General features: G+C 72.3%; 47 protein-coding genes and 1 pseudogene (2 of these 48 cut by a window edge). 15 read left to right on the forward strand and 33 right to left on the reverse strand.

Annotated elements, in window-relative coordinates; all coding sequences use genetic code 11:
• The 4 genes in view from ACLIBK_RS13245 to ACLIBK_RS13260 are tightly spaced (at most 12 nt apart) and all read right to left on the reverse strand, a layout consistent with a single transcriptional unit that may run on beyond the window.
• Positions 1-536, reverse strand: partial view of a CocE/NonD family hydrolase gene (locus ACLIBK_RS13245; RefSeq protein WP_415387735.1) — the 5' end (the start) only. It extends 1,150 nt beyond the left edge of the window; 536 of the gene's 1,686 nt are visible here — the first part of the coding sequence; the start codon lies at positions 534-536; its stop codon lies off the left edge, out of view.
• Between the two features lie 7 nt (positions 537-543).
• A complete protein-coding gene (locus ACLIBK_RS13250) occupies positions 544-795 on the reverse strand; it encodes a hypothetical protein (RefSeq protein WP_415387736.1) in 252 nt (83 codons plus the stop codon).
• A gap of 12 nt (positions 796-807) precedes the next feature.
• On the reverse strand, positions 808-1,980 hold the full coding sequence (locus ACLIBK_RS13255; RefSeq protein WP_415387737.1) for an LVIVD repeat-containing protein: 1,173 nt from the start codon (positions 1,978-1,980) through the stop codon (positions 808-810).
• Entirely contained in the window at positions 1,980-2,693 is a 714-nt protein-coding gene (locus ACLIBK_RS13260; RefSeq protein ID WP_415387738.1) for a GntR family transcriptional regulator, read from the reverse strand. Before ACLIBK_RS13260 ends, ACLIBK_RS13255 begins: the two co-directional genes overlap by 1 nt.
• 222 nt (positions 2,694-2,915) lie before the next feature.
• On the opposite strand from ACLIBK_RS13260, the gene ACLIBK_RS13265 reads away from it, so the two are divergent.
• From ACLIBK_RS13265 to ACLIBK_RS13275, 3 genes and pseudogenes are all read left to right on the forward strand, one after another.
• On the forward strand, positions 2,916-3,896 hold the full coding sequence (locus tag ACLIBK_RS13265) for a Bug family tripartite tricarboxylate transporter substrate binding protein (RefSeq protein WP_415387739.1): 981 nt from the start codon (positions 2,916-2,918) through the stop codon (positions 3,894-3,896).
• Positions 3,893-4,822: an amidohydrolase family protein gene (locus ACLIBK_RS13270; protein WP_415387740.1), complete on the forward strand. Its 930-nt coding sequence runs from the start codon at positions 3,893-3,895 to the stop codon at positions 4,820-4,822. Before ACLIBK_RS13265 ends, ACLIBK_RS13270 begins: the two co-directional genes overlap by 4 nt.
• A 72-nt stretch (positions 4,823-4,894) precedes the next feature.
• Positions 4,895-5,110: pseudogene (locus ACLIBK_RS13275) on the forward strand (hypothetical protein); the annotation flags it as partial.
• A gap of 70 nt (positions 5,111-5,180) precedes the next feature.
• Here the strand turns inward: ACLIBK_RS13275 and ACLIBK_RS13280 are convergent.
• The 16 genes from ACLIBK_RS13280 to ACLIBK_RS13355 all read right to left on the reverse strand — a co-directional run bounded on the left by ACLIBK_RS13280 (position 5,181) and on the right by ACLIBK_RS13355 (position 23,418).
• A complete protein-coding gene (locus tag ACLIBK_RS13280) occupies positions 5,181-6,290 on the reverse strand; it encodes a hypothetical protein (RefSeq protein WP_415387741.1) in 1,110 nt (369 codons plus the stop codon).
• Positions 6,291-6,303: 13 nt separating this feature from the next.
• Positions 6,304-8,562 (reverse strand): hypothetical protein, encoded by a 2,259-nt coding sequence (locus ACLIBK_RS13285; protein WP_415387742.1) that lies wholly within the window; start codon positions 8,560-8,562, stop codon positions 6,304-6,306.
• Complete coding sequence (locus tag ACLIBK_RS13290) at positions 8,562-9,995, reverse strand: hypothetical protein (protein WP_415387743.1); 1,434 nt, start codon at positions 9,993-9,995, stop codon at positions 8,562-8,564. Before ACLIBK_RS13290 ends, ACLIBK_RS13285 begins: the two co-directional genes overlap by 1 nt.
• On the reverse strand, positions 9,985-10,437 hold the full coding sequence (locus ACLIBK_RS13295) for a hypothetical protein (RefSeq protein ID WP_415387744.1): 453 nt from the start codon (positions 10,435-10,437) through the stop codon (positions 9,985-9,987). The genes ACLIBK_RS13290 and ACLIBK_RS13295 overlap by 11 nt, the downstream gene beginning before the upstream one ends.
• Entirely contained in the window at positions 10,434-10,802 is a 369-nt protein-coding gene (locus tag ACLIBK_RS13300) for a hypothetical protein (RefSeq protein WP_415387745.1), read from the reverse strand. Before ACLIBK_RS13300 ends, ACLIBK_RS13295 begins: the two co-directional genes overlap by 4 nt.
• Positions 10,802-12,736: a hypothetical protein gene (locus ACLIBK_RS13305; protein ID WP_415387746.1), complete on the reverse strand. Its 1,935-nt coding sequence runs from the start codon at positions 12,734-12,736 to the stop codon at positions 10,802-10,804. The genes ACLIBK_RS13300 and ACLIBK_RS13305 overlap by 1 nt, the downstream gene beginning before the upstream one ends.
• Positions 12,733-13,341, reverse strand: a complete 609-nt coding sequence (locus ACLIBK_RS13310; protein ID WP_415387747.1) for a hypothetical protein — start codon at positions 13,339-13,341, stop codon at positions 12,733-12,735. Before ACLIBK_RS13310 ends, ACLIBK_RS13305 begins: the two co-directional genes overlap by 4 nt.
• The gene (locus tag ACLIBK_RS13315) at positions 13,338-13,868 is read right to left on the reverse strand and encodes a hypothetical protein (RefSeq protein WP_415387748.1); all 531 of its coding nucleotides are present in this window, start codon (positions 13,866-13,868) and stop codon (positions 13,338-13,340) included. Before ACLIBK_RS13315 ends, ACLIBK_RS13310 begins: the two co-directional genes overlap by 4 nt.
• Complete coding sequence (locus tag ACLIBK_RS13320) at positions 13,865-15,445, reverse strand: hypothetical protein (RefSeq protein WP_415387749.1); 1,581 nt, start codon at positions 15,443-15,445, stop codon at positions 13,865-13,867. Before ACLIBK_RS13320 ends, ACLIBK_RS13315 begins: the two co-directional genes overlap by 4 nt.
• The gene (locus ACLIBK_RS13325) at positions 15,445-18,513 is read right to left on the reverse strand and encodes a hypothetical protein (protein WP_415387750.1); all 3,069 of its coding nucleotides are present in this window, start codon (positions 18,511-18,513) and stop codon (positions 15,445-15,447) included. The genes ACLIBK_RS13320 and ACLIBK_RS13325 overlap by 1 nt, the downstream gene beginning before the upstream one ends.
• 5 nt (positions 18,514-18,518) lie before the next feature.
• A complete protein-coding gene (locus tag ACLIBK_RS13330; protein ID WP_415387751.1) occupies positions 18,519-18,776 on the reverse strand; it encodes a hypothetical protein in 258 nt (85 codons plus the stop codon).
• On the reverse strand, positions 18,773-19,201 hold the full coding sequence (locus ACLIBK_RS13335) for a hypothetical protein (RefSeq protein WP_415387752.1): 429 nt from the start codon (positions 19,199-19,201) through the stop codon (positions 18,773-18,775). Before ACLIBK_RS13335 ends, ACLIBK_RS13330 begins: the two co-directional genes overlap by 4 nt.
• Before the next feature lie 30 nt (positions 19,202-19,231).
• Complete coding sequence (locus ACLIBK_RS13340; protein ID WP_415387753.1) at positions 19,232-20,404, reverse strand: hypothetical protein; 1,173 nt, start codon at positions 20,402-20,404, stop codon at positions 19,232-19,234.
• Between the two features lie 33 nt (positions 20,405-20,437).
• Positions 20,438-21,358 (reverse strand): hypothetical protein, encoded by a 921-nt coding sequence (locus tag ACLIBK_RS13345; protein ID WP_415387754.1) that lies wholly within the window; start codon positions 21,356-21,358, stop codon positions 20,438-20,440.
• Positions 21,359-21,713: 355 nt separating this feature from the next.
• The gene (locus ACLIBK_RS13350) at positions 21,714-22,397 is read right to left on the reverse strand and encodes a pyridoxamine 5'-phosphate oxidase family protein (protein ID WP_415387755.1); all 684 of its coding nucleotides are present in this window, start codon (positions 22,395-22,397) and stop codon (positions 21,714-21,716) included.
• Between the two features lie 55 nt (positions 22,398-22,452).
• Entirely contained in the window at positions 22,453-23,418 is a 966-nt protein-coding gene (locus ACLIBK_RS13355) for an MBL fold metallo-hydrolase (protein ID WP_415387756.1), read from the reverse strand.
• Between the two features lie 145 nt (positions 23,419-23,563).
• Here ACLIBK_RS13355 and ACLIBK_RS13360 point away from each other — a divergent pair, with 145 nt between their 5' ends.
• Both ACLIBK_RS13360 and ACLIBK_RS13365 read left to right on the forward strand, forming a co-directional pair.
• A complete protein-coding gene (locus ACLIBK_RS13360; RefSeq protein WP_415387757.1) occupies positions 23,564-24,502 on the forward strand; it encodes a LysR family transcriptional regulator in 939 nt (312 codons plus the stop codon).
• A gap of 174 nt (positions 24,503-24,676) precedes the next feature.
• Positions 24,677-26,467 (forward strand): thiamine pyrophosphate-requiring protein, encoded by a 1,791-nt coding sequence (locus tag ACLIBK_RS13365; RefSeq protein WP_415387758.1) that lies wholly within the window; start codon positions 24,677-24,679, stop codon positions 26,465-26,467.
• A gap of 70 nt (positions 26,468-26,537) precedes the next feature.
• On the opposite strand, the gene ACLIBK_RS13370 is transcribed toward ACLIBK_RS13365, so the two are convergent.
• Entirely contained in the window at positions 26,538-27,671 is a 1,134-nt protein-coding gene (locus ACLIBK_RS13370) for an LLM class flavin-dependent oxidoreductase (protein ID WP_415387759.1), read from the reverse strand.
• Between the two features lie 190 nt (positions 27,672-27,861).
• Here ACLIBK_RS13370 and ACLIBK_RS13375 point away from each other — a divergent pair, with 190 nt between their 5' ends.
• The 5 genes from ACLIBK_RS13375 to ACLIBK_RS13395 are packed head-to-tail and all read left to right on the forward strand — an operon-like array spanning position 27,862 to position 32,072.
• Positions 27,862-28,605: a maleate cis-trans isomerase gene (locus ACLIBK_RS13375; RefSeq protein WP_415387760.1), complete on the forward strand. Its 744-nt coding sequence runs from the start codon at positions 27,862-27,864 to the stop codon at positions 28,603-28,605.
• Positions 28,606-28,642: 37 nt separating this feature from the next.
• Positions 28,643-29,488 carry an ABC transporter ATP-binding protein gene (locus ACLIBK_RS13380; protein WP_415387761.1) on the forward strand — a complete coding sequence of 282 codons (846 nt, stop codon included), beginning with the start codon at positions 28,643-28,645 and terminating at the stop codon, positions 29,486-29,488.
• A complete protein-coding gene (locus ACLIBK_RS13385; protein WP_415387762.1) occupies positions 29,475-30,245 on the forward strand; it encodes an ABC transporter permease in 771 nt (256 codons plus the stop codon). Before ACLIBK_RS13380 ends, ACLIBK_RS13385 begins: the two co-directional genes overlap by 14 nt.
• 32 nt (positions 30,246-30,277) lie before the next feature.
• On the forward strand, positions 30,278-31,270 hold the full coding sequence (locus tag ACLIBK_RS13390; RefSeq protein WP_415387763.1) for an ABC transporter substrate-binding protein: 993 nt from the start codon (positions 30,278-30,280) through the stop codon (positions 31,268-31,270).
• Between the two features lie 7 nt (positions 31,271-31,277).
• On the forward strand, positions 31,278-32,072 hold the full coding sequence (locus ACLIBK_RS13395; protein ID WP_415387764.1) for an ABC transporter permease: 795 nt from the start codon (positions 31,278-31,280) through the stop codon (positions 32,070-32,072).
• Positions 32,073-32,384: 312 nt separating this feature from the next.
• Here ACLIBK_RS13395 and ACLIBK_RS13400 read toward each other — a convergent pair whose 3' ends face one another.
• The 6 genes from ACLIBK_RS13400 to ACLIBK_RS13425 all read right to left on the reverse strand — a co-directional run bounded on the left by ACLIBK_RS13400 (position 32,385) and on the right by ACLIBK_RS13425 (position 41,056).
• A complete protein-coding gene (locus ACLIBK_RS13400; RefSeq protein ID WP_415387765.1) occupies positions 32,385-33,653 on the reverse strand; it encodes a vanadium-dependent haloperoxidase in 1,269 nt (422 codons plus the stop codon).
• Between the two features lie 419 nt (positions 33,654-34,072).
• Positions 34,073-34,996, reverse strand: coding sequence for an ABC transporter permease (locus ACLIBK_RS13405; RefSeq protein ID WP_415387766.1), 924 nt, complete (start codon positions 34,994-34,996; stop codon positions 34,073-34,075).
• Positions 34,993-36,003: an ABC transporter permease gene (locus ACLIBK_RS13410; RefSeq protein WP_415387767.1), complete on the reverse strand. Its 1,011-nt coding sequence runs from the start codon at positions 36,001-36,003 to the stop codon at positions 34,993-34,995. Before ACLIBK_RS13410 ends, ACLIBK_RS13405 begins: the two co-directional genes overlap by 4 nt.
• A gap of 193 nt (positions 36,004-36,196) precedes the next feature.
• Entirely contained in the window at positions 36,197-37,792 is a 1,596-nt protein-coding gene (locus ACLIBK_RS13415) for an ABC transporter substrate-binding protein (RefSeq protein ID WP_415387768.1), read from the reverse strand.
• Positions 37,793-37,839: 47 nt separating this feature from the next.
• Entirely contained in the window at positions 37,840-39,441 is a 1,602-nt protein-coding gene (locus ACLIBK_RS13420; RefSeq protein ID WP_415387769.1) for an ABC transporter substrate-binding protein, read from the reverse strand.
• A 19-nt stretch (positions 39,442-39,460) separates the two neighbouring features.
• Positions 39,461-41,056 carry an ABC transporter substrate-binding protein gene (locus tag ACLIBK_RS13425; protein WP_415387770.1) on the reverse strand — a complete coding sequence of 532 codons (1,596 nt, stop codon included), beginning with the start codon at positions 41,054-41,056 and terminating at the stop codon, positions 39,461-39,463.
• A 115-nt stretch (positions 41,057-41,171) separates the two neighbouring features.
• On the opposite strand from ACLIBK_RS13425, the gene ACLIBK_RS13430 reads away from it, so the two are divergent.
• Together ACLIBK_RS13430 and ACLIBK_RS13435 are read left to right on the forward strand one after the other, a co-directional pair.
• The gene (locus ACLIBK_RS13430; RefSeq protein ID WP_415387771.1) at positions 41,172-41,864 is read left to right on the forward strand and encodes a phosphoribosyltransferase; all 693 of its coding nucleotides are present in this window, start codon (positions 41,172-41,174) and stop codon (positions 41,862-41,864) included.
• A gap of 92 nt (positions 41,865-41,956) precedes the next feature.
• Positions 41,957-42,688, forward strand: coding sequence for a DUF1194 domain-containing protein (locus tag ACLIBK_RS13435; RefSeq protein ID WP_415387772.1), 732 nt, complete (start codon positions 41,957-41,959; stop codon positions 42,686-42,688).
• Between the two features lie 111 nt (positions 42,689-42,799).
• Here the strand turns inward: ACLIBK_RS13435 and ACLIBK_RS13440 are convergent, their stop codons facing one another.
• Positions 42,800-43,108 carry a hypothetical protein gene (locus ACLIBK_RS13440; protein ID WP_415387773.1) on the reverse strand — a complete coding sequence of 103 codons (309 nt, stop codon included), beginning with the start codon at positions 43,106-43,108 and terminating at the stop codon, positions 42,800-42,802.
• Positions 43,109-43,268: 160 nt separating this feature from the next.
• Between ACLIBK_RS13440 and ACLIBK_RS13445 the strand changes: the two genes are divergently transcribed.
• Entirely contained in the window at positions 43,269-43,682 is a 414-nt protein-coding gene (locus ACLIBK_RS13445) for a DUF3775 domain-containing protein (protein WP_415387774.1), read from the forward strand.
• Positions 43,683-44,100: 418 nt separating this feature from the next.
• Here ACLIBK_RS13445 and ACLIBK_RS13450 read toward each other — a convergent pair whose 3' ends face one another.
• From ACLIBK_RS13450 to ACLIBK_RS13465, 4 genes are all read right to left on the reverse strand, one after another.
• On the reverse strand, positions 44,101-45,216 hold the full coding sequence (locus ACLIBK_RS13450; RefSeq protein ID WP_415387775.1) for an ABC transporter substrate-binding protein: 1,116 nt from the start codon (positions 45,214-45,216) through the stop codon (positions 44,101-44,103).
• Positions 45,217-45,223: 7 nt separating this feature from the next.
• Positions 45,224-47,416 (reverse strand): TonB-dependent siderophore receptor, encoded by a 2,193-nt coding sequence (locus ACLIBK_RS13455; protein ID WP_415387776.1) that lies wholly within the window; start codon positions 47,414-47,416, stop codon positions 45,224-45,226.
• Between the two features lie 100 nt (positions 47,417-47,516).
• Positions 47,517-48,356 carry an alpha/beta hydrolase gene (locus ACLIBK_RS13460; protein WP_415387777.1) on the reverse strand — a complete coding sequence of 280 codons (840 nt, stop codon included), beginning with the start codon at positions 48,354-48,356 and terminating at the stop codon, positions 47,517-47,519.
• 216 nt (positions 48,357-48,572) lie between these two features.
• The gene (locus ACLIBK_RS13465; RefSeq protein WP_415387778.1) at positions 48,573-51,026 is read right to left on the reverse strand and encodes an EAL domain-containing protein; all 2,454 of its coding nucleotides are present in this window, start codon (positions 51,024-51,026) and stop codon (positions 48,573-48,575) included.
• 388 nt (positions 51,027-51,414) lie between these two features.
• Here ACLIBK_RS13465 and putA point away from each other — a divergent pair, with 388 nt between their 5' ends.
• Together putA and ACLIBK_RS13475 are read left to right on the forward strand one after the other, a co-directional pair.
• Positions 51,415-55,107, forward strand: coding sequence for a trifunctional transcriptional regulator/proline dehydrogenase/L-glutamate gamma-semialdehyde dehydrogenase (gene putA, locus ACLIBK_RS13470; protein WP_415387779.1), 3,693 nt, complete (start codon positions 51,415-51,417; stop codon positions 55,105-55,107).
• 142 nt (positions 55,108-55,249) lie between these two features.
• On the forward strand, positions 55,250-56,104 hold the full coding sequence (locus ACLIBK_RS13475; RefSeq protein ID WP_415387780.1) for an NAD-dependent protein deacetylase: 855 nt from the start codon (positions 55,250-55,252) through the stop codon (positions 56,102-56,104).
• Positions 56,105-56,269: 165 nt separating this feature from the next.
• Here ACLIBK_RS13475 and ACLIBK_RS13480 read toward each other — a convergent pair whose 3' ends face one another.
• A protein-coding gene (locus ACLIBK_RS13480; RefSeq protein ID WP_415387781.1) for a S49 family peptidase crosses the window boundary here: on the reverse strand, positions 56,270-56,366 show its 3' portion. The gene runs 713 nt beyond the window's last position; the window shows 97 of its 810 coding nt (coding positions 714-810); the start codon falls outside the window, past its right edge — the gene reads right to left on this strand; its stop codon occupies positions 56,270-56,272.

The raw sequence follows: 56,366 nt of genomic DNA on the forward strand, positions 1-56,366 counted from the left end.
CGGTCGCGATAGGGATCGACGAAGCCTTCCCAGGGGATGATCGCCGCCAGGTGCCTGGGCCGCAGCGCCGCCACCCGCCATTGCGTGTGCGCGAGATAGGAGATGCCCAGCAGCCCCACCCGCCCGTTGGACCAGGGCTGCGTGCCCGCCCATTCCACGGCATCGTGGTAGTCCTGGATCTCGCGCGGCGACATCGGGTCCAGGAAGCCCGGCGACTTGCCGCTGCCCCGGGAGTCCACGGCGATCACCACGAAGCCGTCCGGCACCCAGCGCTCGGGGTCCACCAGCTCCCAGCGGAGATAGCGGCCGGAGGAGCCGGCGAAGACATCGGGGTGGAGCTTGTGCAGCTTCTCCCATTGCGCCGCGTAGCCGTCGGCGAAATGCACGTCCTTGCCGTAGACGCCCTGGGTCATGATCACCGGGAAGCGGCCGGGCCCCGGCGGGCGATAAATGTTGGCACGCAGGACATGGCCGTCATTGACGGGGATGCCGGCATCCTTCTCGACGATCATTGCTGCGGGCTGGGTGTCGGGCATCCGCTTCTCAGTTCCGCTCCATGATGGCGTCGCAGCGCAGCCCGCCCGGCCGTGGCGTGTTGGTGGCGGCTTCCTCCAGGCAGCGCAGCATGCGCAGGTGATCGGACCAGGCGATGGCGCCACCCCGGCCGGTCAGGATGTGCCACGCTTCCTCCGGCACCCGCTCCCCCGGCAGGGCGGCTTCGATGCCGCGCGCGCGCCGCAGCAGGGCCGGGCCGATGGCTTCCCCGGCCTCGCCGCGCTCGCAGGCCTCGCACACGGGGCCGCGCCCTCAGCCCGTGTATTCGACGATGTGCATGCCCTGGCCCCAGCGGTCGATCAGGTAGAGCCGGCCATGCTCGTCGGCGCCGATGTCGTTGGACTGGATCATGCGCGCCCCGTCCGCCACGGCGGGGACGAAGCAGCCCACCTCCTTGGGCCGCAGCACGTCGCTGACGTCCACGGCGCGCAGCCCGGCGTTGAAGTAGGTGATGAACACCGTGTTGGCCCAGGGACCCTCGCCGGGGATGTTTTCCAGGATGTTGTGGGCGCCGAAGCGGCCGCCGCGGTGGAAGTATTTTTCCCGCTCGGGGAACCAGGTGGACACGGGCGTGGGCTTGGCCTCGTCGCGGATGTCCACGATCCACATGAACTGGCTGTCCCAGTAGTTCTGCTTGGCCCGCGCCTCGTCCGTCACGACTAGGTAAGGCCGGTCGCCGATCGGCCAAGCCGTGTGGGTGGAGCCCACGAAGGGCGGCGACCAGCAGACATGCCCGGCCAGTTTCATGTCGCGCAGGTCGGTGCAGTCGATCACCGCCACGCCGCCGCCCCAGAAGGCCGCATACATGCGGTTGCCGCGAATCATCGGTGGGCCGTGCAGGGTGCAGGCGGTCTCGGCCGGGGTGGGGTCGTTGCCCTCGCCCTCGCCCTCGGTCTTCTGCCAGGGCAGGCCCCAGATGCTGATGGGCTCGGGCCGCAGCGGGTCGCGCAGGTCCAGGGTCCAGATGACGCGCTTGTTCCAGCCCGGCGCGTCGCAGGGCATGAAGGCGAGGTGGCGTTCGTTGTCCACGCCGAAGCGGTGCGGGCCGCTGCCGGGCATGTCCATGAAGCCGACCTCGCGCGGTTCGGCCGGGCGGCTGATGTCGAAGATGAAGAAGCCGGCACGGGCGTTCAGCCCGGCCTCGCCCGCCAGCCGCTCCGAATTCACGTAGAGCAGGTCCTCGTGCACGTAGCGCAGCTTGTGCATGTGGACCCCCGGCGGGGCGCGAAATTCCCAGACCTTGCGCGGCCGGCGTGGGTCGGAAACGTCGTGCACCGTGAAGCCTTCCCGCCCCTCGGCGCCGGCGCCGCCGACCGAGCCGACATAGGCGTGGCCGCGGCGTACCTCCACCAGGCTGCCGGCGCCGAAGGCGGCCGAAGGATCGTGGCCGAGAAGGCGGAAGTTGCGGGCTTCCTCGGGCTGCATCAACCGCGTTCTCCTCGTGGCCGGGCGGGTGGGACTTCCGGCGGCAGGTGGCCGAGTGCCAGTTCGGCGCTCAGGGCGAAATGCGCCCGCAGCAGCTGCGCGGCCTCCTCGGCCCGGCGCGCCAGCGCGGCGCGGGTCAGCGCCTCGTGCTCCCCGACGTGGTCGGGCCGCGTACGCGGGGTGAAGGCGGACAGGTTGCGGTAGCGCTCGAAGGCATCGAAGAGCTGGTCGCAGAAGCCCAGCAGCCAGCCGGAGCGGCATCCGGCGATCAGGCAGCGGTGGAAGTGCCGGTGCGCAGCGTCCCAGGCGGGGTTGCGTGGGCCGATGCCCTCGCCGAAGCGCGGGATGCGCGACAGGCGGTGGAAGGCCAGCAGCAGCGCTTCCTCCCAATCCTGGCCGCCATGGGCGATGGATTCGCGCAGCCCGGTCTCGTTCAGCCAAGTTCGGGTGCGCGTCAGTTCCGCGAGGTCCGCGGCGCTGAGCGGTGCCACGGTGAAGCCGCGCTGGTCGGATTGCACCACCAGCCCCTCGCTCGACAGGCGGCTCAGCGCTTCGCGGATCGGGCTGAGCCCCATCTCGTAGCGGGCGCAGAGCTGGCGGGTGCGCAGGCGCGTGCCCGGCGCGATCTCGGTGGAGATGATCTCGTCGCGCAGCCGGGAATAGGCCGCGGAGGCGAGGGTGCCGGGCGCGTGTTCCGCGGCTCTGCTGTGCATGCCTCACCCGGGTGGATTGCCGCTGGCCGCCAGGTTCGGCGGCGTGGTGGGGCGGATCGTAAGGTGGAAGCCGCACGGGCCGCAATACCGATCCTTTCTGTTCTCACGAAAGATGATCGATATTTCTCTTGTACACTGATCGCGCTGGTGGTGTGCTGCGCCGCGCCGGGTTCGGCCAAGGCGCGGGAACCACCCGCGTGGCGCAGCGGGAAGGAAACGGAGATGATCGCTCGGAGGCCGCTGCTCGGCCTGGGTCTCGCCGCGGCGGGCCTCGCCTCGGCCGCGCGGCCGGCACGCGCGCAGGAATGGCCGAACCGGCCGCTGCGGCTGGTGGTGGCCTTCACCCCAGGCGGCCCCAGCGACGTGCTGGCGCGCATCATCGGCCAGCGCGTGACGCAGGAACTCGGCCAAACCGTGGTGATCGAGAACCGTCCCGGCGCGGGCGGCAACGTCGCCGCCGAGGTGGTCGCGAAGTCGCCGCCCGACGGCTACACGCTGCTGATGGCCAACAACAGCATCCTGGCCGCCAACGCCTTCCTGTACCGCAGCATCCCCTACGACCCCATCCGCGACTTCGTGCCCGTCACGCTGGTGGGGGCGCAGCCCAACATCCTGGTGGTGAACCCCGCCGTGCCGGCGCGCTCGGTGCCCGAGCTGATCGCCCTGGCCAAGGCGCAGCCGGGGACGCTGAACTACGCCTCCTCCGGCAGCGGCACCGCGGCGCATCTGGCGGGGGAGCTGTTCCGGCTGCGCGCGGGGGTGGAGATCGTGCACGTCGCCTATCGCGGCGCGGCGCCGGCGCTCAACGACCTGATCGACGGGCGCGTGCAGATGATGTTCGCCACCTCCGCCTCGGTGATGAACTTCATCCGCGAGCGCAGCCTGTGCGCGCTCGCCGTCACCGCGACGACCCGCTCCCCCGCCGTCCCGGACCTGCCCACCGTGGCCGAGGCGGCCCTGCCCGGCTTCGACGCCGCCACCTGGCACGGCATCGTCATGCCGGCCGGGGTGCCGGAGCCGCTGGTCAACCGGTTGGACCAAGCCTTGGCCACCACGCTGGCCGACCGCGGCGTGCGCGAGAAGCTCGACCTGCTGGGCGTCGAGGAGATGCGCAGCACGCCCGCGCGCTTCGCGACCTATATCCGCGAGGAAGCCGACCGCTGGGGCGGCGTGATCCGCAGCGCGGGACTGCACGCGGAGTGAGTTCCGCCTCGCCCTCCGCGGCGCTGCCGCCGGACGCGCCACTCTGCGCCGCGCCTCATCCCGCGCCGCGCCAGCCGGGTCTCGCGCTGCCGCCCGGCGCCTGCGACTGCCACGCGCATATCTGCGGCCCGCTGGCTGGGTTTCCCTACGCGGCGGAGCGCATCTACACCCCGCCGGACGCGCTGCTGCCCACCTATCGCGCGCTGCTGGCCCGGCTGGGCGTGTCGCGGGGCGTGCTGGTGCAGCCCAGCGTTTACGGCACCGACAATCGCGTGCTGCTGCGCGCGCTGGCCGAAGCCGGCGATGCGTTCCGCGGCGTGGCCGTGGTGGAGCCCGATATCCCCGCCGCCGAGCTGGAAGCGATGCATCGTGCGGGGGTGCGCGGCGTCCGCGTCAACCTGGTGGACCGCCGGGAAGGCCGCAACGCCGTGCCACCCGAGCTGCTGCGCGCCCTGGCCGCGCGCATCGCACCGCTGGGCTGGCACCTGGAGCTGCTGCTGCAGGTGGACGCGGTGCCGGAACTCGACACGCTGCTGGGGGACCTGCCGGTGCCGCTGGTGTTCGGCCATCTCGGCTACGTGCCGGCCGCCAGGGGAGGCGCCGCGACGGCGGGCTTCGCGGCGCTGCTGCGCCTCCTGGCGCGGAGCCGCTGCTGGGTGAAGCTGACCGGCCCCTACCGTATCTCCGCCGAGATCCTGCCGTATCGCGACATCCTGCCCATGGCGCGCGCCCTGGCCGATGCGGCGCCGGAGCGGCTGCTCTGGGGCAGCGACTGGCCCCACGTCATGGTCAAAGGCGCCATGCCCGACGACGGCGACCTGGTGGATCTGCTGGCGGATTGGCTGCCGAGCGCCGAGGTGCGCGAGCGCGTCCTCGTCACCAATCCCGCGGCCCTGTACGGGTTTCCTGACGGTGCAGGAGCTTAGCACGACTCCGACAGGCTGCTGAAACCTGTCTTCTGGCCGGGCACGCTGATCAGGGGATGATCGGAGGCGGTCATGGTGTCGGGCGCGGGATGGCGGACGGAGCTGGGGCGCTGTTTGGCACCGTTCCTGGAGGCGCTGGGGCATCGGGCACGGTGGACGATGTGCCCGCTCTACGTGGCGGCGCTGGCGGCCGAGGTGGACCGGCTGGTGGGCGGGCCGGACGCATTTCTCGTGATCGACGACACGGCGCTGCCCAAGAAGGGCCGCGCCTCGTCGATTCAGGCCCCAGCGGAGTAAGTCCGGGAAGATGGCGCTTTCCCCGGGGCCATGCGCGCCAGGCCCGGACCCATCGCCCCGCTCACAGCCGGATAACGGTCCGCGCCCGGGCAAGGATGGCACCGGCCGAGCCCGTGTTGAGGGTGATACCCTTGCTCGCAGCGATGCCAGAAAGCTTGCCGGCATCCAGCTGGGAAAGGTCCTTGAGGGTTTTCACGCCCTGGGCGTCCAGCGCGTCGGCGAGGCCGGAGGGGAGGCCCTCGAAGCGCCCGACCTGGACCGTGCCGAGATCGCCTGTGGTTTGGCCGAGCTGCTGCCGCACCCCGGCCGCCGTGCCGAGCCCCTTGGCCAGGGAGGCATCCATCTCCGTCAGCCGCGTCACGACGGCGTCGAGATCCGTGAAGCTCTCGTCCGGGGCCAGGGAGCCGAGCAGGTCGGAAAGGGGACGGCCGTCGCTCGTCAGCCGGTTGCCGTACTTGTCCAGCAGGTCGCGCACCTTCACCGCGCCCCCGAAGTCACGGCGGATATCATCGTTGCCGGCCAGCACCTCGGCCACGCCGGGGGCGCGGGTGGCGGGGTTCACCACCGCATCCGCCACGGACTTCACCGCCTGGGGCACGGTGAGCACTTCACCGCTGGCGAGTTCCCAGGCCAGGCGTTGCTGCCCGGCGAAGTTCACCGTCCCCACCAGGCGCGGTCCCTTGACGATCGGGCCGATGACCGGCCCGTTGCCCGTGCCACGCTTGAGCTGGGCGATGTCGGCGTTCAGCCGGTTCAGCTCCGCGCGGATCTCGTCGAGGGCGCGGGACAGGCTGGCGCGCAGCCCGTTGACGCAGCTGAAGCCCTGCGCCGACAGGGCGCCGAGCGCGTCGAGATCGGCCTCGACCTTGTGCAGCCGGGCATTGAAGCCTTCGTCGCCGCCGGGCGTGGCACCGGCCTGGACGGTGCTCTCGCCGTCAACCCAGTCGACATGGTCGAAGCTGCGCCGGAAGGGGGCCGGGGCACAGGCTGCGTCGGTTGCCGCCACGGGCTGGCTGTAGGCGAAGGACCGGCCCGTGTTCCAGACGTTGTCGTAGAGCCAGTGCACCGCGATGAAGCGCGCGTCGTAGGCGGAAACGCCCTGCGCGGTGATCGCGGTATAAACTTGGTCCGCGGTGGTGTTGCCGTAGCTGAGCAGGGTGGTGCCGGACATTCTGGGCCGCCTTTCAGGCTTCGGGTTCGTCGAGGCCGCGCAGGCGCGGCATGCGGAAGCGGCGGTAGTGGCGCGCCAGGCCGGGCGGCAGCGGGTCCGCCGTGCCGTCCCCGTCCAGGTCCACGCCGGATTGCCGGATGCGCCAGGTGTTCACCTCGACCCCGAGGGCGAAGCAGCGTTCCAGCGCGTTCATCAGCCACTCGTATTCCGCCAGGGACAGCAGCCGGCCCTCCGGCAGCTCCGGCCGGATCTCGTAGGGATCGGGCGCGCCCTCGCGCAGGTGGCCCAGCGCCACGAGGGCGACGGGACCGGGCGTGCCGCCGGTCAGCAGGGTGCGCGAGCCGAGCCCGGTAAGGGTGGCGCTGCCGCCCAGCGAAACCACCGCCCAGCGGATGCCGGTGGCGCGCCGCTCGCCGAGGTTCACTCCCACGGCGGGCAGCGGCGTGACGGCCGCGACCAGCACCACCTCCGTCGCCGTGGCGAGGGGCAGGAGGGCGGTGACGCCACTTTCCCGCAGGAGGCGCACCAGCGCGGCGAGGGGCGCCGCGGAGGCGGGGTCGCCGGCGCGCAGCCCGGCGGAAAGGCCGGGATCGACCGACAGGGTGCGGTGCAACTCGCCGGGCAGGGTCCCGACCGCCGCGGCGGCGGCCCGGACGGCGACGGGCGCGGCAAGCCCGCCCGCGGCCAGGGCGGCGGCGAGCGGGCTGGCGGCGGGGATATCCGCCGCGGCGGCGCGCCGCGCGGCGGCCTCGGCCCCGGAGAGCACGGCGAAGGCGGGGGCGCCCGCGGCGGCCTGGCCCGCCGTGGCGCGGGCGAGGGCGGCGCCCAGGGCCGCGTTCATCGCGGGGTCGCCCTCCGCCTCGAAGATAGCGCGGAACTCGGTCGGGGCGCCGGGCGTCACGGCATCCGGCCCCGCGATGACCAGCCCGCGCACCGGCATGTCGGATAGGTATAGCGCATCGGTGGCGAGGCGGTGCGCGGTGCGGAACCCGGCCGCGCGCCAGAGCCAGGACAGGGTGACGTCCCCCGCCTCGGGGGGCGCGGCCCGGGCGGCGGCGATCAGCGCCTCGGCCTCCGCGTCCTCGCCGGGGTCACGCGGGGCGAGCAGCCGGTCGCGCAGCGCGTCGGCCTCCACCAGGGCGAGGGGCGCGATGGAAAGGCCCAGCCCGGTCTCGAAGCGGCTGCCCCCGGCCGGGTCGCCCGCCCCGGCGATCGCGATACGGTCGGGATGGCCGATTGCCGCCAGGATGCGTTCCGCCCGGTCCAGCGCCGCCGCCAGGCCGGGGGCGAGGGCCGCGCCCGCCGCGAAGTCGAAGCGCGCGCGCAGCCGGTTGCGCAGCTCGGCGGTGGCGACGCGCCGGGCGGCGGGAAGAAAGCGCGCGGCATGGGCCGCGTTGGCCGGCGGATCGTTGCGCGGCTGCACGAGCCAGTCGGCGCGCAGCCGGGCGAGCAGGTCGGTGCGCGCGGCCGGCGGGCCGATGGCGAGGAGGCGGATGGCGATGGCCAGCGGCGTGCCCGGTTCCGCGATCGTCAGGCCGGGGATGCCCTGGCGCAGCAGCGCCGTGGCCGCCGCGCGGGTCGGCGCCAGGAAGGGGCGGTGGATGCCGAGGCGATGGCGATACGCGGCATCCGTCTCGGCGGCGGGGGTCGCGACGATCTCCCGGCGCGCCGCGTCCCAGGCGGGGGCGGAGGACAGGCGCGGGATGCCGAGGTCGGCCCCCATCCGGTCCAGCGCTTCCAGCGCCGCCGTGTCCAGCCGGCGCATGGCGCGGAGCTGCCGCGCTTCCCGCCGCAGCCTGCCCTTCTCGGCGCCCAGCAGGGCGAGGAGGCGACCCAGCTCGCCCTGGCTGAGGGAGCCTTCCAGCCACTCCGCCAGCGACGCGGCGGGCAGGGGCGCGCCGTCCAGCGCGGCCTCCAGCGCGACGGAGAAGGCCGGCACTGCTTCCCCGGCCGGGCGATGCAGCGGCAGGGCGGTGCCCGCCTCGCTCCAGGGCGCGAAGCGCAGCACGGCCGGTGCGTCCGCTCCCGGCAGGGCCGCCGTGACCGTCAGCGCGCGCTCCTCCAGCGGGGCGCGCAGGGCGAGCAGGAGCAGCGGCCGCCGGGTCGGGAAGGGCACGACCAGCCGGCCCTGCACGTCCAGCGCGATCACCCGCCCTTCCGCCGCCGCGGCCAGCGGCGCTGTCAGGTGCGCGGCCATGGCGCGGGCCGAGGCCGCGCCCCATGGATCCAACACCCGGGGATCCAGCACCCGGCGATCGGCGGCCGTGGGCATCACACGATGTCCAGCCGGACGGGCGCGTCGAGATCGACATAGGCCGGGATGCTGTCGGCGCCGGGATCGAGATTGGCGCCGACCGGCAGTTCCTGCGGCTGCCCCGCCGGGCCCGTGCCGGAGGGAAAGCGCAGGAGGCGGACGTCGCGCGCATCGGCGATGCCCGGCTCGCTCATCAGCGTCCAGATCACCTCGGAAACCCGCACGGGCTCGCCGAAGGGCAGGCTGTCGACATAGCGCTGCAGGCGCTGGTGCAGCCGGGCGCGCAGCGCCGCGGCGGCGGCGGAACCGTTCACCGTCGCGGCGTTGCCGGTCGGCAGCGGCAGGCCGCGCACCACGAGCTTCGCCGCGACCCCCACCCCGACCTCGTTGGCCATCTGGATGTTGGGGTAGATGCCGACCGGGCGCACATCCTCCACCGCCGCCTCCACGGCGGCGCGCAGCCCATCCGGGCCGGACCAGATCGCCGCCGGGGTCGGGGCGACCAGGACGGTGACGTAGTAGGGGGAGGCGAGGTCGCGCTCCGTCCCGAAGAGCCGCTCGATGAAGTTGAAGTTGCCGAAGATCGACTGGCCGAGGTCGAGCCCGCCGCGCAGGTCGGCCACCTGCACCTGCCGCACGCCGGGCACCAGCGACACCGCCGTTTCCACCGCGGCCGCGGTCCAGATCGAGCGCGGGGCGCGGAGCAGGAGCTGGCGGTAGCGCAGGTCGGGCCAGCCCTGCTCCCCGCCGGCGAGCGCCGCCGTATGTTCCACGGTGAGGAGCCGCTCCCCCGCCGCCTGCTCCGCCGCCAGCAAGTCGGCGGCCAGCGGGTCGGTCGGGTTCACCCGGTCCAGCTTCTGGGCCGGCACCACCGGGTCGAGATTGTGGCTGGGACCGGGGATGAAGGCCTCCACCGCCACCTCCCGCCGGGGCGTGGCGCCGTCCAGCACCGCCGTCTCGGTCAGCGCGGCATGATGCCCGCCGGGGGTCAGCAGGCGCAGCCCGCGCGGCAGGGTCAGGCGTGCCACGCCCGCCGGCAGGGCGGCGGCCAGCACCAGCGCGACCCGACCGGTCGCGGGCAGGCGCGGGCGCGGCAGGCCCAGCTCCTCGCCCAGGGCGGTGAGGGCGGCACCCCGGGCGGAGGAGACGAAGAGGTCGTCATAGGTCGCGGCGAGCGCCGCCCAGTGCCGCGCATCCTCCAGCGCCGTGATTTCCAGCAGCTTGCGCAGCACGGAGCCGGAGGACAGGTCGGCCTCGGGGCCGAGCAGGGCGCGGGCCAGGGCCAGCTTCTCGGCCAGCAGCCGGGCGAAGGGCTTGGCGGCGAAGCCCGCGCCGGTGACGCCGAAGCCGGGCGAGGCGGTGCCGCGCAGCGCCTCGTCCAGCGCCAGCACCTCGCCCGGGTCCAGCGGGCCGGTGGTGTCCGAGAGGGAGGGCGCGGCGCTACCGGACATCGGTGATCTCCCCGTCGAGGCGCGCGACCTGCCGGGTGGACGCCACGGTCTCGAAGTCCGCCAGGATGGCGAGCGAGCGGCTGCCCGGCTCCCTTTCCGGCCCGCCCGGCTCGCCGGACAAGCGGACGGACAGGATGCGGCGGATGCGCGGCTCGGCCCGCAGCACCTCCACCACGGCGAGGCGCAGGCGCTCCCGCCGCAGCACCGGGTCGGATTCCTCGGCCAGCGCCGCCAGCCCGGCAAAGCCGAAGCCGGCCGCGAAAAGGTCGGAGCCGCGCAGCGTGACCAGGGCGAGGCCCAGCGCCTGGCCGAGCGCGTCATGGCCGGAAACGGCGCTGCCGGCGGAAAGGTCGATGTCGAGCCCGCCCGCGGCGCCGAGCGAGGGCTCCACCGGAACCAGCCGGATGGCGCGGCCGAGGGGGGCTTCGCGGGCGTCGGTCACGCGGCGGACACCTTGGACTGGAGGGGAGAGCCGGGGCCCAGGGAAAGCGGGTGGGGCGGCGGGCCGGCCGCGCCGGGCGGCCCGCCGGGGGGCGGCGGCACGGAGGCCTGGCCGCTGACGGGGGGGAGGAGCACCCCCTCGCCCGCCACCTGGAGCTTCGCGGCGGCGCCGGAGACGTCCGAAACGGCGGTGCAGAGGGGCAGCGAGGAGGCGCCGGCGCCGCAACCCACCACCGGGCAGCCCTTCACATGCGAGGCGGTGAGCGCCATGCCGCCGGCGATCCGCAGCTTCGGCGCCCCGGCAAGCGTCACCTTTCCCCCGTAGGAGCAGAGCAGCGTGTCGCCGGTGGTGAGGAGGGCGGGCATCAGGTCACGTTCATCCGGTTGGCGACCGAGACGTCGACGTCGCGCGCGTTGATGGAAACGGTGCCGTTGGAGCCGGCATCGAGGCTGATCCGCTCGCCCCGGATGGTGATGGCGCCGTTCGCGTCCATGGTGATCTCCGCCTTGCCGTCGGCATGGCGGAGGGAGAAGGCGGCAGACTCACTGGCGGGCCGCGTGCCCGCCTTGGCGTCCGCATCGGGGCCGATGCGCAGGGTCAGCTTGCCCACCTGGATCACGCGATTGCCGGCGGCGTCGATGAGGTCGTGGGTCGCGGGGGTGTCCGGGCCCGGCTCGTGGTCCGCCGTGTCGGTCGGGGGCAGGGCGGCGGCCGGCGCGTTCCGCGGCAGGCAGAGCCACCAGTCGCCCGCCTGCGGGGTCATGCGCGCCCCCGGGCCCCAGGTGGCGCCGAACTCGTAGGGCTCGGTGGCGAGGCCGTTGCGGAAGCCCAGCATCACCCGCATCCCCGGATAGCGCGGCAGGGCCAGGCCGCAGGCGCCCCAGGCGAAGGGGGTGAGGGTGGTAACGGCGCGATGCTCGGACGCGCGGGCGCGGGCCGGCGGGTGTCGCCGCAGCGTGTGGGATTCTCCCGCGAAGCCGCTCGTCCCCTCCCAGGCGGTGAGCGTCATGGCCGGGGTGGCGGGCGGGGCGGCGGCGGTATCGCGCACCTCCGCCACCTCCGGCAGGCGTAGCCGGCCGAGCACGGAGCGGGCGAGGCCGCGCACCTGCCGCCCGAGATTCGCCGCCGCGTCGCCGTCGCGCGCCGGGCGGGCCGGGCCGTCCGCCTCGCTCCGCTGGAAAAGGGACCAGGGGTTGGCCGGCAGGACGAAGGGCAGCTCCAGCGCCGTCACCTCCGTTTGCAGCCCCGATTGCCGGGACATGCGATGGGTGACGGAGGTGACGTAGGCGGCGGTGTCCGGCGGTTCCGGACCGCCGAAGCCGCCCGCGAGCCCGGCGAAGGCCCCGGCCAGGGCGGTGCCGAAGGAGGGGGTGGTGGTCAGCACCTCCTCCTCCGGCGCCTTGAAGCGCACCACCCCGCCGGGGCGCAGGTCCGGCCGGCCGCGCAGCAGCAGGCGCCAGCCGCGCCGTCCGCCCACGGCATTGGCATCCGCCTCGGCCGTGGCGGAGGCGAGGCCGCCCGGCAGGTCGAGATCGACCGGCCCGCCGGCCGGGAAGGGGATGCTGCGCCGGCCCAGATGCAGCGTCCCGTTGACCGGCAAGGCGACGGCGGGCGCGTCCTCCCGCAGGTCGGCGGCGATCCGCTCGGCCAGGGCCTGGATTTCGGCGAGTACGCTGCGCGCCTCGCCGCCGCTGCCGGTCTGTTCCGCGGCGGGCGGGGTGCCGGGCGGGAGCAGTTCCGTTTCCGAGGGCTCGGCGGCGATCGGGATGCCGGCCGCCGAGGACAGGACGCGCAGCAGCCCACCCAGCCCGTCGGCGCAGACCAGCGGCGCGCGATGCGTCGCCAGCCGGTCGTAGGCGAGGTCGCGCCCCTCGAACACGGCATCCCCGCCCCGCCGTCCCAGCCCGCGCCGGCGCTGCCGGATGGCGAAGCGCCCGACCAGGGCGGGGGCCAGGGCGGCGCGGTCCGGCGCGGCGTTCACCCCGACAAGGTTGGTGAAGTAGCCGCCCAGGTTGGCGTTCACGTCCTGCCAGAAGAGAAACAGTTCCACCGCCACGGCACCGCGCGCGTCCTTGTAGTGCGCGTCGGTCATCGCCTCGACGGTGAGGGAAAAGCGGCCGCCGGACAGGTCGCCGGGCAGCGCCACCTCGATCGCGGCGAAGTAGTCGGCATGGCCGATCAGCAGCGCCGCCGCCCCCGGCGCGGGGGCCCGCGCCTGTTCCGCCGTGAGAAAGGCGGCCGCCCAGCCGGCGAGGTTGCCGGTGCGGGCGGCCCGGATATTGCCGGCGTCGAGGATCATCGCAGCCCCTGCTTCAGGAGGTGGATCCGGCGCAGCCGCAGCACGGCGCGCAGCCCCGCCCGGCTCTCCATCCGGTCGGCCGGCGGCAGCCGGGCGATGAGCGCGGGGGAGGGCGGCACCGGCTCGTAGGAATCCGCGGCCAGGTCGGCGCGCGCGGCGGCGAGGCGCAGCACGGACCCGAAATCCCCCGGGCCGAGCAGGGTTCCGGCATGCAGCGCCCAGCCGCGCAGGAAGAGCCGCAGGCCGAAGCCGCCGTCGCGCCCGGGCAGCTCGGCCAATAGCCCGGCGGCCAGCGGCAGGGTGGCGACCGTTTCGCCATCCTGCTGCACGCGCAGGCGTGGCGCGGGGCGCGCTGGGTCGGGTGCCGCCTCCGCCGCCGGGGCGGGGGCCGCCTCCCCCGCGTCGGAGGAGAGCAGCGTGCCCGGCGGCAGGTCGCGCAGCGTCGCGGCGACGCCCAGCGGCAGGACGAGCAGGACGCGCCAGCGCGGCAGCAGGGCGACGGCATGCGGCAGCCCGTTGCGGATCGGGCTGTCGAGGGCCGCCATCCCCTCCGGCGCGGCGGGGGGCGGGTTCAGCCGGGCGATGGCGGGGAGGGAAGTGTTCATCCGAAATCCGCCAGTGCGCCCACGCCCAGCGAGGCGACATCGAGGAGCTTGCCCAGCGGCGAGGGGCGCGGGAGGTGTTCCAGCGTCATGGACACGTCGAGCGCCTCGCGCCGGGCGCTGGTGGCGGTGAAGGTGAGCTGCTTCACCTGCATGTCCGTGCGGATGGTCATGGAGGTGGCGAGCACCAGCCCGCCCACCGCGAGGCCCGGCGCGCCCACCGCCCCCGCCAGGGCGCCCGTCAGCGCGGCGGCGGCGGAACCGCGCTGCGCCGCCTCGGCCTGCATCTCCAGCGCCATCTTCCAGGCGAAGCGCTCCGGTCCCACCAGCAGCCCGCGCAGCCGCACGGTGGCATCCGCGACGGGCGCGATGGCGCGCAGGCCGGAGGAGCCGATGGCGGGCAGGTGAAAGGTCTGGTCGAGGGTGATCTCCGTCACCACCCAGAGCGGGATGAAGAGCAGCCCGCCATCCCAGAGCAGGGCGGAGGGCAGGGTGCCGTAGTCGGCGAAGGATGTCTGACGGCCGCTCACCGGAGCCTCCCGCCGATCGGGGGAACGACGCGGATGCCGAGCCCTTCCAGCCGCGACGTCATCGCGGCGACGTCGCCCAGTTCGCTCGTCACCCGCAACCGGATGCGGTGGCGGTCGAGGATGCTGCGCACGGCGCGGAGGTTCTCGGGCCGCAGGTGGTCGTCCGGACCCCAGCCGGCGCTCGCCGCCTCCAACTCGTCCGCCGCGGCACGGAGCCGGGCCAGGCTGTCGCCGACCGCCGGGTCGGGGACGTGGCCGGCGCCACGCTGGCGCAGCATCGCGGCCTCGATCTCGGCGATGTCGTCGCGCAGGTTGGCAAGGAAGCGCGGCAGCTCCAGCGCCGAAACGCCCGACAGGGCGACGGGGCTGCGCACGCCGCCGGGATGGTCGCCCCCGGCGCCCGACGTACTCTCCGGCACCCGGCCGCGATGCGCCTTGTCGTCGACGTACCAGAGGTCGCCGTTGGCGCGACGGACCAGCAGGTCGGTGCCGGGCTCGCGCGGGTTGACCCGGCGGTTGCCGGGGCGGCCGGGGTCGAAGGCGGCGGGGTCCTTCAGCACCATCGCGCCGGGCTCGCCGCCGACGTTGAAGGTGGCGCTCCACTCGCTCATCGTCGGGCGGATTTCCGAGCCCATCTCCGCCCGGACGTAGTCGCGGAAGGAGCCCTTCGCCCCGCCCTCCCGCCAGCGTCGCCAATAAACCAGGACCTGTCCGCGGTTGCTTTCCGCCAGCGGCCCGAGGATCGTGTTGTCGCCCAGGCAGTCCTTCGCCAGCGCCTCCGGGAAGCCGGCGACGGCGGCGCGGCGCCGGGCCAGGGCAGCGGGGTCCACGACCTCCATCCGGTGGCGGGCGACGCCCATGGCCTCGACGGCCCGGGTGAGGTCGGCCAGCTCCGCCTCGGTCAGCCCCGCGGCCTCCCCCAGCTCGCGCAGCCGGTCGAGCTGGGCAGGGCGGTTCTCCGCGGCCAGGGCGAGGCCGAGCCGGTCGCCCAGCTCCGGGTCCGCGACCAGCCGGTCGATCAGCGCCGCGCCCCGGGGATGACTGGCGCGGGCGGCATCCATCGCGGCGGCGAGGCTTTCCGGCGGGTGCGGCGAAACGGCGCCGGGACGCGGCGCGCCGTTCCCGCCGTGGGGGTGGGCGCCAGTGGCGGGCGGCGCCCCGGCGGGGCTCGCCGCGCCGGCGACCACGCGCTCGCCGGTGGCGGCGCCGTTCATGGTTTCCGCGTGGCGCCGGGCGGAAGCGAGCCCGTCCATCTCCCGCTCGAGCTGCGCGAGCAGGGCGGAGAAGCCGGCAACGTCCATCCCCTCGGGCAGGATGCCGTTCTCCACCACATGCGCGACGGCGTCGCCCAGGCGGTTGCGCAGCCCCTCGATGCGTTCCAGCCGCGCGGTGACGTCGCGCAGCCAGCTCGCCCCGAGATCCTCCATCACGTGCACCATCAGCGAGCGCAGCAGGGCGGTGGCGCGGGCGCGGGGGATGCCCAGCGTTTCCAGATGCGCAGCGGCGGCGCGCAGGCGCGGATGGCTTTCCGAAAGGGAGCGGAAAAGGCCCGGGGGCAGGCGCGGGGTGAAGCCCATCAGCCCTCCTCCCCCAGCAGCGCGGCCGGCAGCGGCGCCTCGGCGCGGCGGCCGGCATCGCGCTCAATGGCCTCGATCAGGGCGAGGGCGCCGTCGCGGCCGCCGACGGCGGTGTGCAGCGCGATCTCCCGCTGCACGCGCTCCAGCACGGGGCCCAGCGCCGCCTCGATGACGTGCTGGATCAACAGGTTCGTCGCCGCCTCCTGCACCAGGGTGGGCAGGAGCTGGCGCGACAGGGCATGGGTGATCTGGCGATTGGCGGAGCGCAGAACGGAGCGCATGGCCAGGCGCGCCCCTACGGCGGCGCCTGCCCGCATCCCGCCGCGCACGCCGAGGGAGATGGCGCGCGCCGCCGTTCCCGCCTCGGGCAGCAGCGCCAGGGCCACGCCGACATAGGCGACGTAGAGCTGCAGCTCCAGCTCGGCGCGGTTGAGCACCAGCTCCGGGTTGATGAGGCCGCGATAGAGCTGCAGCCGCGCGCGCGCATGCGCCACCTCCGCCACCGCGAGGCCGACCCCCACGGCGAAGGCGGCCGGCGGGCAGAGCACGGCGAGCAGGGTCAGCGCGGCGAACTCGAAAACGAGGCGGAACCGCTTCTTGGCCTGCTCGTTCATCAGCGCGTCGCGGATGCCGGCGCCCCAGACCCGGTCGCCCTCGAAGAAGGCGCCCAGCAGCTCATGGGCGAGGAGATGCGTGCCGGTGAGCGCGTAGGGCGCGCCGGGAACCTGGGTGGAAGCGGCGTTGCGCTGGATCGCCGCGGCCTGCAGGCCGAACAGCTCGTCCCCCTGCGCCTTCGCCGTCTGCTCCGCGTTGCGCCGGGCCATGTCGGCGAGCAGCTCGCGGAGGAGGCGCTCGGCGGCAGTGGGATCGGCGCGAAAGGCGGCAATGGTTTCGGGGATGTCGGAGAGCTGCTGGATCAGCGGGTCGAGGCTCTCCGCATCGCCGCGCTTCTGCGCGATGGCGGTTTCCAGCGCCGTCCGCGTCCAGAGCAGGCCTCGCGCGTCGCGGATCCGGGCGACGCCCGCCTCCTCCACGATCTCTCCCGCCTCGCCGGGACGGTGGGTGAAGGCCTCGCCGGCGGTGCAGGCCTGCGCGAGGGCGCGCGCGGCACCGCTCCACCCGTCCACGGGCTGGACGTAGTTCTGCACGGTGCGGGCGCGCTCGTGGTTTGCCAGCCGGTCGCGAAGTTCGGTGAGCGCGCCGAGGTCGGACAGGCGCGCCAGCATGATCTCCTGGAACAGGGGCGCATAGGCATGCAGGTTGCGCTGCCGCGCCGCGATCTGTTCGCGCGAGGTGTTGAGCAGCTGCAACATCACCAGCTGGCAGCCGGCGGTGAAGATGCGGCCCACGGCGCGTTCCAGCCGGGGCCAGGCGGCATAGCCGAAGTCGCGGAACCAGTGGTGGGGATAGTCGGCGTAGTCGCCGGAAAGCAGCCGTGCGCCTTCCCCGATGCTCACCTCCTGCAGCAGCCGGGTGAGCCGGGCGCAAAGGGCGGCGGCCTGGGCGAGGCGGCGAAGCTGCAGGATGCCGGGGGAGGCGCTGGGGGTGAAGGCGATGCGCCCCATGTTGCCGGCCTGGCCGGCCGGGCTGTTGGCGCTGCGCCCCGTCCCCTCGGCGGTGGCGTTGCGGCCGATGGCGACGGCGAAGTTCGTGATGGCACCGGAGGCCATCAGGGCGAAGGTGCCGGGCCAGCGGCACGGGGTGATGCCCAGCCGCGCGGCCAGCTCTTCCACCATGCCGGTGATGCGCTTGCCCAGCGGGCCCAGCTCGGCCGGATCGGCCTCCGAGCCGCCAAAGGGCTCGCAGGCCATGTGCTCGGTGAAGAGGCCGGGCGGCAGCATCGGAAACAGCCGCGCCCCCTGGCCCTCGCCGCCGCCGGGAATGCCGTAGCGGCTGCCGCCCCCGTCATCGCCCCCGGGCCCGCCACCGCCGGCCCGCGCCCCTTCGCCCTCTAGCCCGCCGCCCGCCGCGTCGCGGCCGGCGCCGCCCTCGCCCGCCCCGTCGCCGCGGCCGAGCGGCGCGTAGCTGATGATCGTGATGGGCAGGATCTGCGCCGGGCCGGTCCAGCCGATGTCGCTGGCGGCGTCTTCCCGCAGGGCGATCTGGAAGGCGGTGCCCTCGCCGAAATCCAGGCGGAGGAGGAAGCGCCGGTCCGCGGGGATGGTGTCCGACAGCCGCGCCACCGCCGCTTCGACGAAGCGCTCAACCGAGGCCTCGTACTCCGCCTCGTCCATCACCCGGTCGGCGCGCGCCTCGGCCGCGCCCAGCTCGTCACGCACGGAAGCGCGCAGCCCCGGGCCGTAGCCGGCGCGCAGCAGGGCCAGGCGCTCCTCCCCCGGCGGCGGCAGCGCGGTCTGGGTCAGGGTGGCCGCCCCCGCCTGGGGCAGGAGGGGTTCGAGCACCGGCTCGACCTCCTCGCCGCGCAGCCGCGCGCGGAGGACCTGCTGCACGGGAAAGGAGAGCTGGCGGCTGTGCTCCTCGGTCGCGAAGCCGTCGGTGGTGATGAAGAGTTCCCAGCCCCAGGGCCGCAGCGCGATCAGCCCGCAGGGCCCCCCGCGCACCTGCCGGCCGGCGCCCACCTCCTCCGCGCGCAGCCAGGCGGCGAGGCCGCGCAGGTTCTGCGGGATGTCGTTCTCCACATCCCATTCCACCCGGGGAAAGCCGGACAGCCCGCCCCCGACCGGCAGCAGGGCGGTGCCGCCCTCGTAGCTGTCCACCAGGTAGCGGCCGAGCGGGTAGGCGCGCCGGGCGTCGCGGCGCTCCCGCGCCGGGCGGTGCGCGGCGGGCTCGGGCGAGGGCTCGTCCAGCACCTCCAGGGCGCGCGCGATGGCGAGGCGGATGGCGCGCTCCACCGCCTCGTGCCCGGCGGGGGCGGGGCCGGTCCAGGCGATGGCGGGCGGGTGGGGACGGCGCGCCGGGGCGATGCCCGCCGCCTCCGTGGCGCGCCGGGAGCGGCGCAGGGCGCGGCCGACGGCGCGCTCCACCGCCGCCTCGATCTCCGGCAGGCGGCCGGTCACGGCCTCACGGTCGAGGCGTAGGCGGACGGGGATGTGCACCGCGACCGCCATGCTCCCTATCCTTCCGAAACCCCGTCGAGGCCGGAGGAGAGCCGGCCGAGCACGTGCTCCGCGATGCGGTCGAGGTCGATCGCGCCCTCGCCGGAGACCAGCTCCACCTCCACCGGGAAATGGTAGTGCACGGCGGCGGGGCCGCTCGCCATCGTGCGGTCGAGCAGCGCTTCCGAGCCGGGGGCGGGCAGCACCACCTCCCCCTCATGCACCAGCGCCAGCCCGGTGCGGCGGACGCGCGCGGCCTGCCGGCTCCCGCTCACGCCGTCACCGCCTCACCCACCTTGGGGTCCACGCTGGTTTCCAGCGAGAAGCCGGAGAAGGTCGCGCTCGGCGCGCCGGAGATGGTGGCGGCGCCGGGCTGGGCCGAGGTGATGATGCAGCGGCGCATCACGAAGGAGGCGAAGCTCCAGTCCTCGCCCTCCGCCTCCTGCAGCAGGATGTCGAAGGGCGTGCCCTTCAGCGCCAGCGCGGTGAGCTGGCCCACCACGCCGCCGATGGCGCGCACGGTGATGGAGAAGGTCAGCGATTTCGGCTGGTAGACCACGCCGATATGCGTGCGCTCCACCGAATGCAGCGGTTCCGCGCCCAGGCTGAAGGTGGGCGAGAACTGGTCGATCGGCGTGATCTGCACGGTGTTGCCGTCCACCTGGAAGGAAACGGCGAGTCGGGTTCTCCAGTCGGGCATGGAGGGGCGTCCTTTCGCGGCGCGGTGGGATCAGGCGAAGTCCATGCGGAGGGTGACGCCGAGGTGGTGCACCTGCGGCCCGTAGATGATGGCGACGACCATATCCACGCCGCGCGTCGCGCGGGCCTGGGTGATCGCCTGGGTGTCGGCGGCGGTGCGCGCGCTCTCCGGGATCGAGAGTAGTTCCAGCAGCGGGATCGTCACCGTGTAGCCGTCGATGACGTTCTGGCGGCGCAAGTTGGCGACGATACCTTCCGCCGTCAGCTTCACCAGGGTGAGGCCGGGCTTGGTGATCCGCGCATCGCCGATGGTGCCGATCAGCCCGGCGCGCAGCCGGAACTGGATGTCGTCCAGCACCCGCACGATGTCGACGAAGGGGCGGCGCGCATCGGTGGTGAAGAGCCCGCCATCGGCCATGAACAGCCCCTCGCCGGGGATCAGGGCGGGGTCGATGATCGGGATGATGCCTTCCGCCGCCAGCGCCTTGATCTCGGTGGGCGAGAAGCCCAGCTCGCGCGGGATGGCGACGCCCCGCACCTGCTTCAGCACGGGCGAGACATGCGGCGGCTGGCCGGCGATGGCGGCCATGGCGGCAGTGGCGAAATCCGGCGCCGTGCCCGCCGCGCGGGCCGCGACCACGATCATCCGCCCGGTGTCGCTGCGCAGCACCTTGCCCGCCCCGGTGAGCGCCCCGAGCGTGTCCGCCGCCCAGGTCTGGGACGGCGCCTGGGTGGGGTCGGCCATCGCCACCGCGATCCGGGGGGAGCCGGCGGCGGAAACATCCTCCGCATGCGCCTTCAGCAGCAGCAGCGCGTCCACCTCCGTTTCGCGCGCGAGGGAGACGAAGTTCACGTCGTCCACCCCTTCCAGCGCGCGCAACGCGGCGGCATAGCCGCCCGCGGCGGCGCGGACGCCGTAGACCTTGGCCGGCGGCGGATCCTGCAGCAGCGCGACGGCGAGCGCGTCAAAGAGCGCGTTGCGCTGCACCGCGCCGTCGGCGTCGCGGGAGGCGAAGAGCGTTGCCGCCTCACCGGCCGAGGTGACGACGCGCGGAGCGTCTACCGGGGCAGTGCCTCCCGAGGCACCGTCCGGCGTGATGCCGACCACGGCGACCACGCCGGGGCTGCGGGTCGCGACCGCCGCCGGAGGCGGCACGATCTTCACCTCGACGAAGGGATAGGCGACCACATCCAGGAGGGGCATCGGGGCGTCCTGTCTCGAAGGTTGATACGCGGCTCAGGGAGGAGCGACGGCCAGGGCGACGCCCTCGCGCGCCAGGAACTCCACCGCCGCCGCGCGCCGGGCCGTGGCATCCCCGCCGGGCCAGCCCGGCGCGTCAAAGAGCGCGGCGGGGGTGACAACCAGCGCGGCGATGGCGGCGCGGCGGCGCAGCGGCGCGGGGGGCGGCAGCACGTCCGGGTCCCGCCCCAGCGCCTCCCGCACCGCCCGGATCTCCGCCAGCAGCGGGGCGAGGGGGGAGAGCGTTTCGCGCAGGAAGACCGCCACGGTGACGGGCAGGCGCACGGGCACGGGCGGCCCGGCGGCGGGGGCGGAGAAGGTAACGCGCAGCGTGCCCAGCGCCGTGCTGCCGCGCGCCGCCAGCAGGCCGGCGACGGAGTCCTGCCCCGCCGCGCGCAGCAGGTCGTCCAGCGCGGCCTCGTCCAACAGCTCCGGCTGCTCCATGCCGGTCTTCAGCCGCGCCAGCAGCTCGCCGCGCCGTGCTGCTTCCAGCGCATCGGCGTCGGCGGGCAGCCCGCCGGGCGCGGCGGCGAGGCTCCGGTCGAGGTCGAGCAGCGCGAAGCGCGGGCGGACGCCCTCCACGACGCTGTCCGCCGGGATGCGCCGGGCGATCAGCTCGCCGCGCCAGAGCGCCTCGGCGCGGGCGGGGGAGGCTGCGCGCAGGCCGCGCAGGGCGAGGCGCAGCTCCGTCGCCACGGGGGCGTCGCCGGCGCGCCACATTCCCTCCAGCAGCAGGGGTGGCGCGGCTTCCACCCCGATCTGGGCGGAATCGAGGGCGAGGGCGAAGGGGCCGGAAAGCGGATCGAGCGACAGGTCGAAGGCGGAGCCGGCGAGCTGGCCAAGGCTTTCCTGGTCCAGCAGGGCGGTCCGGCCGGCCTCGGTCGCCACGCGCAACAGAAGGCTATCCGCGATGTCCACGGCACGTTCCGGCCCCAAGCGCAATTTTAACGATACCGAAATGAAAGCGCGGAAACAACCACGAAGTGGGCGTGCCCGGGCCATGGGCCCCACACGGGGCGGAAGCACGGGCGAGCCGGAAAGCCGGACCGCCGCGGCGTTTCAGCGCAGCGTCTGGGCCAGCCGGTCGGGCAACCAGCCGCCCGGCAGGCTGACGAGGAAGGTGGTGGTGACGACCACGGCCCCGCCATCATCGTGGGTGCAGCACTGGCACGTGCCTCGGTTCTCAGTGCCGTCGGGTTCTGGCTGAGCGTCACGCGGTGTGGCAGCGGTCGGGTTCACCGCTTGGCAGCATGGCGATCTGCGGGGCGAGACCTCAACTCACGACCGCAGCAGGCGGAATCCCCATCGCATCGGACCGATCAGGTCCATTCGCCTGCAGCTGACGCCGTTGCTGCTCGTTCTCCGCTCTCAGCGCAGCGATCTCCTCGCGAACAGGCCGAAGCGCGTCTTCCAGCTCGGCCTGCGTGAAGCGGGGCGTGATGTGCTGTGGGCAGTTCCAATCGAAGGCCTCGACCGTGATGAGAACGGCGCGCTCGACGCGGCCGGGGTAGCCCGGCACTGCCAGGCGTTCGGCGAGCGCCGCGTCGGCCCGGGCATCGACGACCCGCATGCGCCCGAAGATCTTCAGGCGGCGCCGGTGCGCGTAGTCCATGAAGAACAGGGAAACCCTGTTATCCGCCTGGACATTGCCGACCGTGATGTACTGCCGGTTGCCGCGGAGATCGGCATAGCCGAGCACCTGATCGTCCACGACCTTCAGGAAGCCTGCCGGCCCGCCGCGGAACTGCACGTAGGGCCAGCCGGTCTCGGACACGCTGGCCAGGTAGAAGCCGTCGCGTTCCGCGATGAACTGCCATTCGGCCGGGCCCAGCCGGTCGTTGCGGGCCGCTTCCGCGGCGGAGCCTTCGGCGCGGGCCCATTGCGCCGCGCTGCCATACTGCTCGCGTGCCGCCTGCACGGCGGGTGTCGACGCGATCTCCAGATACCGGTGGCGCATGTGTGTTTCCCGCAGGGTTGCCAAGCGGCCGCCGCGAGGGGCGGCCATCGGGGTGTCAGCTCTGGTAGGCCCAGTCGGCCGGCTGCCAGCGGAGGCTGCCATTGTCGGGCAGGATGCGGCCGAGCCCCGGGAAGGCCATGTGCGTCGCGGCGATCAGCGCGCCCTCCTCGGCGGCGCGGGGAAAGAACCGGGTCCGCATCGCCTGCGCCGCCGCGTGGTCCTGTTCCATGATGAAGTTCACGTCGGTCGCGCCCGGATGCACCACGGGGAACACCATGTCGGACACCATGGTGAGGCTGTTGCCGCCATCCTCGATCCGCACGCCGACATGGCCGGGCGTGTGGCCGGTCAGGTCGACGACCGACACGCCGCGGGTGATCTGGCGCTCGCCGTCGGTGGCCTGCAGCCGCGGGTACAGGCGGACCACCTCCGCCGACAGCCGGAAGCTGGGCTGCAGGTAGTCGGGGGCGCCGTTCCGCTTGGCCGGATCCGTCCAGTGCGCCACGTCGCGCCGGTCGATAAAGAGCTCGGCATTGGGGAAGCTGTTCCGCCCGCCGGCCACCAGCCCACCGATATGGTCCTGGTGCATGTGGGTCACGATCACCGCGTCGATCTGCTCGGGCCGCAGGCCGAGCGCGGCCAGCGCCTGCGGCAGCAGCCCCGTTTGGCCGAGCGAGCCGGCCGGCCCGGCATCGATCAGGATGCGGCGCTCGCCATCCTCGATCAGGTACTGGTTGAACAGAAAGCGCACGCCGCCGGGCTGGGCGACGAACTGGGCCCGCGCGGCCTGCTCCACCTGCGCGGCGGCGCGGCCGGGGAAGTAGCTGTAGGGCATGTCGGCATAGCCGTCCGCCAGCGCGGTCACGGTGAAGCGGCCGATCCGGATCTGCGCCTGGGGCGTGACGGCGGCCGGGCCCGCCGCGGCGGCGGAACCGGCCCGGCCGAGCAGCGGCAGCGTGCCGGCGGCCAGGGTGCCGAGGGGGAGGCCGAGCGTGAAGGCACGGCGGGAAAGACCGGTCATGACGTGCTCCTTCTGGTCATGGTCGCGACCCCGGCGGGGTGTGCTCGACACGCCGCCTGTCGCCTGACCGGAAAGCTAGGACTTCCGTTTACGCCGCAGTATCCTGCCTTTGCGGGAGGTTTCCTCCCGCAAAATGGAAGGCCGCATGGATCGGTTCGGCACGATGTCTGTGCTGCTGGCGGTGGTGGAGAAGGGCAGCCTGTCGGCTGCGTCGCGGCAGCTGCGCAGGCCGCTTGCCACGATCAGCCGCAAGGTGGCCGACCTGGAACGGCATCTCGGGACCCAGCTCCTGGTCCGTTCCAGCCGGCGGGTCGAACTCACCGATGCCGGGCGCGCCTATGTCGCCGCGTGCAAGCGGATCCTGGAGCAGGTGGAGGAAGCGGAACGGCAGGCGGCCGGCGAGTACAGCGCGGTACGGGGGGAGCTGCACGTGACCGCCCCGACGATGTTCGGCCAGCGGCACCTGATGCCCGTGGCGCTCGCCTTTCTCGCCGAGCAGCCGGAGATCACCCTGCGCCTGATGCTCACGGACCAGCAGGTGAGCCTGATCGACGAGCACATCGATGTCGCCCTCCGCATTGGGCATCTGGAGAACAGCGGGCTGGTGGCCACGCGCGTGGGGTCCGTGCGCCGCGTCGTCTGCGCCTCACCGGGCTATCTCGCGCGGTGCGGCGTGCCGCGCCTGCCCGAGGAGCTGGCGCAACACGACGGCGTCAGCTTCCAGGGCTTCGCCACCTCGCCCGAGTGGCGCTACCGCCGGGACAGCACCGCCTTCGTGGCGGAACCACGCCCGAGGCTGGCCGTGAACACCACGGAAGCGGCCATCAAGGCGGCCCTGGCGGACCTCGGGATCATCCGCGTGCTGTCCTATCAGGTCGCAGAGGAATTGCGGGCCGGCCAGCTCCAGGTTGTTCTCGCCGACTTCGCGCCGGAGCCCCTGCCGGTCAACCTGGTCTATGCCACGGCTGAGCTGCTGCCGTTGAAGGTGAGGAGTTTCCTGGACTGGGCGATACCGCGGCTGCGCAGCCAGATGGCTGAGTTGCAGGCCGAGTTCCGGGACGATCATGGCAGCGGCAGCACCTGATCGCGGTGCACCGCCAGCAACAGCCAGAGCACCGCTGAGACGCCCTTCGCCACTTCCGCACGGTCCAGGGAGGAATTCCGCGCCGCGCAACCGCCCGGTGCGGGGCGCCGTTCGTGAAACAGCGTTCGACGGCGGGTTGCCCGCCCCCCATCCCCCGACGGCTGCGAGGACCTCATGGCGAAGAAGGTCAGTGATTTCTTCTGGGAACGGCTGCATGCCTGGGGCGTGCGGCGGGTGTTCGGCTATCCCGGAGATGGCGTGAACGGGCTACTGGGCGGGTTGCAGCGCTTCGGCACCGACAAGATCCAGTTCGTCCAGGTGCGGCACGAGGAAATGGCCGCCTTCATGGCCAGCGCGCATTCCAAGTTCACCGGGGAGGTCGGCGTCTGCCTCGCCACCAGCGGGCCGGGGGCCACGCACCTGCTGACCGGCATGTACGACGCGGCGGCGGACCACATGCCGATGCTGGCCATCGCCGGGCACACCGTGCGCCCGGCGATCGGCGGCCACTACCAGCAGGAGGTGGATCTGCTGAGCACCTTCAAGGACGTCGCTGGCGCCTTCGTGCAGCAGGCGAGCGTGCCCACCCAGATGCGCCACCTGGTGGACCGCGCCATGCGCACGGCGATGGGCGAGCGGCGCGTGACCGCGCTGATCATCCCCAACGACCTGGCGGAGGAGCCCTACGAGGACCCACCGCACGCGCACGGCACCAACCATTCCGGCGTGGGCTGGACGCCACCCCGCGTGATCCCGCGGGACGAGGACCTGCGCCGCGCGGCCGCGGTGCTGAACGTGGGCAAGCGCGTCGCCATCCTGGTGGGCGCGGGCGCGCGGGATGCGGCGGCCGAGGTCGAGGCGGTGGCGGACCGCCTGGGCGCCGGGGCCGCCAAGGCGCTGCTGGGCAAGGACGTGCTGCCCGACGACCTGCCCTGGGTCACCGGCACCATCGGCCTGCTGGGCACGCGGCCGAGCTGGGACCTGATGCAGGACTGCGACACGCTGCTGATGGTGGGGTCGAGCTTTCCCTGGTCCGAGTTCCTGCCGAAGGAAGGGCAGGCGCGGGGCGTGCAGATCGACCTGCAGCCCGCCATGCTCAGCCTGCGCTATCCCATGGAGGTGCCGCTGACCGGCGATGCCGCGGAAAGCCTGCGCGCGCTGCTGCCCTTGCTGGAGCAGAAGAAGGACACCTCCTGGCGGGAGAGGATCGCCGAGGGCAACCGCGCGTGGCACGCCCTGCTGCAGAGCCGGGCCGAGGCCGCCGCCGATCCGGTGAACCCCCAGCTGCCGTTCCAGGAACTGTCGAAGCGCCTGCCGGACGGGGTCATCCTGACCAGCGATTCCGGGTCGGCGGTGAACTGGTACGCGCGGAACCTGCGGATGCGGCGCGGCATGCGCGGGTCGCTGTCGGGCAGCTTCGCCAGCATGGGCGCGGCGGTGCCCTATGCCTTCGCCGCGAAGATGGCGCATCCCGACCGCCCGGTGATCGCCATGGTGGGCGACGGCGCCATGCAGATGAACAACATGGCCGAGCTGATCACGGTGGCGCAGCACTGGCGCTCCTGGTCCAACCCCACCTGGGTCTGCATCGTGCTGAACAACCAGGACCTCAACGAGGTGACCTGGGAGCAGCGGGTGATGGAGGGCATGCCGAAGTTCGAGGACACGCAGCGCCTGCCCGACTTCCCTTATCACCGCTTCGCCGAGCTGGCGGGACTGCGCGGCCTGTTCGTGGACGATCCCGCCGGGGTCGGGCCGGCGCTGGACCAGGCGCTGACCTCCGACCGGCCGGTGGTGCTGGAAATCCGCACCGACCCCAACGTGCCGCCGCTGCCGCCGCACACCCAGCCCGGGCAGGTCCGGCAGTTCGCGTCCGCGCTGCTGCACGACCCGGACAAGGGGCAGGTGATCCTGGATACGGCGCGGCAGGTGATGAGCGCGGTGCTGCCGTCCCGCAAGGAATGAGGCGACTCGGGCAATGCGGATTCGGCCGGAGTGAACCGGCCGGGTTTCGCCGCGCGTGGGCCTGCGGGCGCTACTGCGGCAACGCCCGCAGGCCCAGGCGCTGCAGCCGCGGCAGCACCTCGGCGCAGAAATACGGCAGCTCCTCGAGGTAGTTGACGAAGGAGATGCCGATCCCGCCCAGCCCGGCGCGGCTGAGCGATGCCAGCTCGGCCGCCACGGTGTCGGGATCGCCGATCAGCGGCAGGCCCCCCATCCCGTTGGCCTGGTGCGCCCGCTGCCGGGCGAACTCCTCTGCGCCCACGGAAGCCTCGGTCACCTTGCGCTTGGCCAGGATGGCATCCACCGCGGACCAGTCGGCGTGATCGATCACGCAGTGGCGGTAGTAGTCCTGCGCTTCCGCGGCTGTGGGACGGCAGGTGACCACGCCCACGGTGAAGACGTCGATCTCGCGCCCGACCTGCCGGGCCTCCTCCTTCACCTCGGCAACGTGGCGGGCGAGCACGTCGGGCGCATCCTTGGGAGCATTGGTGAAGAAGGCGTCGCAGTTGCGCACGGCAAAGGCACGGCCGACGGGCGAGGCGCCGGCATTCATCATCAGGGGGCGCGAGCCGCCGTACGGCTTGGGCTTGGCGCGCGCCGATTTGAGCTTGATGAACTCGCCGTCGAAGTCGAAATCCTCCCGGTCCGACCACAGCGCCTTCACGGCATCGACCCATTCCTGCCCAAAGGCGTAGCGCGCCTGGTGCTCGCGCTGGGAAACGCCGAACATCGTGAACTCGTCCTCATTCCAGCCCACCACGACGTTCAGGCCGAAACGGCCGCGGCCGATATGGTCGGCGGTCACGAATTGCTTGGCGGCGATCACGGGATGGAACAGCGGTGCGTGCACCGTGCCGAACACGGTGATGTTGCGCGTGCAGGCGAGTAGGCCGGTGGCCCAGGTCAGGGTTTCCAGGGTGGAGCCCTGGTAATCCGTGTCGCCGCCATAACCCTTCCAGCGCGCCACCGGCAGCAGGAAGTCCAGCCCCTGCTCGTCGGCGAGCTGCCCGAGGCGCAGGTTGTCCTCCCAATCGCCGGTCCAGCGTTCCGGCACCAGCGTGACGGCGCGGCCGGACGAACAATTGGCGCCGAACAGGCCGATCTTCAGCGCGCTGCCGCTGCCCATCGCCGAGCGCTGCGTCATCGAAACCTGTTGCAGCGACATGATCCGTTTTCCTCCTGCGCGACGGGTTGGGGCGACGCGTTTCCGCATCGCCGATGCCCGCAACTGCTTGAACCGCGAGTTGATATCGAGATATGGATGTTGGCAACGGTGGTGTGCTGATCAATTCTGTTCCGCAGCACGGCCGAACAAGAAGCGCCGGCCACCAACAGGCCGGATGGGAGGATGCTGCATGGCAACGGCACATGAGGCATATGCGGCGCCGCGCTACGGCTGGCGGGGACGGCTGGGCATGCTGCTGCCCTCCGGCAATGTCGCGGCGGAAGCGCAGTTCAACGCCATGCTGCCGCACGGCGTCAGCCTGCACACCACCCGGCTGAAGCTGACCGGCAGCAGCGACGCCGACCTGCTGGGCATGATCGACCGGCTGGATGAAGGCGCGAAACTGCTGGCGGATGCCTGCGTCGACCTGATCCTGTTCCACTGCACCGCCGTCAGCACCTGGGACGTGGAGATGGACAGCACGCTGCCGCCCCGCATCACCGCGGCCACCGGCCTGCCCGCGACCTCCACGGCGCGCGGGCTGCTGGCGGCGCTGCGGGCGCTGGAAGCGCGCCGGATCGTGATGGTGTCCCCCTATATCGAGGCGACCAATATCCGTGAGGCCGCCTTCTTCGAAAGCAACGGTGTGACGATGCTGCACACGGTGGGCCTCGGCATCGCGGCCGCCAAGGACATGCTCTCGGTGGAGCCGGGCGAATGGTACCGGTTGGTGCGGGAGCATGCGCGGCCGGAGGCCGACGCCTACCTCATCAGCTGCACCGCCGTGCGCTCGCTGGAGGTGGTGGCCGACCTGGAACGCGACCTCGGCAAGCCCGTGCTGACCAGCAACCAGGCCGCGGCCTGGCATGCGCTCCGTGCCCTCGGCGTGAAGGACGCGGTGCCGGGCTTCGGGCGGCTGCTGTCCATCCCATGACGCGCGCAGGCGCCGCCGCGGCGAGGAGCGGGACCCGATGAGCGAGGCGGCGGCCACCCTGTCGGAGGCCCGGCGACCCGCGCCGCCACCCGCGGCGAATGATGCGCTGATGGTGCTGCGCGGCGTCACCAAGACCTATGGCGGCCGCGGCGGCGAGGTGGTCGCCCTGTCGTCCATCGACCTCGACGTACGGCGGGGCGAGTTCCTCACCATCATCGGGCCCTCCGGCTGCGGCAAGTCCACCCTGCTGCAGATCGCGGCCGGGCTGGTGCCCGCGACCAGCGGCAGCATCACGCTGGAAGGCCGCCCCGTGACGGCGCCGCCGCGCGGCATCGTCTACCTGTTCCAGCAATACAACAAATCGCTGTTTCCCTGGCGCAGCGTGCGCTCCAACGTCGCCTTCGCCCTGGCCGGCAAGGGGCTGGACCGCCACCAGCGGGCGAAGCGGGCGCAGTCCTTCCTGGCCCTGGTCGGGCTGGAAGCCTTCGGCAACCACTACCCCTGGCAGCTCTCGGGCGGCATGCAGCAGCGCGTGGCGATCGCGCGGGCACTGGCGGCGGAACCGGCCGCGCTGCTGATGGACGAGCCCTTCAGCGCCGTGGACGCGCTGACGCGGGTGGAGATGCAGGCGCTGTTGCTGGACATCTGGCGCCAGCGGGCCGGGCTGACCATCATCCTGGTGACGCACGACGTGGAGGAGGCGGTCTACCTGTCCGACCGCATCGCGGTGATGGGCCGGCGCCCCGCCACGGTGGAGCGCGTGCTGGAAACCGGCCTGCCGCGACCGCGCGACCCGGTGGCGACGCGCGAGGACCCGGTGTTCCTGCGTCATCGCGGCGAGCTGCTGGACGACCTGCTGGGGCGCGGCCTTGTTCGTCGCTAGGAAGCTGCTGGACCTGCTGCCCGGGCTCGCCTTCATCGCCGCGGTGATCCTCGGCCTGCAGCAATTGTCGGAAGCGGGGCTGATCAACCGCGCCCTGTTTCCGCCTCCCTCCGTGATCGGCAGCACGGTGCTGGACCTGCTGCGCAACGGCGACGTGGCCGGGCCGCTCGGCGACACGGTGGTGCTGTTCCTGGCGGGCTTCCTGCTGGCGAGCCTCGTGGCGGCGGTGCTGGGCATCGCCATGGGCGTGTCGCCGCGGGTGAACGATCTGCTCAACCCGCTGGTGGAGGCCATCCGGCCGCTGCCCAAGGCCGCGCTGGTGCCGGTGCTGATCCTGTTCCTGGGTCTGGGCGCGCCCATGAAGATCACTGCCGTGGCGCTGGCTGCCCTGTTTCCCGTGCTGATCAACACCGTGCAGGGCGTGCGCGGGGTGGACCCGGTGCTGGTGGCGACGGGGCGTACCTTCGGCCGCTCCCGCCTCGCGATCACGCTAGGGATCGTGGTGCCGGCCAGCGTGCCCTTCATCCTGGCGGGGATGCGCGTGGCGCTGGGACTGGCCCTGCTGATGACCATCCTGTCGGAGATGCTGGCCGGCACGGGCGGCCTCGGCGCCCTGGTGCTGGAAAACCAGCGCGCCTTTCGCATCCGGCAGATGTATGCCTGGCTGGTGATCCTCGCGGTGCTCGGCCTCGCCATCAACGGGGCGATGCTGCTGGCGGAGCGGCGGCTGGCACCTTGGCTCGAGAAATTCCGCTGAGTGTGGCGGCAACGGAACACGGGGGAAGCGCGATGGGCAGTTTCACACGACGGGACGCGACGCGGCTGATCGCGGGCGCCGGCGCGGCGTTGGGAGGCGGGCTGGCGGCACCGGCGGTCTGGGGACAATCGGGCATCACCAAGCTGCGCGTCGGCCTGGTGCCGGTGCTGGATGCCGGCGGCTTCTTCATGGCGCAGGTGCAGGGCCACTTCGCCCGTGAGCGGTTGGAAATCGAGGTGACGCCCACGCCGGGCGGCGGCCCCAGCATCGCCGCGCTGGTGGCCGGACAGTTCCAGTTCTCCATGTCCACCGTGACCACCATGATCTCGGCGGCGGCGGAGGGCGTGGACATCAGGCTGGTCACCGCCGTGTCCGGCGCGCGGCCGGCGCCGGAAGATTATTCCGGCATCCTCGTGCGCAAGGACTCCGGCATCCGCACGGGCAAGGACGTGGTGGGCAAGACGGGGGCCTCGCACCTGTTGCAGAACCTGCCCTGGATCTGCGCGCGGCTCTGGATCGACAACACCGGCGGTGATTCTTCCCGGGCGCGGATCATCGAGGTGCAGTTCCCGCAGCAGCAGGACGCGCTGCTGGGCAACCGCGTCGACTATGTGGCCACCAACGAGCCCTTCATGTCGGCGGCGCTGCACGCGGCGCCCGACCGGCTGGAGGTGGTCTCGGGCCTGCTGGGAACCATGCTGCCCAACACCATCGTCGCCGCCTTTGCCGCCAGCGGCGACTACATCAACAAGAACAGGGCCGTGGTGGATTCCTTCGTGGGCGCCTACGCGCAGGGCGCGGCCTGGGCGCAGAACAACAAGAGCAGCCCCGAGCTGGTAGAGCAGCTGGCGCGCTTCACCCGGATCGCGCCGGAACGGCTGCGTGCCATGATCGCCTGGCCGGACTATCCGCGCGTGATCGACCCGGCCAACCTGGAGCGCATCGCCCAGGCCATGAAGCGCTACGGTTCCCTGCCCACCGTGCCCGACATGGGCAAGCTGATCCACACCACCGCGCGGGCCTGATCCCGGCATGTCGATGGCCGCCACGGCCGCCCGGCGGTGGGAGGCCCGCTCCCTCTTCGCGGGGGAGCGGCTCGGCTTCTGGCTGATCGCGCTGCTGTTGCTGCTCTGGGAAGGTTCGGTCCGCAGCGGCCTGGTGAACAGCCCCAACTGGCCGGCGGTCAGCGCGGTGGCGGCGGCGATCCCGCGCGAGGCGCTGGGCGGCGAACTGCTGCAGGCGCTGGCGGGCACGCTGTACCGGGCCTGCACGGGCTTCCTGCTCGGCGGCCTGGCGGGGGTGGCGCTGGGCCTGCTGCTGGCGGTCAGCCGGGTCGCGCGGCGCACGCTGGAACCCACGGTGGAGCTGTTCCGGCCGTTGCCGATCCCGGCGATGATCCCGCCGCTGGTGCTGTTCCTCGGGCTGGACGACGGGATGAAGATCGCGGTGGTGGCGTTCACCGTGTTCTTCCCGGTGTTCATCAACACGCTGCAGGGCGCCCTGGCGATCGAGCCGACCTATCGCGGCGTGGCGGCCACCTTCGGCGTGCCCTGGACGGTACGGGTCTGGGGGGTGCTGCTGCCCGCCACCGTGCCCTTCATCTTCGCGGGGCTGCGGCTGAGCATCGGGCTGGCCTTCGTGTCGGCCGTGGCGGCGGAGATGGTCGCGGGCGATGCGGGGGTCGGCTACTACTTGGTGTCCACGCAATATGCCGGCCGCGGCGCCGAGATGTTCGCGGCGATCTTCATGCTCAGCTTCGTGGGCTACATGATCAACATGGGGTTTGTGCGGGTGGAGCGCCGGATCCTGTTCTGGTACCACCAGTAGGCTGCGACGCGCCGGACCGGGCGCGGGGCAACTCAGCCTACCTGCCATGCGGGCCGCCCTCGTCGCCCAGTTGCTCCGCGCCCGAGCACCACCTTGGGGCCCGCACTGCCGCAGATGGATCACCCCAGCGCCTGAACCAGCCCTGCCAAGGTAGGGCTGGTGGGACGAAGGCTTCACCTCCACCCCTGAGCGTTCAGAAGGGCAGAGTTCCTTCGGCCCTGGCCCCGACACCTGGGAAGCACCCGCAGCCATCCGGAACCGGGCCTCCGGTCCCGCAATGGCTGTGTTGCCCGGCCCAGGACAAGGGATGGATCAGCGCAGGGCGGGGACGGTGGTCATGGCGCGGGCGCCGATCATGGCGCCGAGGCGGCGGGATTCCTCGGCGGCGGGGCGAATATGGGCGCCGACCCAGATGCGGGAATTGGCGCATTCCTCGGCAGCGGCGGCGAAGCTGCGGAAGCGCCGGCGCGGGTTGATGCCGGGGCCGTTGGGCTGGGCGTGCTGGCCCATGCCCACATTCTCCTCCGGCGCGGTGCCGGTCTGCGCGGTGTAGATGACCGGTCCCGTGACATCGGGGAAGGACTTCTCCAGCACGTTGGCACCGGTGAAGCAGTCCGTGGCATGGCCCGAGGGGTATTCGGGGTGCGGCGGGGTCGGCAGCAGGGGTTCCCAGCCACCGAGGCCGAGCATGGTTTCGCGGATCGCGCTCACCGGCCGCCAAGTGGAGAACTGTTCCTTCTCGGCCCAGGTGAGAATGGCGGAATCGGCCATGGCGGTGGTGAGTCGGGACATGATGCGGGCGTGCTCGCCCAGCCCGCCCGGGCGCGGCCGCTCGTCCAGCAGCGTGATGCCGAGGTGGACGTAGCCGCGCTGCGAGCTCTGATAGGCCCAGAAGATTCCGGCTTCCGTTTGTGCCGGCGTGCGGTCGGGGGCTTCGACGCCGCCGACGCGCAGCACCTCGGCGATACCGATGCGGAAGGCCTCGTCCGCCGGGCCCGGGGGCGTGCGGGCCGGGTTCTCCGCCAGGTTGCGGAACAGGAAGGGCACGGTCTGGGTGGTGTTGCTGTTGGCGAAGTCGGCCGGGGTGGGGCGCCAGCGGCCGGGGGTCAGCGACACGGGAAACGGGTGGACGCGGGCATAGCCGTCGGCGGCGCGGCGTTCCACCGCGGCCCGGCCAATGGCGTCGCCCAGCGCCAGCCCGGCCGGCTCGGTGGGGCCGCGCGCGGTGCGGGCCAGGGCCTGCTGCAAGCGCTGCTCGATCTGGGCGGCGTAGTTGGGGTGCAGGCTGAGCAGGACGCGGTGCGCCGCCGCCGCCATGGCCACCTGCGGCAGGGCGCCGGAATTGCTGGGCTCGTCCGACCGGGGCGGGAACCAGCGGCCATAGGTGGGCAGGGCGGCGTTCCAGGCGTCGTGCATGGCCATGTGCATGATGGCCAGGCTGCGCCAGTTGGCGGCACCCTGGCCGATCTCGTCGGCCATCAGCGTCCATTCCGTCACGGGGTCGGCGGCGCGCGCTGTCGTGGTGCCGGCCGTGGCCAGCAGCATGGTGGTGGCCAGCCGTGTCGCGATGGTGGTCCACATGGCTCCGGGTTCCCATTGTGCAGTCATTAACATCTCGCAACTCCGGCCGTGGCGGAACAGGGGTGTGCTCGCCAGGTGGGCCGGAGTGGGTCGCCCCCTGCCCGAAGGGTGCCGGTTGCTCGCGGAGGAGGTGGGCGTGGCTGCCCCTGGAACCCAGGCGAAGCCGATGCCCTTGTTCCGCGCCGGGGAGGTTCAGTCTTCGCGTTGTTCTACGCCGGGCACTTCGCGCGGAGGGGCATTGGCCGGCGTTGCGCCACAAGCGTCATCCGTCCCGCAACTCCTCATCGCGGGAGCACTCATGGGGTCCAAGGGCGCAAGCCCCCGCGGGTTGTCCGGAAAGGCAGCGCTCCTCCGGTCCCGCCTTGAACACGCGGGGCAACCGGCCCGACCGGAGGCGGGGTCCGGCGCCGGTCGGCGGCTCAGCGCTGCTTGGGGTCCAGCACGTCGCGCAAGCCGTCGCCCAGCAGGTTGAAGGCCAGGGAGGCCACGAAGATCGCCACGCCGGGGATCACCGGCACCCACCACTGCTCCAGCACGAAGCGGCGGGCGGTGGCGATCATGGTGCCCCATTCCGGCAGTGGCGGCTGCGCGCCGAGGCCCAGGAAGCCCAAGCCGGCGGCGGTGAGGATGATGGAGCTCATGTCCAGCGTTACCCGCACCACCAGGGAGGGCACGCACATCGGCGCCACGTGCCGCAGCACGACCCGCGCCGCGGAGGCGCCGGTGAGGCGCACGGCGGCCACGTAGTCGGTGCGGCGAATGGTCAGCGTCTCGGCCCGCGCCAGGCGGGCATAGGGCGGCCAGGCCGTCAGCGCGATGGCGATCACCGCGCTCTCCACGCCAGGGCGCAGGGCGGCCACGAAGGCCAGCGCCAGGATCAGGCGGGGAAAGGCCAGGAACACGTCGGTGACGCGCATCAGCAGCCGGTCCCAGACGCCGCCGGCATAGCCCGCGACGCAGCCCACCGCGAGGCCGAAGGGTGCCACCAGCAGCACCACCGCCACCACCATGCCCAGCGTGATGCGGCCGCCGTAGAGCAGGCGAGAATACACGTCGCGCCCCAACTCGTCCGTGCCCAGCCAATGCGCAGCCGAGGGCGGCTGCAGCCGGTTGCCCAGGCTCTGCACGCCGGGGTCGTGAGTGGCCAGGAGAGGCGCCAGCAGCGCGATCAGCAGCAGCACGGCGGCCACCACCAGCCCGACCATCGCCAGCGGGTTGCGCCGGAAGGCCAGCCAAGCCTGGTAGCGTCGCCCCCAGGCCGCCTGGGAGCGCGACGCGGGGTCGTTGGACAGCAGCCAGGCGCGCGAGAAGGCGGCGGGTGCGGCGGGGGAAGAGGCGCTCATTGCACCCTCGGGTCCAGCAGGCGGTAGAGCAGGTCGGAGAGCAGGTTGAGCACCACGTAGATCAGCCCGATCACCAGGGTGGCGCCCAGCACCGCGTTCATGTCGGCGTTGAGCAGCGACACGGTCAGGTACTGGCCCAGCCCGGGCCAGGAAAAGATGGTTTCGGTCAGCACGGCGCCTTCCAGCAGCCCGGCATAGGTCAGGAACAGCACGGTCACCAGCGGCACGGCGACGTTGCGGAAGGCGTGGCCCCAGACGATGCGGGTCCGCGACAGGCCCTTGGCGCGGGCGGTGGTGACGTATTCGGCGCGCAGCTCGGCCAGCATGAAGGCGCGCGTCATGCGGGCGATATAGGCCAGGGAAAAGAAGGCCAGCACCCCCGCCGGCTGCGCCAGGTGCGCCCAGGCGTCGCGAAAGGCGGGCCAGTCGCCGGCCAGGGCGGCGTCCACGGTCAGCAGCCCGGTGCGGACATCCACCATGTCCTGGAAGGCGATGCCCTGCCGCCCCGGCCCCGGCGCGATGCCGAGGGAGGCGTAGAACACCAGCAGGCTGACCAGCCCCAGCACGAAGATCGGCACGGAATGGCCGGCGAGGCAGAAGACGCGGATCGCCTGGTCGGTGGCCGTGCCCTGCCGCGTCGCCGCCAGCACGCCCAGCGGCACGCCGATGATCACCGCCAGGATGATCGCCACCGTGGCCAGCTCGAAGGTGGCGGGAAAGAAGCGGATGATGTCCTGCACCACCGTGTTGGAGGTCATCACCGAGCGGCCGAGGTCGCCGCGGAAAATCTGCCCGAGGTAGTGGATGAACTGCTGGTACAGCGGCAGGTCGAGGCCGAGCTCCAGCCGCGCCTTTTCCACCACGTCCTGGGGCGCGCGGTCGCCCACGATGGCCAGCACGGGGTCGATGGGCATGACCCGGCCGATCAGGAAGGTGACCAGGGCCAGGCCGAACAGGGTGATGGGAATGCTGGCGGCGGTGGCCGCCAGCGAGCGCAGCCGCTTCACGCGAAGGTTCCGGGTGTCATGTGGCCGGGTTCCTAGTCGCGTGCAGGGCAAGGGGTAAAGGTCGGGGGAAGGAATTCCCCCGAACCCCCATTTTTTTTCCGGGAGTCACAGGCGCACCCGTGGAGAGCGGACACCAACTCACGAAAGAAGATGGGGGCCTGGGGGAATTCCTTCCCCCAGCTTCCTTTCCCACTCAGGCCTTCACGGTGTTGCGGTAGTTGATGCGGTCGTTCATTGGCCCCAGCTCGAAGCCCGTCACCGCGGCACGGCTGACCGCCACCTCGATCTCCTGCAGCACCACCACGAAGGGGCTGACCTGCTGGTGCTCGCGCTCCAGCTGCAGGTAGGTTTCCGACCGCTTGGCGGCATCCGTTTCCTTGGCGGCCGCGGCGGTGCGGGCGCTCAGCTCGGGGATCTCCCAGCCGGCGCGCCAGGCCAGGGTGCGGTTGCGGGCGTTGTCGGAATTATCGGTGTTGATCGAGAAGGCCTCGGCATTGGAGTTGGGGTCGAAGTAGTCCGAGCCCCAGCGCACCATGGCGATGTCGTGCTGCCGCCCGCGGGTCTTGGTGATCACCTGCCGCTCCTCGGCCGGCAGCATGCGCAGGCGGATGCCGATCTCGGCGAGGTTGGCCTGGATCGCTTGGGCGATGTCGGAACGGGGTGCTGCGGCGGTGTAGTCGAAGGAACATTCGAAGCCGTCGGCCAGCCCGGCCCGGGCCATCAGCGCCTTGGCCTCGGCGATCTGGTGCCCGAACGGCTTGTCGGTCAGGGCGCCGGGCAGGCCCTCGGGCAGGAAGGCCTGATGCACGGCGTAGGTGGAGGCGACGATGTTCTTCTGGATGCCCTCGTAGTCGATGGCCATCTTGATCGCCTGCCGCACCTCGGGCTTGGCGAGGTTCGGGTTGCGCTGGTTCAGCGACAGGTAGGTGATGTTGGCCTTGCGCTGCGGCGTGACGATGTATTGCCGGTCCGAGGAGACCTGCCGGATCTGGTCGGGGCTGAGGTTGCGGGCGATGTCGATGTCGCCGCGCTGCAGGCCCAGCATCTGCGCCGAGGAATCCGGCATGTGCCGGATGATCACGCGCCGGGTCTTCGGGGGCTCGGTGGAATGGGGGTTGGCTTCCAGCGTCACGCTCTCGCTGGCGCGCCAGGCGCGCACGACATAGGAGCCGGAACCCGCCGAGTTGCCCTTGAGCCAGGCATTGCCGAGGTCGTCGCCCTGGGCGCGGCGCATCACCTCCGCCTTCTCCACTACGCCGCCCACGGCGGCGGACAGGCAGTAGAGCAGGAAGCTCGGCGCCGTGGCCTCGCCGGTCTGCAGCACCACGGTTCGGGCGTCGGTGGCGCGGATCATCTGCGCCACGTTGTCCTTGGTGAAGCCGAACTGGTTGATGATGAAGGCCGGGCTCTTGTTCAGGATTACCGCGCGGCCCAGCGACCAGGCAACGTCCTCGGCGGTGACCGGCTGGCCGGAGGAGAACTTGGGGCCCTGCTTCAGCCGAAAGGTGAAGGTGCGGTTGTCGGCCGAGGCTTCCCAGCTCTCGGCCAGCTCGCCGGTGATCTGGCTGGGGTTGCTGTTCGGGGTGGTGACCAGCTTCTGATAAACGTTGCCGCAGACCTCGGTGCCGGAGAACTCGAAGCACTCACCGGGATCGAGGCTGATGATGTCGTCGATCTGCTTGGCCATCACGATCACCCCGGCAGGGGATTGCGCCTCGGCCCAGCGGGCGCCGAAGGGCAGGGTGAGGGCGGCGGCGGAGCCGGCCAGCAGGGTGCGTCGGGTGGTCATGGTGCGGTTCTCCGGCTCGTTTCTCGGTCGCGGCTCGAAGGCCGCGCTCAGGCTTTGGCGATGGCGTTGTAGCGGTGGCGGTCGTTCATCGGCCCCATCTCGAAGCCCGACACGCCGGCGCGGCTGACGGCGACCTCGCTTTCCTGCAGCAGGATGGCGAAGGGGCTGGTCTGCTGGTGCTCCTTCTGGAGGTCCAGGTACATCTGCGCCCGCTTGGCCGCATCTGTTTCCACCCGCGCGGCCTCCACCCGGGCGCTCATTTCCGGGATATACCAGGAGGAGTACCAGGCGGTGGTGCGGTTGCGGGCATTGTCGGAATTGTCGCTGTTGACCGCGTAGGTCTCGGCGTTGGAGTTGGGGTCGAAATAGTCGCTGCCCCAGCGGTTGATGCTCAGCTCGTGCTGTCGGGCGCGCATCTTGGTCAACACCTGCCGGTTCTCCGCCGGCAGCATGCGGAGGCGGATGCCGATCTCGGCGAGGTTGGCCTGGATCGCCTCGGCGATGTCGCTGACCGGGGCGACGGAAGCGTAGTCCAGCGACACCTCGAAGCCTGCCGCCAGCCCGGCTTGCGCCAGGAGGCGCTTGGCTTCCTCGGTTTGGTGGTGGAAGGGCTTGTCGGTCAGCGCGCCGGCGAAGCCTTCCGGCAGGAAGGCCTGGTGCACGGCGAAAAGGTTGGGAACGATGTTCTTCTGGATGCCGTCATAGTCGATTGCCAGCTTGATCGCCTGCCGCACCTCGGGCTTGGCGAGATTGGCATTCTTCTGGTTCATGGCGAGGTGCATCAGGCTCGCCTTGCGCTGCGTCGTCACGGTGTAGCGCGTGTCACCGCGGGCCTGGGTGATCTGGTCGGAGCTGAGGTTGCGGGCGATGTCGATGTCGCCGCGCTGCAGCCCCAGCAACTGTGCCGACGGGTCGGGGATGTGGCGCAGGATGATGCGCGGGGTGCGCGGTGCCACCAGGGCGTGCGGGTTGGCGTCCAGCGTCACGCTCTCGCTGGCGCGCCAGGCGCGCAGCCGGTAGGGACCGGAACCGGCGGAGTTCTGCTTCAGCCAGTTGTTGCCGAGGTCGTCACCCTGCGCATGGCTCAGCGCTTCCGCCTTCTCCACCACGCCGCCTACGGTGGCGGACAGGCAATAGAGCAGAAAGCTCGGCGCGGTGGGCTCGGCCGTGCGCATCACCAGGGTGCGCGGGCCGGTGGCGCGGATCATCTCCGCGACGTTGTCCCTGGTGTAGCCGAACTGGTTGATGATGAAGGCGGAAGCCTTGTTCAGGATCACCGCCCGCCCCAGCGACCACGCCGCATCCTCCGCCGTGACGGGCCGGCCGGAGGAGAATTTCGGCCCGTCGCGCAGGGTGAAGGTGAAGGTCCTGCGGTCCTCCGCCACGTCCCAGCGCTCCACCAGCTCGCCTGCCAGCTCGGCGGGGTTGCTGTTCGGGGTGGTGAAGAGCTTCTGGTAAACGTTGCCGCAGATCTCCGAGCCGGAATACTCGAAGCACTCGCCCGGATCGAGCGAGATGATGTCCACGATCTGCTTGGCGATCACGATCACCCCGGCGGGGGATTGCGCCGCCGCCCGGCGCGCCGCGCCGGGTGCCAGCAACCCGGCACCGGCTGAGGCGGCGAGGAGGCTGCGTCGGGTGGTGGTCATGGGCGTCGCCTTCCGCCGCTCAGGCCTTGGTGATGCCGCGATACTGGTTGCGGTCGTTCATCGGGCCAGTGTCGAAGCCGGACACGCCGGCGCGGCTGACGGACACCTCGATCTCCTGGAGCAGGATCACGAAGGGGCTGGTCTGCTGGTGCTCGCGCTGGATGGCCAGGTAACTTTCCGCCCGCTTCGCCGCATCTGTTTCCACCCGCGCCGCCACCACGCGGGCGCTCAGCTCCGGGATCAGCCAGCTGGAGCGCCAGGCGGTGGTGCGGTTGCGCGCGTCGTCGGCATTGTCGGTGTTGATGGAGAAGTTCTCGGCGTTGGAGTTGGGGTCGAAATAGTCCGATCCCCAGCGCGACATGGCGATGTCGTGCTGCCGGGCGCGCACCTTGGTGATGACCTGCCGGTACTCCGCCGGCAGCATCCGCAGCCGGATGCCGATATCGGCGAGGTTGGCCTGCACGGCCTGGGCGATGTCCCCGATCGGCGAGGCGGAGCCGTAGTCGAAGTTCAGGTCGAACCCGCCGGACAGGCCGGCCTGAGCCATCAGGCGCCGGGCCTCGTCCACGCGGCGGGAAAAGGGCTTCTCGGTCAGCGCGCCGGGCAGGCCTTCGGGCAGGAAGGCCTGGTGCACGGCATAGGTGGTGGGAACGATGTTCTTCTGGATGCCTTCGTAGTCGATCGCCCACTTCACCGCCTGCCGCACCTCGGGCTTGGCGAGGTTGGCGTTCTTCTGGTTCAGCGCGAGGTAGAGCAGGCTGGCCTTGCGCTGCGGCTGCACGGTGTATTGCCGGTCGGCCGAAACCTGCCGGAGCTGGTCGGGGCTGAGGTTGCGGGCGATGTCGTAGTCGCCCTTCTGCAGGCCCAACAGCTGTGCCGAGGGGTCGGCGACGTGGCGGATGATGATGCGCCGGGTCTTCGGCGGCTCGGTGGCGTTGGGATTGGCTTCCAGCGAAACGTTGTCGCTGGCCCGCCAGACCCGCACCGCGTAGGGGCCGGACCCGGCCGAGTTGCCCTTCAGCCAGGCATTGCCGAGATCGTCGCCCTGGGCGTGGCTGAGCGCCACCGCCTTTTCCACCACGCCGCCAATCACCGCCGACAGGCAGTAGAGCAGGAAGCTGGGCGCCGTGGGTTCGGCGGTTTGCAGCACTACCGTGCGCGGGTCGGTGGCGCGGATCATCTGCGCCACGTTGTCCTTGTTCAGCCCGAACTGGTTGATGATGAAGGCCGGCGTCTTGTTCAGGATCACCGCGCGGCCCAGCGACCAGGCGACATCCTCGGCCGTGACCGGCTTGCCGGAGGCGAATTTCGGTCCTTCCTTGAGGCGGAAGGTGAAGGTGCGGTTGTCGGCCGAGGCTTCCCAGCGCTCGGCCAGCTCGCCCACCAACTCCGCGGGGTTGTTGTTCGGGGTGGTGACCAGCTTCTGGTACACGTTGCCGCAGATCTCGGAGCCCGAGAACTCGAAGCACTCGCCGGGGTCGAGCGAGATCATGTCGTCGATCTGCTTGGCGAAAACGATCACCCCGGCGGGGGACTGCGCTTCGGCCCAGCGGCCATGCGCCAGGGCGACGGAGGCGCCGGTAGCACCGGCGAGGAAGGCGCGTCGGGTGGTCATGGCTCTCGGGTCCCCAGCGTAAGGGCGCAGCCTAGCGCAGCGGCGGCCACAGGGAAGCCCGATCGCATCCCCCCTGCCTGGACCGGCCCGCCGCCGCGTGGCACGGGATGGGGCGATGGAACCCTGGCAGGCTTTCTCGGCGGCGGCGGAGGATCCCGGGCCGCCCTATGCGGACACGGTCTGGGCGGCCATGCCGGACGGCTCGCGGCTGCGATTGCCGCTGCGCGATTACGGCGAGATCGCGGTGGGGGGCTTCATCGCCAACCAAGCCAGCTTCGCCGTGGCGCGCCGCGTCGCCGGCTGGATGGCCGAGGCCGCGCGGCCGCTGGGCGCCGAGGTGGTGTGCGGCCTGCCCACGCTGGGCCACGTCTTCGCCCCCCTGGTGGCGGAAGCGCTGGGCCACCCGAACTGGGTCGCCGCCGGCTACTCGCGCAAGCGCTGGTACGAGGACGCGCTGTCGGTGCCGATGTCCTCCTCCACCAGCCCCGGCGAGCGGCGGCTCTGGCTGGACCCGCGGATGCTCGGGCGGCTGGAGGGGCGGCGGGTGCTGCTGGTGGACGACGTGATCAGCACCGGCACCTCCGCCCTGGCCGGTCTGGGGCTGCTGCGTGCGGCCGGGGTGGTGCCGGTGGCGCTCTGCGTCGGCATGGCGCAGGGCGACCGCTGGCGCGCCGGCTGGCCGGCCGCGGTGCCGGTGCGCGCCGCCTTCGCCACGCCGCTGCTGCGCCGCGCCGAAGGCGGGTGGGTGCCGGACCCCGCCACCGCTGCCGCGGACGTGATCGGCCCCGGGGACGTTTCGCCGGGCTGACCGATCATCCTTGTTGCGGTGCCGGGCGGCTTCCTGCTGCACTCGCGGGATTGGCGGCGGGCCACGCCGCCTCCGTTCCGGGAAACGTGCCGATGCGACGCAGATCTCTGCTGGCCACGGGACTGGTGGCTGCCGCGGGTGCCGCCCCCTTCCGCCCCGCCCGGGCGGAGGAGGAGCCAGTGGACGTGGCGCTGGTGCTGGCCGTGGACGTGTCCCGTTCCGTGGACGAGGACGAGGCACGGCTGCAGCGCGAAGGCTACCGCGAGGCCATCACCGACCCGCGCGTGGTGGAGGCCATCCGCTCCGGCATGATCGGCGCGATCGGGCTGGCCTACGTCGAATGGGCGGGGATGGACTTTCAGCGGTTGCTGATCCCCTGGACGCGCATCTCCGGGCAGGAGGAGGCGAATGGCTGGGCCGAGGCACTGGCCCGCGCGCCACGCATCTCGCTGTCCTGGACCTCCATTTCCGGCGGCATCGAGTTCGCCCGCCGCACCCTGGCGGAAACGCCCTTCGAGGCGATGCGCCGCGTGATCGACGTGTCCGGCGACGGCGTGAACAACAGCGGTCCCCCGGCCGAGGAAGCCCGCGACCGTGCCGTGGCGGAGGGCATCACGATCAACGGCCTGCCGATCATGAACGACCGGCCCACCTTCGGCCGCGTGTCCGCCCTGCCGCTGGACCAGTATTACGAGCGCAGCGTGATCGGCGGGCCCGGCGCCTTCATGATCTCCGCGGAAGACTTCACCGCCTTCGGCAACGCCGTGCGCCGCAAGCTCGTGCGCGAGATCGCAGGGCTGGAACGGACGCCCGACCTGGCGTGACCGGGTCGGGGTTGCTGCTTCCGGGTGGCTCCGCCCGTGACCGGGGGCGCCGGTCCCTAGCGGCCCGAGCCTCCCGGGAACCCGGGCGCTGCCCGGGCTAGCCCGGCCGCGTCAGGTCCGGTGGATGGCGCGGCGGAGGCCGCCGTTGCCGGTCACGCAAAGGTGGAAGGCCGGGCGCAGGGTGGCCTCGGGCTCTTCCTCGAGGGCTTCCTCGGCGGAAGGCAGGGCGGCCGCGGGCGGGGCGGCGCGCTTGCGGACCCGGGTGCCGACTTCGCGCGGCAGGCCGGTGGAAGTGCCCTGGAAGGGGCGGGCGGCGTCACAGGAGGTGGCGGGCAGGGGCGGGAGGGGATCGGCCCTCGTGCCCGGCGACATGATCAGGGAACTCAGCAGCAGGAACAGGCCGGCCAGCACTCCACGCATGGTCTGAAACTCCTTGCCAGGGGTCCGAGGGGGAAAGGACCACGACGGCCAGCCCGGGGGAGGATGGCGATCGGCGCACCGGCGATTCGAACGCGAAGCCCAAGCCACGGTTGCCGCGTTGGGCGGGGGCACCGCACCCGATAGCCACGAGAGGCGCCCCATGAGTGACCGACCCGACCCCAACGACGAGGTGGATCTGGGCATCGCCGTTCCCACGGTTGTCACGGTGATCGATGCCGCCCGGGCCGTGGACGAGATGCAGGAGGACGATGCCGACGAGGACCTGCAGGACGAGGAAGCCGCCGACGACAGCGACCCCGAGGCCGCCGCGGAAGCCCTGGAGGCCCTGATCGACGAGCTGAACGAGGACGAGCAGGCGTCCTTGGTAGCGCTGGCCTGGATCGGCCGCGGCGACTACGACGCCGAGGACTGGGATGAGGCGCTGCGTCTGGCCAAGGAGCGCAACGAGCGGAGCGCCGCCTCCACCTACCTGATGGGGCTGGAACTGCTGGGCGACCTGCTGTCCGAAGGTCTGGAAGCCTTCGGCATCTCGGCCGAGGAAGTCGCCCGCTAACCCCGCCATCGGCCCGTCCGGCCAGGACCCGCTGCGAGAGCCATGGCGGCCTAAGCCTTCTGCGACCGCGGCCCGGATGATCTGGTTGCGCTTGAGTGTTCTGGCCTTGGCCAGGGGCGCTGCCCCTGGATGCTCAGGGCAAAGGCTCCGCCCTTGCCCGAGCCGGGGAGTTACGAACTTCCCGGTGTCCCGCGTTGAGTGCCTCCGGCGGGGGGGCGGGTTGGGCAACGCCGTCCATCATGACTGCCGCTGGCCATCCCGCCTCCCGCCGGAGGCACTCATGAGGTCGAGGTGCCCTGGTCTCCTCGCAGGGGCTCCAAGGGGGCAGGGCCCCTCTGGCCCAGGCCAGGACCACCCAGGACCACCCCAGCCCGCACGGATCGCGGCCCGCTAGGGACGGGCAGCGCCGCCTCGGCGACTACCCGCGCCGCGGCAGGTCGGCCCAGTGGGCGCCCTGCATGGGGATGGCCAGGAAGCGCGCGTTCAGCTCTGCCATCGTGGCGGCGGGGTCCAGGTCGCCGCAGCGGGCGGGGTGGAACCAGCGGGCCAGGGCTTCGGCCATCACCACGTGTGCCGGGGTGTCGTTGAAGCCGTGCCAGATGGCGTGGGCGCGGCCCGCGCGCACCGCGGGCAGGCTGTCCAGCTGGCTGCGGCGGATCACCGCGGCCAGCTCGCGCTGCGCCACCGCTTCTTCCACCCCAGGCCCGAGGGGGATGCCGCCGCGCCCGCCATAAGGGCCGCCGGTGGCCACGTAGACCTCCGGCGCCTGCGTCAGCACGTATTCCACCGCCAGCTGCCCGGTGGCGCCCGGCAGCACGTCGGCGCCGATGCTGTGGCCGCCGGCGAAGCGGATCATGGAATCGAAGGCGCCCTTGCCGGGGGAGAAGCAGCAGGGCGTGCCGCCGGCATGGGCGTGCATCATCACCTTGGGCCGCGCGTCCAGCCCGGCGAGGCGGGTGGCGACACGCTCCAGCCGCGCGGCGTAGAAGCTGTCGAAGGCGGCCGCACGCTCCTCCAGCCCCAGCACCTGGCCCAGGATCGCCATGCTGCGGCGGGTGTCGCGCAGCGGGTCGGTGAAGAAGTCGATCGCCACCGAAGGGATGCCCAGCGCGGCGAGGCGGTCCGGCAACTCCATGCTGCCGCCGCGCAGGCCGGCGCGGCTGAGGATCACGACGTCGGGGCGCGCGGCCACCACGGTTTCCAGCGACAAACCCTCGGCCTGGGCGCGGCCCACCAGGGGCACGGCGTCGGCGGCCGGGAAGCGGGCGCGCACGGTGGCGTAGTCCGGCGGGTTGATCACCCGGAGATCGTCGCCCCAGCCCACCACCAGGGAGACGGGATCGGGGTGCAGCAGCGCCAGGGCCAGCACGTGCCGCGCCTGGGCCAGCACGATGCGCTTCGCCGGCGCGGGCAGCACCACCTGCCGGTCGAGCAGGTCCGTCACCCGCACCGGCGCCTGCGCCCGCAGGAGGCGCGGCGCGGCCAGGGTGGCGGCGAGCGAGCCCAGGAGGAGGCGGCGCGTGGCGTGCGGCATCAGCGTGTCACCAGCGCACGCGGAGGGAGCCGAGGACGAGGCGACGGTTGCCGTAGTAGCAGGCGGTGATGGAGGAGCAGCTGGCGACGTATTCCTTGTCGGCGATGTTCTGTGCATTCACCGAGAAATCCAGGCCGCGCAGGGATTCGAAGCGCTGGCCGAAGTCGTAGCGGATGGCGGCGTCGAACAGCGTGGCGTCGTCCACCTTGAAGCTGTTGGCCTCGTTGCCGTAGGTGCTGTCGACGAAGCGCAGGCCGCCGCCGAGCTCGAGGCCGCGCAGCGGGCCGTCGCGGAAGCTGTAGTTGGCCCAGGCGCTGGCAATGTTGCGCGGTACCTGCGGCACGCGGTTGCCGGACACGCCCGCGGTGTTGGACTTGGTGATGTCGGCGTCGATGTAAGTGTAGGTGCCGATCAGGTCGAGGTTGTCGTTCAGGCTGGCCCGGCCTTCCAGCTCCACGCCGCGGGAACGGATCTCGCCGGTCTGCACGGAAAAGAGGTTGCTGTTCGGGTCGGGGGTCAGCACGTTGCGCTGGCGGATCTGGTACACCGCGGCCTGGATGAAGCTGTTCATCCCCGGCGGCTGGTACTTCACCCCGGCCTCGTACTGCTCGCCCGTGGTGGGGTCGAAGGTGCCGCCGCCGCGCGCCGGCGAGAAGGTGCCGGTGTTGGGCAGGAACGACGTCGAGTAGCTGAGATACGGCGCGAGGCCGTTGTCGAACAGGTAGAGTGCGCCGGCGCGCCAGGTGAAGGCGTCGTCCACCTGGCTGGTGTGGCTGCTGTCGCGGCGCTGCACGACCTCGCTGGTGGCGAAGTCCTGCCGCGCGCCGATGTTGAAGCGGAAGCGGCCGAGCGCGATCTGGTCCTGCGCGTAGAGGCCGAGCTGGTCGGTGATCTGGCCAATGGTCTGCGCCGGGCCGAGCACAGGGCGCGCGACCGTCACGTAGTAGCTCGGCGCGAAGAGGTCGATGGACGGCGCGGTGCCGTTGCCCAGGCGCCGCTTGGCCGAGGAGCGCGACCAGTCCAGCCCGGCCAGCAGCGTGTGGCGCAGCGGGCCGGTGTTGAAGTCGGCCTGCAGCTGGTTGTCCAGCGCGAAGGTATCGGCGTGCTCGATGGCGTGGGTGAGGGTGCGGGTGCCCGTGCGTCCGTCGGCCGCGACGGCCTGGATGGAAATCACCTGCCGCTCGGAATCGAGGTGCAGGTAGCGGAAGTTCTGCCGCGCGGTGAAGACGTCGTCGAAGCGGTGCTCGAGCTGGTAGCCGATCGAGGCCTGGCGACGGGACTCCCGGTTCCAGTTCGGGTCGCCGCCGAAGAAGTTGGAGCGGATGCGGCCGAAGCGGCTGGGGATCACCGTGCCGGTGGCGGGCACGAAGTTGTAGAAGCCCGCCTCCGGATCGTCCTGATAGGAGCCGAGCAGCGTCAGGGTGGTGTTGTCGTCGGGGCGCCAGGTCAGGGCGGGCGCGATGGCGATGCGGCCCTCGTTGACGAAGTCGTACTGCGTCTGCGCCTTCCGGGCGATGCCGGTCAGGCGGTACTGGAACCGGCCGTCCTCGGTCAGCGGGCCGCCGAAGTCGAAGGCGGTCTGCAGCCGTGCGTCGGTGCCGGCTTCCAGCCGCACCTCGTGGATCGGGGTGGCGGTGGGGCGGCGGCTGACGAGGTTCACGATGCCGCCCGCGCCGGTCTGGCCGTAGAGCACGGAGGCCGGGCCGCGCAGCACCTCGATGCGTTCCAGCAGGAAGGGGTCGAAGCCCGGCACGGCGAAGGACGCGCCGCGGCCGACACGCAGCCCGTCGAGGAAGTTCACGAAGGCAGCGCCGGTGCCCTGGCCGCCGAAGCCGCGCACGAAAACGCTGTCGAAGCGGTTGGATGGACGGATCTCCGGCAGCACGCCGGCGGTGTAGCGCAGCGCCTGCGAGATGGTCTGCGGTTGCTGGTCGTCGATCTGGTCGCGGGTGACCACGCCCACCGATTGCGGCGCCTCGATCAACTGCGTGTCGGTCTTGGAACCGGTGGTGGTGACGGGGGCGACGTAGCCGCTGACCGGCTGCCAGGCGCGCCAGGCGGTGGCCTGCACGTTGATCTCGGGCAGGGCGAGGACGGGTTCGCCGGCGGTTTCGGTCTGGGCCAGCGCGGGATGCGCCAGGGTGGCCAGGGCGACACTGGCGAGAAGGAGCGGCCGTCGCAGGGCGTGGGAGCGGTACATCGGGATGCCTGGAACGTGATCGCGGGCTGATCGCATAAATGAGAATCACTTGCAACTGGTGGCGGGGTGGAGAATCGCGGCTGTTTCGCCGCCAGCGGCGTTACCCAACCGCGGGAAGGCCGCCTGGCCCAAGCAGGGCGCGCAGGCCGTGGCTGAGTGCCACGGGGATGACGGACACGTGGGTTTCCCCCGCCAGGCACTCGAAGCCCACCAAGGCGGTGGGGCCGAAGCGGTCGGCCACGGCCTCGGCCATCGCGCGGGCGTTGCCCACCATGGCGCGCTCCCGCCGTCGCTGCGCCGTGGTCTCGCTGTCCGGCAGCGCCGCCTCCCAGGGCGCCAGGGCCTCCTCCCATTCCCCCACGCCGATCCAGACCCGGGGGGACGAGCCCGCGCCCCGGCCCGAGCGCAGCCCGGCCAGCAGGCGCTCGCGGTTCCACCAGACGGAGGGGCTCATGGCCAGGACGCCTGCAAAGTCGGAGGGGTCCTGCGCCAGCGCGTCCAGGGCAAAGAAGCCGCCCAGCGAATGGCCGGCGATCACCTCCCGCCGCGGGTCGGCGGGAAAGCGGGCGCGCAGCAGCGGCCGCACCGCCGACCCCAGGAAATGCGCGAAGGCGTCGCGACCAGCCCCCTGGCTTGCCGGCTCCCCGGGCCGGGCCGGGCCGAAATCCGTCCGCCGCCGTGCCTGATGCAGCGGCTGGTCGCCGGGATAGGCGATGCCGACCACGATCGCCGGCACCAGCCGCGACACGGTGGGCCGGAACTGACCCTGTCGCACTAGGTCCACCGCCATGCCGAAACAGTTGTTGCCGTCCAGCAGGAACACCACCGGAAAGCCGCCCGGGGGTGGCGGAACCTCCGGCACGAACACGAAGAGCTGGTAGGGCCCGGAAGGGCCGTCCAGGGCGAGCAGCGTGGTGCCGGGAAGGCAGACCTCAGCCAAGGCGCTGCCCGTCCTGCGGCCGACCGGGAAACCCTGCGCTGCCTTTGCCGGGAACGTGCCTCTGCATCCTGCCCTCTCGCCCTCGCCGCCCGGATGGTCCGGCGCTGGCAGGTGCCGGGCGAATCCTGGCGCATCCGCCGGGACGGCAGCAAGGGTGCCGGCTACGGTTCGCGGGACCCGGGACGCGGCGGTGCCCCGCTCCTGCAGGGCCGGGGCTCACGCGCTCCCGTGCATGTGCGGCGAGGCCGCCAGGAGGGTTTCGGGCAGGCGGGGCGTGACCGCGGCGGCGAAGAACTCGCCGGATCGGGCCGGCCGCCCGAGCAGGTAGCCCTGCACCTGCGGGCAGCCCCGGCTGCGCAGCATGCCCAGTTGCTCCTCGGTTTCCACCCCTTCCGCCACGACGCTGAGGCCCAGGCTGCGGCCGAGTGCCAGCACTGCCTCGATGATCGCGGCCGATTCCACGTCGCGGCCCAGGCCGCGCACGAAGGACTGGTCGATCTTCAGCTCGTCGAAGGGGAAGCGCCGCAGGTAGCCGAGCGAGGAATAGCCGGTGCCGAAGTCGTCCAGCGACAGGAAGATGCCCATCGCCTTCAGGGCGCGCAGCACGGTCAGCGCGCGCTCGGTGTCGCCGATCAGCAGCCCTTCCGTCACCTCCATCTTCAGCCGCTGCGGCGGCAGGCCGGTGCGCTCCAAGATGCCGGAAATGGCTGCCACCAGGTCGGGCTGGCGGAACTGCGCGGGGGACAGGTTCACCGCCACGCGGCAGGGCACGGGCCAGCCTGCCGCTTCGATGCAGGCGGTTTCCAGCACCCAGCGGCCGAGCGGGATGATCAGGCCCGCCTCCTCCGCCAGCGGCACGAAGTCGGAAGGCGGCACGACGCCGCGCGCCGGATGGGTCCAGCGCAGCAGCGCTTCCTGGCCCACCAGTTCCCGCGTCATCGTATCGAACTGCGGCTGGTAGACGAGAAACATCTCGCCCCGCTCCACGGCCACGCGCAGGTCGCGCTCCATGGCCCGGCGCTCCAGCAGCCGCTGGTCCATGGCGGGTTCGAAGAAGCGGTACACCCCGCGGCCGTCGCGCTTAGCGCGATACAGCGCGGTGTCGGCGTTGTGCAGCAGGCGCGGCACGGTTCGGCCGTCACCGGGAAACAGGGCGATGCCCACGCTGGTGCCGATCTCGAACACCTGCCCGTCGAGGTCGTAGGGGACCGACAGGGCGGCGATTACCCGGTTCGCCAGCGCCGCTCCCGCCTCGGGCGTGTCCAGGTCGGCCTTGATGATGGCGAACTCGTCGCCGCCCAGCCGCGCCACGGTGTCGCTGGCGCGCAGGCTCGCGCGCAGCCGCTCGGCCACCTGCGCCAGCAGCCGGTCGCCACCCTCGTGCCCCATGACGTCGTTGACGGTCTTGAAGCGGTCGAGGTCGAGGCAGAGGATGGCCGCGCCCCGCCCTTCCCGGGCGGCCAGTTCCAGCACCTGATGGGCCCGGTCGGCCAGCAGGGCACGGTTGGGCAGGCCGGTCAGCCCGTCATGGTGCGCGAGGTAGCGGATCTGGGCTTCCGCCCTCTTGCGCTCGGTCAGGTCGCGTATCGCCACGGCACAGGCCGGCTGCAGCCGCGCCCGGCGCCTCCACCCGGTTTTGACCTCCTCGATCACGCGGGACAGGATCTCGACGGGGATGCTGCGGCCGCCTTCGGTGACCAGCTCCAGTTCCAGCGCCGCCGTACCGTTGGCCACCGCCTCGGGGTCGGCGCGGAGCCGGCTCGCCACCCCGGCCGGCAGGATGCGCGTGATGTCGTGGCCGACCAGGGCCGCGGCCGGGAGGCCGACCAACCGGGCCAGCGTCTCGTTCACGTCCAGGATCGTGCCGCCGCGATGGATGAGCAGCCCTTCGAAGGTGCCGCTGGCCAAGCGCCGCAGCCGCGCCGCGTCGCGCGTGCGCTCCCCCCACAGCTTCTCCTCGAGCACCACGCTGCTGAGGCCAACGGTCGCGATGGCGGCCACCACGGCCGCGGTGGTGATGGCGAGCAGGTGCCCGTCCAGCCCGCCGCCGGCCACCTCGACGTTGCCGTCGGGCAGGATGGTGGTGCCGGCCATGCCCAGGAAATGCAGGCAAAGGATGGACACCGCCAGCAGGCAGGCCGCGGCCAGGCGGCCCCGCCGCCGGTCGAAGCGGCGTGCCAGTGCCAGGGCCGCCAGGCCACCGCCGGCGAGCACGGACAGCACGGCGTGGGGCGGGGAAAACTCCACCGTGCCGGGCAGGCGCATGGCGCTCATGCCCATAAAGTGCATCGCCCCGACCGACAGGCCGAGCACGGTTCCCCCGGCCAGCGCCCGTCCGCGCCTGGGCTTGCCGGAAGCCTGCACGAGCGGAAAGGCCAGGGCCGCACCCAGCACCGCGACCAGGGCCGAGACGGCGGTGAGGCCCGGCGCGTAGGAGATCGGCAGGCCCGGCTGAAAGGCCAGCATGGCGATGAAATGCGTGGCCCAGACGCCGCAGCCGTAGACCAGCCCGGCGACGATGGCCCAGATCACCCGATGGCCCCGCGCCACGAGCCGGAGCCTGCGGACGACGTTGGCGGATACGAAGCACGCCATGCAGCAGACGCCGACGGCCAGAAAGAGCAGGGGAAGGTTATGCTCGTAGGTCAGGCAGCCCAGAATCTCGATCATCGTTCGGTTTTGCCGCGGTTCCTGGCGCAGGGTGCCGTTACCAACTACTTGCACGCGGGGGATGCTTCAAGGAAGAATGAACAACCAATGATTGCATTCCGGTTGTGACCCGGAGCGATCGTGTCGGCCTCGAGGCACCGTGGTTCCCGGGCTTCCCCCCACGGTTCCGCTTCCGTGCCCGGCCCCTTGCCGGAAGGGTTCGGCTCCGCCTGCTTCGGTGCGACGGAAGGGCCTGACAGGCATGGCCCGCTGAGCGCGCGTCACCCGGCGCTCCGTCGCGGCCCCTTCGGAACGAAGGCAGAAACCGCGGGGACGGGAGGCTGATCCCGGCAGCGATCATCGCCATCTCCGTGCTGCCGCCACGGCGCGGCCAGCCGCAGGAACCGAGATGGACACCAACGCCCTTCCCGCCATCGGCGTGCCGCCCGAGGCACCCTTTGCTGCCTTCGCCGCCGAACTGCGCCCCCAATCTTCGCTGCGCGCCGCCATCACCGCCGCCTATCGCCGCCCCGAGCCGGACTGCCTGCCGCCGCTGCTCGACCTCGCGACGCTGCCGCCCGCGGCCGCGGCGCAGGCCGCCGCCACGGCGCGGCAGCTGGTGGAGCGGCTGCGCAGCAGGCCGCGCGGCGGCGGCGTCGAGGGACTGATCCGGGAATACGACCTGAGCAGCCAGGAAGGCGTGGCGCTGATGTGCCTGGCGGAAGCACTGCTGCGCATCCCCGACACCGCCACCCGCGACGCGCTGATCCGCGACAAGATCGCGGGCGGTGAATGGCACGCGCATCTCGGCCACAGCCCGTCCGTCTTCGTCAACGCCGCGACCTGGGGGCTGCTGGTCACGGGGCTGCTGACCGCCACAAGTAGCGAGAGCGGCCTGTCGGCGGCGCTGACGCGGCTGATCGCGCGCGGCGGCGAGCCGATCATCCGCAAGGGCGTGGACCTGGCGATGCGGTTGATGGGCGAGCAGTTCGTGACCGGCCAGACCATCGCGGAAGCGCTGCGCAACAGTCGCCGCATGGAAGCGCGTGGCTTCCGCTATTCCTTCGACATGCTGGGCGAAGCGGCCACCACCGCCGACGACGCCGCGCGCTACCTGTCCGACTACGAGGGCGCCGTCCACGCCATCGGCCGCGCCGCCGCCAGGCGCGGCCCGATCGCGGGGCCGGGCATCTCGGTCAAGCTGTCCGCCCTGCATCCCCGCTACGGCCGCGCCAAGCGGCAACGGGTGATGCGCGAACTGCTGCCGCGGCTGCGGGGGCTGGCGGTGCTGGCCAAGGGCTACGAGATCGGCCTCAACATCGACGCGGAGGAAGCGGACCGGCTGGAATTGTCGCTGGACCTCTTGGAAGCGCTGGCGACCGACCCGGCACTCGCGGGCTGGAACGGGCTGGGCTTCGTGCTGCAGGCCTATGGCAGGCGCTGCCCCTTCGCGGTGGACTGGATCGTGGACCTGGCGCGGCGCGCCGGGCGGCGGATCATGGTGCGGCTGGTCAAGGGCGCCTATTGGGACAGCGAGATCAAGCGGGCGCAGGTGGACGGGCTGCCGGACTTCCCCGTGTTCACCCGCAAGCCTTTCACGGACGTGTCCTTCCTGGCCTGCGCGCGCAAGCTGCTGGACGCGCCCGACGCGGTGTTCCCGCAATTCGCCACGCACAACGCTCAGACCCTGGCCGCGGTGCTGGCCATGGCCGGCCCGGAGTTCCGGCCTGAGCAGTACGAGTTCCAGTGCCTGCACGGCATGGGCGAGCCGCTCTACGAGGAGGTGGTCGGCCCCGGCAAGCTGGACCGGCCCTGCCGGATCTACGCTCCCGTGGGCACGCACGAGACGCTGCTGGCCTATCTCGTGCGCCGGCTGCTGGAGAACGGCGCCAATTCCTCCTTCGTCAACCGCATCGCCAATGCCGCCGTGCCGGTGGAGGCGCTGATCGCCGATCCCGTGGCCGCCCTGCGCGCCGAACAACCGGTCGGCGCGCCGAACCCGCGCATCGCCCGGCCGCGCGAACTGTTCGGCCCGGTGCGCCCGAACTCCGCCGGGCTGGACCTGAGCGACGAGGACACTCTCGCCGCCCTGGCCGCGGCGCTGGCGGAAAGCGCCGGCACCGCCTGGACCGCCGCCCCGACCTCCTGCCCGGCGCCTGCGGGCGCGGCGCGGCCGGTGCGCAACCCGGCCGACCGGCGCGACATCGTGGGGCAGGTGCGCGACGCCACGCCGGCGGAGGTCGCGGCGGCGCTGGCGCGATCCGCCGCGGCCGCCGCGGACTGGGCGGGCACGCCGGCCGCGAAGCGCGCCGCCTGCCTGCGCCGCGCCGCGGAGGCGGCCGAGGCGCGGATGCCCGTGCTGACCGGGCTGGCGGTGCGGGAAGCCGGCAAGACCATCCCCAACGCGGTGGCGGAGATCCGCGAGGCGGTGGACTTCCTCCGCTTCTACGCCGGCGAGGCGGAGCGCCTGCTGGGCGCGGGCGGGCCACCGCCGCTGGGCCCGGTGGCCTGCATCTCGCCCTGGAACTTTCCCGCCGCCATCTTCACCGGCCAGGTCGCGGCCGCCCTGGCGGCGGGCAACCCCGTGCTGGCCAAGCCGGCGGAGGAAACCCCGCTGATGGCGGCGGAGATGGTGCGCCTGCTGCACGCCGCCGGCATTCCGGTGGACGTCCTGCAACTGCTGCCCGGCGACGGTGCGGTGGGGGCGGCGCTGGTGGCCGATCCGCGGGTGCAGGGCGTGGTGTTCACGGGCTCCACCGCCGTGGCGCGGCTGATCCAGGGGCAGCTCGCGGGACGGCTGGGAGCGCGCGGGCAGCCGGTGCCGCTGATCGCGGAAACCGGCGGGCAGAACGCCATGATCGTGGATTCCTCCGCGCTGGCGGAGCAGGTGGTGGGCGACGTGCTGGCCTCCGCCTTCGACTCTGCTGGCCAGCGCTGCTCGGCGCTGCGCATCCTGTGCCTGCAGGAGGAGGTCGCCGACCGCACCCTGGCCATGCTGCGCGGCGCGATGCGCGAGCTGGCGATCGGCGACCCCGCCCGCCTCGCCACCGATATCGGCCCGGTGATCACGGCCGAAGCCCGCGACGGCATCCTGGAACACGTCGCGGCGATGCGCGCGCGCGGCCATGCCGTCGACGCGCTGCCGTTGCCGCCCGATGCCGCGCGGGGCAGCTTCGTGGCGCCGACGGTGATCGGGATCAGCCGGGTCGCCGAGGTGGAACGGGAAGTCTTCGGCCCCGTGCTGCACGTGCTGCGCTTCCGGCGCGACGCGCTGGACCGTCTGGTCGACGACATCAACGCTTCCGGCTACGGGCTGACCTTCGGCCTGCACACGCGCATCGACGGGACGGTGACGCGGGTGCTGGACCGCGTCGAGGCCGGCAACCTCTACGTCAACCGCAACATGGTGGGTGCCGTGGTGGGCGTGCAGCCCTTCGGCGGCTGCGGCCTGTCCGGCACCGGGCCCAAGGCGGGCGGGCCGCTCTATCTCGGCCGGCTGTTGAGCGCGCCGCCGCGCGACGCGTTGCGCGAGCTGCCCGTGCCGGGTGCCGCCAACCCGGCCGCCCGCGCCTTTGCCGACTGGCTGCGCGCCCGTGGCCGCGCGGCGGAGGCCGAGCATTGCGCCGCCTATCTCCGGCGCTCGGCCCTGGGCGCGGAGGTGGAGCTGCGTGGCCCGGTGGGCGAGCGCAACCTGTACCGCCTGCGCCCGCGCGGCCGCATTGCCGCCCTGGCGCGCACGGAAGCGGGGCTGCTGCGGCAGATCGGCGCCATCCTGGCCACCGGCAACAGCGCGGCGATCGAGGCCGACAATCCCGCGCGCGCCGCGCTGTCCGGGCTGCCGCCGGACGTGGCGGCACTGATCGGCACCGCCGCCGGCCTGGAAGCGATGCAGGACCTGCGCGCGGTGCTGTTCGAGGGCGAGGCCGCGGCGCTGCCGGCGCTGAACCGCCGCGTCGCCGAACGCGACGGACCGATCCTGCCCGTGCAGGCCGTGATGGCGGCGGGCGATGACTACGACCTGGACCGGCTGCTCGAAGAGTGCTCGATCTCCATCAACACCGCCGCGGCGGGCGGCAATGCCAGCCTGATGGCGATGGGCTGACGCGAAACGCCGGCAGGAAGCGGCGCGGCGTGCGTCGTTGCATGGGCCGCGGCGGGGCGGGTCGCGCCCCGTCGCGGCATGCATCCCCGGGCTGCGCTTCCCCCCGGCTGGCGCGGGCGGCCGGGGAACCCAGATATCCGGCATGACCGAGAGCGCCCCGCTGCGGGACTTCCTCCACCGCCATCCCCGCCTTTTCGTGCTGACCGGTGCCGGGTGCAGCACCAGTTCGGGCATTCCCGACTATCGCGACGCTGACGGGCAATGGAAACGCGCGCAGCCCGTCACCTTTCAGGCTTTCACCGGCAGCCACGCCACGCGGCAACGCTACTGGGCGCGCAGCCTGATCGGCTGGCGCACCTTTGGCCGGGTACAGCCCAACGGCACGCACGCGGCGCTGGCCCGGCTGGAAGCGCAGGGCCGGAGCGAGCTGCTGCTGACGCAGAACGTGGACCGCCTGCACCAGGCCGCCGGCAGCCGGCGGGTGATCGACCTGCATGGGCGGCTGGACGTGGTGCGCTGCCTGCGCTGCGACGCCACCCTCCCGCGCGAGGCACTGCAGGCGGAACTGGCGCGTCGCAACCCGGACTGGGCCGCGCTCGACGCCGCGGAAGCGCCGGACGGCGACGCCGACCTGGACGGGCCGGACTTCTCCACTTTCGACATACCGGACTGCGCGCAGTGCGGCGGCTTGCTGAAGCCCGACGTCGTGTTCTTCGGCGAGAACGTGCCCAAGCCCCGCGTCGAGGAGGCTTTCGCGGCGCTGGAGCGGGCCGACGCGATGCTGATCGTCGGCTCCTCGTTGATGGTGTGGTCGGGCTTCCGCTTCGTGCAGGCGGCCGCCCGCGCCGGATTGCCGATGGCGGCGGTGAACCTGGGCCGCACCCGTGCCGATGCCCTGCTGAGCCTGAAGGTCGAACAGCCTTGTACGGAAGCCCTGGCCTTCCTGCTGCACGACCCTGCCCTCGCCGGAAGCGCTCTGCCGTCGACCGTTTCTTGAGGCGGTGGAAGCAGCAAGCCGGGGGGAAGTATCCCCCCGGTCCCCCTTCTATTTTCGGGAGTCTGGGGGAGCACCCGTGGCCGCCGGCGCGCTCAACTCCTAAAAAAAGGAGGGGGACCGGGGGAGTTCACTCCCCCGGCCTTCCCTGCCCGATCCCCCCCGCCATCACAGGCCGAGCCGCGAGCGGGCAGCCCGTTCCTCCAGGATTTCCAGCCCGGCGCCTACGGCGGCGGCGAACCAGCGCCAGGGCCAGCGCGGACGG

This window comes from Roseomonas sp. BN140053 (genome assembly GCF_047690175.1).
Lineage (GTDB): Bacteria > Pseudomonadota > Alphaproteobacteria > Acetobacterales > Acetobacteraceae > Roseomonas.

Bases quoted from the DNA above. Each gene is read 5' to 3' on its own strand.
- ACLIBK_RS13255 (WP_415387737.1), bottom strand. From the start codon at position 1,980: ATGCAGCCCGAGGAAGCCCGCAACTTCCGCCTTCTCGGCCACGATCCT.
- ACLIBK_RS13260 (WP_415387738.1), bottom strand. From the start codon at position 2,693: ATGCACAGCAGAGCCGCGGAACACGCGCCCGGCACCCTCGCCTCCGCG.
- ACLIBK_RS13265 (WP_415387739.1), top strand. From the start codon at position 2,916: ATGATCGCTCGGAGGCCGCTGCTCGGCCTGGGTCTCGCCGCGGCGGGC.
- ACLIBK_RS13280 (WP_415387741.1), bottom strand. From the start codon at position 6,290: ATGTCCGGCACCACCCTGCTCAGCTACGGCAACACCACCGCGGACCAA.
- ACLIBK_RS13285 (WP_415387742.1), bottom strand. From the start codon at position 8,562: ATGCCCACGGCCGCCGATCGCCGGGTGCTGGATCCCCGGGTGTTGGAT.
- ACLIBK_RS13290 (WP_415387743.1), bottom strand. From the start codon at position 9,995: ATGTCCGGTAGCGCCGCGCCCTCCCTCTCGGACACCACCGGCCCGCTG.
- ACLIBK_RS13300 (WP_415387745.1), bottom strand. From the start codon at position 10,802: ATGCCCGCCCTCCTCACCACCGGCGACACGCTGCTCTGCTCCTACGGG.
- ACLIBK_RS13305 (WP_415387746.1), bottom strand. From the start codon at position 12,736: ATGATCCTCGACGCCGGCAATATCCGGGCCGCCCGCACCGGCAACCTC.
- ACLIBK_RS13310 (WP_415387747.1), bottom strand. From the start codon at position 13,341: ATGAACACTTCCCTCCCCGCCATCGCCCGGCTGAACCCGCCCCCCGCC.
- ACLIBK_RS13320 (WP_415387749.1), bottom strand. From the start codon at position 15,445: ATGGGCTTCACCCCGCGCCTGCCCCCGGGCCTTTTCCGCTCCCTTTCG.
- ACLIBK_RS13325 (WP_415387750.1), bottom strand. From the start codon at position 18,513: ATGGCGGTCGCGGTGCACATCCCCGTCCGCCTACGCCTCGACCGTGAG.
- ACLIBK_RS13335 (WP_415387752.1), bottom strand. From the start codon at position 19,201: ATGCCCGACTGGAGAACCCGACTCGCCGTTTCCTTCCAGGTGGACGGC.
- ACLIBK_RS13340 (WP_415387753.1), bottom strand. From the start codon at position 20,404: ATGCCCCTCCTGGATGTGGTCGCCTATCCCTTCGTCGAGGTGAAGATC.
- ACLIBK_RS13350 (WP_415387755.1), bottom strand. From the start codon at position 22,397: ATGCGCCACCGGTATCTGGAGATCGCGTCGACACCCGCCGTGCAGGCG.
- ACLIBK_RS13355 (WP_415387756.1), bottom strand. From the start codon at position 23,418: ATGACCGGTCTTTCCCGCCGTGCCTTCACGCTCGGCCTCCCCCTCGGC.
- ACLIBK_RS13360 (WP_415387757.1), top strand. From the start codon at position 23,564: ATGGATCGGTTCGGCACGATGTCTGTGCTGCTGGCGGTGGTGGAGAAG.
- ACLIBK_RS13365 (WP_415387758.1), top strand. From the start codon at position 24,677: ATGGCGAAGAAGGTCAGTGATTTCTTCTGGGAACGGCTGCATGCCTGG.
- ACLIBK_RS13370 (WP_415387759.1), bottom strand. From the start codon at position 27,671: ATGTCGCTGCAACAGGTTTCGATGACGCAGCGCTCGGCGATGGGCAGC.
- ACLIBK_RS13375 (WP_415387760.1), top strand. From the start codon at position 27,862: ATGGCAACGGCACATGAGGCATATGCGGCGCCGCGCTACGGCTGGCGG.
- ACLIBK_RS13380 (WP_415387761.1), top strand. From the start codon at position 28,643: ATGAGCGAGGCGGCGGCCACCCTGTCGGAGGCCCGGCGACCCGCGCCG.
- ACLIBK_RS13390 (WP_415387763.1), top strand. From the start codon at position 30,278: ATGGGCAGTTTCACACGACGGGACGCGACGCGGCTGATCGCGGGCGCC.
- ACLIBK_RS13395 (WP_415387764.1), top strand. From the start codon at position 31,278: ATGTCGATGGCCGCCACGGCCGCCCGGCGGTGGGAGGCCCGCTCCCTC.
- ACLIBK_RS13400 (WP_415387765.1), bottom strand. From the start codon at position 33,653: ATGTGGACCACCATCGCGACACGGCTGGCCACCACCATGCTGCTGGCC.
- ACLIBK_RS13405 (WP_415387766.1), bottom strand. From the start codon at position 34,996: ATGAGCGCCTCTTCCCCCGCCGCACCCGCCGCCTTCTCGCGCGCCTGG.
- ACLIBK_RS13415 (WP_415387768.1), bottom strand. From the start codon at position 37,792: ATGACCACCCGACGCACCCTGCTGGCCGGCTCCGCCGCCGCCCTCACC.
- ACLIBK_RS13420 (WP_415387769.1), bottom strand. From the start codon at position 39,441: ATGACCACCACCCGACGCAGCCTCCTCGCCGCCTCAGCCGGTGCCGGG.
- ACLIBK_RS13425 (WP_415387770.1), bottom strand. From the start codon at position 41,056: ATGACCACCCGACGCGCCTTCCTCGCCGGTGCTACCGGCGCCTCCGTC.
- ACLIBK_RS13430 (WP_415387771.1), top strand. From the start codon at position 41,172: ATGGAACCCTGGCAGGCTTTCTCGGCGGCGGCGGAGGATCCCGGGCCG.
- ACLIBK_RS13435 (WP_415387772.1), top strand. From the start codon at position 41,957: ATGCGACGCAGATCTCTGCTGGCCACGGGACTGGTGGCTGCCGCGGGT.
- ACLIBK_RS13440 (WP_415387773.1), bottom strand. From the start codon at position 43,108: ATGCGTGGAGTGCTGGCCGGCCTGTTCCTGCTGCTGAGTTCCCTGATC.
- ACLIBK_RS13445 (WP_415387774.1), top strand. From the start codon at position 43,269: ATGAGTGACCGACCCGACCCCAACGACGAGGTGGATCTGGGCATCGCC.
- ACLIBK_RS13450 (WP_415387775.1), bottom strand. From the start codon at position 45,216: ATGCCGCACGCCACGCGCCGCCTCCTCCTGGGCTCGCTCGCCGCCACC.
- ACLIBK_RS13455 (WP_415387776.1), bottom strand. From the start codon at position 47,416: ATGTACCGCTCCCACGCCCTGCGACGGCCGCTCCTTCTCGCCAGTGTC.
- ACLIBK_RS13465 (WP_415387778.1), bottom strand. From the start codon at position 51,026: ATGATCGAGATTCTGGGCTGCCTGACCTACGAGCATAACCTTCCCCTG.
- putA (WP_415387779.1), top strand. From the start codon at position 51,415: ATGGACACCAACGCCCTTCCCGCCATCGGCGTGCCGCCCGAGGCACCC.
- ACLIBK_RS13475 (WP_415387780.1), top strand. From the start codon at position 55,250: ATGACCGAGAGCGCCCCGCTGCGGGACTTCCTCCACCGCCATCCCCGC.